Here is a 57,671-nt window from a genome sequence, read left to right on the forward strand (position 1 = left end):
GTTTTATAGTTGCGGTACTGTCTTTTACAAAAGTCGTTTTGGTAACCGCATCAGGGAATTTTGTCTTGTTTACAATCGCCGATTCTTTGGTATTCATCTTATTAAGACCCCTCATTTCTTCATCCGGTGTGCTCACGATCTTCAGTTTATTTACAAACCACGCATTACCATTAGCCTGGCCATTAAGTGTAGGCACTTCCTGGCCGTCTTCACCCTTTTGAATAACGTACTTAACATTCAGCATATTAAGCACATCCATGTTATTTTTAGACAGTTGGTATTCAAACAACTGCTGTAGTTTTCTAGGTTTTGCGGCATGGTAGCCTCCAAGCGATTTATGGAAGTATGATGCACGGGCGCTGTTAAGATTACCTTCAATATCAAACACCCTGTAATTTGTGGTATCCTGCATAATCTGCTGATCTGCAACAGTTGGCTGAAACGGCATATCTATCTTACTGGCACTCTGGAAAGCAGTCGCATCCACATATCTTTTATCTACAAAGAAAAGGTCAGCCACCATAAAAAGGCCTACCAGTATAATAGCCATAAACTGAGAGATACGCTGTTTGTTGTTCAGCCAAAGCACAAGGCCTGAGATAAGTATTAGAAATCCTGAACGCAGCAGATCTGCACTAAACATTACTTTTCGATCCTCTTTAAGTGCTTCAAGGAATCCCGGAGGATAGCTCTGTGCAATTTGCTCATCGCTTAATCCGGCAAAGCTAAACATACCTTTGCAAAGGAACAGCAATACTATTACACCCAATGCCACAGCAGAAGACTGCCATAAAGCTTTGAACTGCTTATCTTTATCCAGCGTAAAAAACGCATTAAGTCCTAACACGGCAAGTACAGGAATACACACTTCAAGTAATACCTGTATAGATGCTACAGCCCTGAACTTGTTGTACATAGGGAAGTAATCTATAAAGAAGTTGGTAAGCAGCGGAAAAAATTTACCCCAAGATAACAGCAGTGAAAATATAGCACCTGCTAAAAAGGCATATTTAATCTTGCGCTCTTCGGCGAACATAGCCAGCACAAAAAGGAAGAATACAACAGCTCCTATATAGGCCGGCCCAGCCGTACTGTACTGGTCTCCCCAATAGGTAGGCATGCCCTGTTCAGCATACATTACAGCCTGCTGCTCCGACATATATTCTCCTTCAGCAACCTGCTGCGACTGAAGATATTCAACGATATGAGAATCGGCAGGCAGTTTTTCGCTCGATGCACCACCAAAAAGGCGCGGTGCTATAAGGTCAAAGCTCTCTGCAATACCGTAACTATAGTCGGTGATGTACTCATAGGTCATAGCATTTGTGCTTTCCTTTGGCTTGCCATCCGGTTCAAAAGTCAGTTCGCTATCGTGGCGTGTACTGTATTTTGCATATTCTGCAGTAGCCATAAGGTTTGTAGCATTAGTACCTACGGCCAATATCCCGGCAACTGCCAGTAAGGCAAGTGAAATTCCCAAATGCCTGTATTCTTTATTCTTAACAATACCTACAAGGAACCATACTCCTATTACTAAAAGCAACAGGAACAGGTAGTACGTCATCTGGATGTGGTTAGCATTTATTTCGAGCGCAGCAGCTACCATGGTAAGCAGCCCCCCGGCAATATAGCGTTTCTGGAATACCATTACAAATCCGGCAATAACGAGCGGCATATAAGCAATGGCATGGGCTTTGGCGTTATGCCCAACTCCCAGTATTATAATTAAATAGGTAGAAAAACCAAAGGCAAGCGCCCCAAAAAACGCCTTAAGCGGATCTATTTTAAAAGTACATAGCAGGATATAAAATCCTAAAAAGTATATAAACAGGTAGTCGGCAGGGCGCGGGAGGAAACGAATGGCCTCATCGATCTGCTTTACATAGTTGTGCGGGTATTTTGCACCCAGCTGATACGTAGGCATACCGCCAAAGGCACTGTTTGTCCAGTACGGCTCATCGCCCGTTTCTTTCCTGAAATCGTTTTGTTCCTTAGCCATTCCCGTATACTGGGCAATATCTGACTGGAATATCTTTTTGCCCTGCATAACAGGATAAAAATAGATCAGTGAAACAATTACAAATCCTAAAATAGCAAGAAAATGCGGGTAAAGCCTGTTTATATTTTTCATAAATGCATTTTGTAAAAAAACGCCGTGAAGATACTTAATTTTCTACAAATGCCCCGAAGCTTACCTGCAATTAATACCCGGCAGGCACAAAAAAACCCTTCATTTCTGAAAGGTTCTTTGTAATACTATTCAATCTCTTCAAAATCAATATACTCGCCTATTTTTTTCTTTTCCTGGGGCTTGTCCTGTTTTGGAGCTGTATACTGCTGCTGTGATTGTTGCTGTTGCTGGTTTTGGTACTGCTGGTAAATGCTTTGTTCTGCCCTTTTTACCGCACTCTGAAAAATTGCCGGCCCAAAAAGCTTAAAGAAGAACTTAACTGCATAATATATAACGAGTAACCAAAAGATGGTCTTGATAATTCCTGTTAACGATGCGGTTTCCATTGTCATAAAGTTTTGTCAAAAATACGTAATCTGTTATTGAAAATTAAATCATGGCTCTTAAATTAATAATAAAATATACTACTTTTGGGAAACCATACGTTTTCAAGTACAACCAATAAACGCGCCAAACATGACCGTTTTCAAGAAAATTTTTCCGCTTGCCCTGCTTTTAAGCGCCGGTATAGCCACTGCCCAATATACAGACCAGATAAATTCTAACCGCCCCGGCGAGTCTATGGGAGCGTTTTCTGTAGGCAAAACCGTGATGCAGGTGGAGACCGGTATTTATGGCATAAAAGAGAAGCATGAGGTGCTTAACAACAAGACTAAAGGTCTTGGCCTTGACCTTACGCTGCGCTATGGTGCTTTTCTTGAACAGCTTGAATTTGTGGCCGACATACAATACCAGTTTGACCAGTTTGAAGACGCTATTTATGTAACTAACCGTAACGATTTCAGGCAGTTTGTAATCGGGGCCAAGTATCTTATCTATGACCCTAACAAGAACTACCACCCTGAAGTAAACATATACAGCTGGAAGGCCAACCACAAGTTTAAATGGCACAACCTTATCCCGTCCGTATCGATATTTGCAGGAGCTAACCTTATCGGAAAAAACAACCCGTACTCGTTTCCTGATGACGGCCTGAGCCCAAAGGTAATTGCCATTACCCAGAACCGTTTTAACGGCGTGATATGGACAAACAACTTTATAGCTGACAAAATTACCACAGACTACCCGAGTTATGGCATAATTTCTACCCTTACAAGGGCGTTTGCTGCCAAATGGTCGGGGTTTGTGGAACTACAAGGATATAAAAGCGATTTTTATGCTGATGTTGTAGGCCGTGTAGGTGCCGCCTACCTCCTTAACGACAGCATGCAGCTGGATGCCTCCATCAGCAAGAACTTTAAAGACACACCTTCTATATTATATGGAGGCGTAGGCTTTTCATGGCGTTTTGATGCCGATTACCACGACATCCTGCTTCCGAGTCAGGCCGATGCTGAAAAAGACCAGAGCGAAACGGATAAAAAGATGAAGAAAAAGAAGGAAAGAGAAGAAAAAGACAGACTGGATAACGTACCTACAGAATAAACATGATCACGATTAAAGAAGCAAAGACGAGAAAGGAACTTAAGGAATTTGTAAAGTTTTCTTTTGAGCTGTATAAAGACAATCCGTACTGGATACCACCTATCATAAACGAAGAGCTTGACAGCTTTGACAAGACAAAGAACCCTGCCTTTGAGCATGCAGAAGCCTATTTTTACATCGCATACAAAGACGGCGAACCTGTAGGTAAAATTGCAGCAATTGTAAACTGGCAGGAAGTAAATGTACAGCAAAAGAGAAAAGTACGCTTTGGCTGGTTTGATGTTATAGACAATATTGAAGTTACAAGAGCATTACTTGAAAAAGTTCAGGAGCTGGGCAGAAAACACAACCTGGAGAATATTGAAGGGCCAATGGGCTTTTCTAACCTTGACAAAGTAGGTGTGCTTACCGAAGGTTTTGACCAAATGGGTAATATGATAACCTGGTACAGCAACCCCTATTACAAAACACACCTTGAGCAGCTGGGTTACGTAAAAGAGAAGGAATACATTGAAAGCATATTCAGTTTTAGCAATGTACATCCTTCAGTATTTGAAAAAGCAGCCGACCTTGTAAAGAGGCGCTACGGACTTAAAGCACTTGATTTTAAGACAACAGCAGATGTTATGCCTCATGTAGACAAAATGTTTGACCTCTTTAACGACTCTTATAAAGATCTGTCATCGTTTGTTGCTATTACAGAGGTACAGAAAGAATATTTCAAAAAGAAATACATCAGCTTCATTAATCCTGAATATATCAAGTTTGTAGAAGATAAAGACCATAAGCTTGTTGCTTTTAGTATTGTAATGCCTTCGTTCTCTGAAGCATTAAAAAAAGCTAATGGCAAACTGTTCCCTTTCGGTTTCCTTCATCTTTTAAAAGCAAAGAAAAAGAGCAAGGATGTTGTTTTTTACCTTATAGGTGTTGATCCCGAATACCAGAACAAAGGTGTTACAGCCATTATATTTGAAGAATACTTCAGGGTTTTCACAGAAAATAAAATCGAGAACTGCATACGCACACCGGAGCTGGCAGACAACCATTCGATACAAAATCTTTGGAAACACTTTAACCCTGTTATAAACAAACGCAGGAGAACCTATATTAAGAATTTATAGTTCATTATTGTAAATCACGAATTTTGATGGTTTGGACTAAGGCAAAGGGCTATGAAAAAAAAATTTTTTTTAAATGTTGTGCTTTCACTCGTGGTAATACTTGGTGTTAGCTACATTTTTAGGTCTATAACCGAGAATGAAGAATATAATAGCAGCTACAATTTCGTGATAGCTAAAACAGATTTTACTGCTACGGGCAGTTACATTTTATATAATGAAGCTGCTGAGGAATTTTATTTTTCCAGATATATCCTTTAAAGACAAGAAATAATCAAGGCAGGCGATTCGCTTATCAAAGCTGCTAAATCAGACTCTCTGTATATCTATAAGCGGAATTCTCAAGGAGATTATTACAAGGCTTTGGGATATTATAAATCGAGTAGTAAGTATGGCAAGAACGACTATAAATAATTTTCGTTTTTTAACGCCAACTAATGAAATAAACACAAAAAAGCCCATGCAATGCATGGGCTTTTTTTATGATATAAGTGACCGCTTATTGGGCAGATACGTCTACTTTAGTCTTAGCAGCGATTTCTTTGTAAGTACCGTTCTCTAATTTCTCACGAATAGCCTCATATGCGGCAAGCGTTTCGTCGATATCAGTTTTAGTGTGGTTAGCCGTAGGGATCATCCTTAAAAGGATAATACCTTTAGGAATTACAGGATACACAACAATAGAAAGGAAAATACTATAGTTCTCTCTAAGGTCGTTTACCATTACCATCGCTTCTGGGATACTTCCTTCAAGGTAAACAGGCGTAACGCAAGTATTGGTATCACCAATATTGAAACCTTTTTCTTTAAGTCCGTTTTGAAGGTAATCTACGTTTTCCCATAGTTTATCTTTAAGCTCAGGCGTAGTTTTAAGCAGTTCAAGACGTTTAAGAGCACCTTTAACCAATAGCATTGGTAACGATTTTGCAAACATCTGCGAACGCAGGTTGTATTTAAGGAAGTCGATAATATCTTTATCAGCAGCTACAAATGCGCCTATGCTTGCCATAGATTTTGCGAAGGTAGAGAAGTAAACATCTATACCATCCTGGCACTCCTGCTCCTCGCCTGCTCCTGCACCTGTTTTACCAAGTGTACCAAAACCATGCGCGTCATCTACCAATAGTCTGAAGTTATATTTTTCTTTAAGGGCAACGATCTCTTTAAGTTTACCTTGCTGGCCTCTCATACCAAATACACCTTCGGTAATAACAAGTATACCACCGCCTGTAGTTTCTGCCATGTTAGTAGCACGCTCAAGGTTTTTCTCAAGGCTTTCTACATCATTGTGCTTATAGGTAAAGCGTTTACCCATGTGAAGGCGAACACCATCAATAATACACGCATGAGAATCTACATCATAAACGATAACGTCGTTTTTAGAAACAAGAGCATCTATTGTAGAAACCATTCCCTGGTAACCGAAGTTTAAAAGATAAGCCGATTCTTTTTGTACAAAAGAAGCAAGTTCCTGCTCCAGCTTTTCGTGCCATGAAGTATGGCCGCTCATCATCCTTGCACCCATCGGGTACGCAGCACCATATTCTGCAGCCGCATCAGCATCAGCTTTACGCACTTCAGGGTGGTTAGCAAGTCCCAGGTAATCATTTATACTCCAGTTGATAACCTCTTTACCGTGAAACTGCATCCTGTTTGCCAGAGGGCCTTCCAGTTTAGGAAAGACAAAATAACCTTCTGCCTGAGAAGCCCACATTCCAAGAGGGCCTTTATTCTTCTGTATCCTTTCAAAAAGATCTTTTACCATAATTCAAGTCGAGTTTTGTGCTTTAAAAAACGCACCAAAAGTAATTATTATATTGCTCACATCATAATAATTTTTATAATCAGTTTAAGAAAAAAATGAGTTTTGCGACTACCGCCGTGCAACTGCCAAACCACCGATTTTTAAATAATATTAATCACCAGTTTCAGTCCTCAATGTTATTATTGAATGAAAATTAAACAAAACCTTAACAGTTTGAAAAAAAATTATAGTTTTACTTTGAAAATAAACCAAATCAATTATTAAAATGGATCCACAAAAAGTAGACCTTTACTTAATGAACAATGCAAAGTTCTTCCCATCAAGCAACGTGCCTTTTATACGCGAAAGAATGATCGCCATGGACGAATCTAAATGGGGAATGATTCACTCAATAGAACTTAAAGACCCAACCGTAAGCCTCATCGTATCTATACTTGTAGGCACCTGGGGTATCGACCGTTTTATAATCGGCGATACAGGCCTCGGCGTTGCAAAACTGCTTACCTGCGGCGGCCTTGGTATCTGGACGATTGTAGACTGGTTCCTTATCATGGACCTTACGCGCCAGAAAAACATGCAGAAGCTGAACATATACCTTGATATGTACAAATACTAAATGACAAGAAACAGGCTATACCTGATGCTTGGGCTGGGAATAGCAGCCGGATACGGCTGGGTTATATGGTCATCGCAAAACGATGCACTGCATAGCGATCTTACCCCCTGCCTGTTTAAGAATGCAACCGGTATAGCCTGCCCCTCTTGTGGCAGTACACGATCTGTACTACTGCTGTCACAAGGCTATTTTTCAAAAGCTCTGCTGCTCAACCCGCTTGGCATTTTCATGGCGCTGATCATGGTCATTGCCCCTTTCTGGCTTTTATATGATATTGTGCTTAACAAAGACACACTCTATTATAATTACAAAAAAGCTGAAGACACCATCAGGATAAAATGGGTCGCCATCAGCCTCATCCTATTAATTATACTGAACTGGCTATGGAACATACAGAAGGGTCATTAAAAAACAAACCGCTCATTTATCCTTACGAATATGAGCAGGCATCCAAAAGCTACCTTATGGCCGTCGTTGCCATTATTGCGGGTATTCCGCTGCCTGTAATCAACCTGATCGCATCCATAGGCTATTACCTCGCCTACCGAAAATCAACATATTTTGTGCGGTGGCACTGCATCCAGTCAGCTATCGGGCAGGCACTACTGATTCCTTTTAACAGCATTGCGATAACGTGGACAGTCAAAAATATCTATTACAATTCAGAAAGACTTTTCAGCAACGGTTCAGATAATATAGATTTAGATGCTATTAATTTTTTTCAGGTAACCTCATCTTATTTCTTTCCCTACATTACCTTTGTAATACTTTTAAACATTGCAGAATTCATTATAGTTATCAGAACAGCATCACGTGTTGCTAATGGAAATAACGTGCGCTGGTGGGGCATTGCCCGCCTGACTGATATGATTTGCAGTAAAAAAGACCGTAATCCTTATACAATATAACATGAAGCTGGTATTTGCATCCAACAATAAAAACAAGATACAGGAAATAAAGCATCAGCTGCCTGCCGACATAGAACTTTTAAGCCTTGAAGACATAGGCTGCCACGAAGACATTCCTGAAACTGCCGATACGATTGAAGGCAATGCCATACTTAAAGCCAACTATGTTACTAAAAACTACGGCTACAACTGCTTTGCCGACGACACAGGCCTTGAAGTTGATGCGCTTAACGGTGCGCCGGGCGTATATTCGGCACGTTATGCAGGCGAACAGAAAGATGCCAACGATAATATGGATAAGCTTTTAACGGAACTTGACGGCAAAACCGGCAGGAATGCCAACTTTAAGACTGTTATCGCTTTAAACCTTGACGGGCAGCAGCACCTCTTTACCGGAATTGTAATTGGGACCATTACCACCGAAAAACACGGTACAAGTGGCTTTGGATACGATCCCGTGTTTAAACCTAAGGATTTAGACGTCACTTTTGCGCAAATTTCGCTCAGCGAAAAGGCACTCTTAAGCCATCGCGGAAGGGCTGTAGCACAGCTTATAGAATTCTTAAAAAGCTAACAATCTGATTTTCAAATATATTTATTAAAATAAAACTGTAAAGTCTATTAGTTTATCTCGCTAATAAACAGTACCTTTGCACCTATTTTAAAAATATATATGAACAAATTTGAACAATTAGGATTGAATGAATCGCTTCTGAAGGCGATAACCGATCTAGGATTTGAGAATCCGTCAGAAGTGCAGGAGAAAGCGATTCCCCTATTATTGGAAAAAGACACAGATATAGTAGCGTTAGCCCAGACGGGTACGGGGAAAACCGCTGCTTTCGGTTTTCCGCTTATCCAAAAGATAGATCCTGAAAACAGGAACACCCAGGCGTTGATCTTATCGCCTACACGTGAGCTTTGCTTACAGATCACAAATGAGATCAAACTTTACTCTAAGTACATTAAAGGCATAAACACAGTTGCTGTTTATGGTGGTGCAAGCATTACAGAACAGGCAAGAGACATTAAACGCGGCGCACAAATTATCGTAGCTACTCCGGGAAGGATGCAGGATATGATTAACCGTGGCCTTGTAAACATCTCTAAAATTGATTTTTGTATTCTTGATGAGGCAGATGAGATGCTTAACATGGGCTTTTATGATGATATCGTAAACATCCTTTCTACATCTCCTGAAGACAAAAGCACGTGGTTATTCTCGGCTACAATGCCGCAGGAAGTTGCACGTATCGCTAAAGAATTCATGAGAAAACCTCTTGAAATCACTGTAGGACACAAAAACTCTGGTTCATCTACGGTATCTCACGAATTTTACCTTGTAAATGCACGTGACCGTTATGAAGCGCTTAAGCGTTTAGCTGACTCTAACCCGGACATCTTCTCGGTTGTATTTTGCCGTACTAAAAGAGATACCCAGGCAGTTGCCGAAAAACTTATTGAAGACGGATACAGCGCTGCAGCACTTCACGGTGACCTTTCTCAGGCACAGCGTGACTCTGTAATGAAGTCGTTCCGTGGAAGGCAGATACAAATGCTTGTTGCTACTGACGTTGCTGCAAGGGGTATTGACGTTGACAACATTACACACGTTGTTAACTACCAGCTTCCTGACGAGATAGAAACTTATAACCACCGTAGCGGACGTACAGGACGTGCAGGTAAACTGGGTACTTCCATCGTTATCATCACTAAAAGTGAATTACGTAAAATATCGGCTATTGAAAGGATCATCAAACAGAAGTTTGAAGAAAAAACGATCCCTTCAGGAATGGAGATCTGCGAAATACAGCTTTTCCACCTTGCCAACAAAATAAAAGACGTAGAGATAGACCACGAGATAGACGCTTACCTTCCTGCCATCTATGAAGTAATGAAAGATCTTACTAAAGAAGAGCTTATCAAGAAAATGGTATCGGTAGAGTTTAACCGTTTCATCAACTACTACAAGAAAAACCGCGACCTTTCTGCTCAGTCTGCAGGAGAAAGAAGCGACAGAGGTGTAGCAAGAGGAAACGACAGCGGCGCAACACGTTACTTTATCAACATAGGTTCAAGAGACAATTATGACTGGATGAGCCTTAAGGATTTCTTACGTGACACCCTTGGCCTTGGCCGTGACGACGTGTTTAAAGTTGACGTTAAAGAAGGTTTCTCTTTCTTTAACACCGATGCAGAGCACAGCGAAAAAGTTCTTGACATCCTTAACAGCTTCCAGATGGATGGCCGCAGGATAAACGTTGAGATCTCTAAAAACGACGGAAGAGACAACAACGGCGGACGCAGAGACCATAACAATCGTGGCGGTGGCGGCTTCAACAGAGGCGGTGGCGACAGAGGCGGTTTTGGTGGAAGAAGCGGCGGCGAGAGAAGCAGCGGTGGCGGTGAGAGAAGAGGCGAATCTTTTGGCGGAGGCCGAAGCGGAGCAAGAAACTCAAGCCCGGGCGGACGTCCTCCAAGAAGAGGCGACTCTAGTTCTTCTCCAAGTGAGAGAAGGCCGAGAAGAAGCTAAAATTCTTTTAGATACTATACTTGTTTAATTTTTTTTGGTTCAATCAAAAAAAATTAAACAAGTTCACATACTAACTACAAAATATCCCGTTTGTTTATTACTTTTACAACACATAAACATTCAATGAGATATTTTGTAGTTTTTTTATTGGCCTTACTTTCTTTAAGCTCATTTGCCCAGGGTACTCAAACGACACCTGACAAGGTATCGGGTATCATACTAAACGAGACAACACTACAACCCATTCCGGGCGTTAGCATTATCAACATTAACCGCGTTAAAGGCGTGGTTACAGACCATAAAGGTGCTTTTAGCATAGAGGCACAGGCTAATGACACCCTGCACGTTTCACTTGTAGGCTATCAGGCGGTTAAGGTACGTGTATCTAACGACTGGGTAAAATTTAAGAATGTTACAAAAATATCACTTACAGAACGCGCTTACACGCTTGAAGAAGTAATTATAAGCAAATACAACCTTACTGGCTACCTGCAGGTAGACTCAAGGCTTGCCCCTGTACGCGAAAACTACCGTTATAGTATTTCAGGACTTCCGCAAGGCTATGAAGCCGGGGAAAACTCGCCGAGTGCATACAAAAGAATTGTAAGCTCAATGTTTAACCCTGCCGACTTACTGCACAATACCTTCGGTAAAAAGCCTGCTGAAATGCGAAGGTTAAAGGATATGAAAAAGGACGATACTGTGCGTAACGCCCTTTCTGAGAAATTTGACCGCGAAACGCTTGCTGCACTTCTTGGCGTAGACAAAAATGAAATAGCAGAGATCCTTGAACGCTGCAGCTATTCTGAAGAGTTTGTACGCACTGCAAATGACCTCCAGATTATGGACGCCATAAGCGGCTGTTATGAGGAGTACAAAGCGCTTAACCGCAAAAAATAAACCTATACCGTTTCTTCCAGGTAACGCTGCGTGATGTAATCAATATCTTTTATTGATTTACGTGCCCAGTCGATACGCTTTTCCAACATCTCCTCTTCGGTAAGATGCCAGTTGATATCAGAGTTACGCAGGCGCGTGCTCAGGCTCTGGATGATAATTGCAGCAGAAGACGATACATTAATACTTTCGGTAAAACCAAACATCGGAATCTTAAGGAAACCATCAGCACGGCTCAGCACTTCTTCCGATAATCCTAACCTTTCGGTTCCAAAAAACAAGGCAGCCGGCTGGGATATATCAAAATCCTCCAGAAAGCATGACTCTTCATGAGGCGATGTTGCAATAATGCGGTAGCCTTTTGCTTTAAGGTGGTCTATACAGCTTTCGGTATTGCTGAACCTGTTTACATCTACCCACTTTTGGGCACCCATGGCAATCTCTTTGTCAATTGTTTTTCCGTATTTTTCCTCAATTACATTCAGCTCCTGAAACCCGAATATCTCGCAGCTTCGCATAACTGCACTGGTATTATGCAGCTGGAAAACATCTTCTATCGCAACGGTAAAATGTTTGGTACGGCGCGACAATATGTCTATAAATTTATCCCTGCGGGTTTCGGTAATGATAGTTTCAAGATAATTTAGGTAATGTATATCAAACGTATTTTTCATTCGTAAGAGTTGCCTTTAGAATTTTTTATTATATATTAGATGTGCCTAACCAACTAAAAAAAGTATGACACAGGAAGAATTACTTGAGCAAATTTACAAAAAAGACAGTAACGCCTTTACCGCACTGTATGACATGTATTCCAAAAGCCTTTATGGGGTTATCTTTAACCTGTTGAAAAACAAGGAAGAATCTGAAGATGTACTGCAGGAAGTTTTTGTGAAAATATGGAAAAACATAGATTCTTATAACGAAAGTAAAGGACGATTTTTTACGTGGATCCTTAATATTGCAAGGAATAGCACTATAGACAGGCTTCGTTCTAAAGATCACAATAAAAATTTAAAAAACCTCTCCGTTGATAATTTCGTACATATCCTTGACCACAATGCCACGGTAGTCAATAAGATAGATGCCATTGGTATTCGTGAGTTTGTGAAAAAACTGAAACCTACCTGCGTACGCATTATCGAGTTATTATTTTTCAAGGGCTACACACAACAGGAAGCCTCTGACGAACTCGCTATGCCGCTTGGTACGGTAAAAACACAAAACAGGAATTGTATTAACGATTTAAGAACCATATTAGAGGTATAATGGAAGAATTTATCAACTCAGGGATTTTAGAGCTTTATATCTTTGGTGTTACCACCGAAGAAGAAAATAAAGAGGTGCAGGAAATGGCTGCAAGACATGAAGAGGTGAAAGCCGAGATCCTGTCGATAGAAAAAGCTATCGTAAACTTGTCATACAGCGTCTCGCCGCATTTATCGCCGGACGTGTACCACAGGATACGCAAAGAGCTTATAGAGAAACATTCAGAAGAATCTGGTGTAATCCAGCTGCAGCCAAGCAGAAGCAGCGGAGTATCGGGCTATATAGGTTGGGCGGCTGCTATCGTATTGCTTTTTGGCTTAGGTATACAATATTATATGTATGAAGGCGAAACAGGAAAAGTACAGTCGGCAAACAAACAAAGGGATAAGTTTGAACAAATGGTTGCTGCCATAGAAAAGGAGAACAACATCCATAAGGAAAAACTGGATCTTATACGTGATAAGAACAACGTGGCAGTACCGCTTGCGGGTCAGGAAGTTGCCCCGAATGCTTACGCTAAAATGTATGTGAACAATGCTAAAAAAGAGATCTATGTGGATATAGCAGGTTTACCTGAAGCGCCGCAGGGAAAAGAATACCAGGTTTGGGCATTAATGCTTGATCCGCTTACTCCTACCAGCATTGGGGTGCTTACTAAAGAACAGATTGCCGAGAACAAAGGCATCATAAAAGTGGATAATTTTGATGGCGTACAGGCCTTTGGTATCACACTTGAGCCTGTCGGAGGTAGCGCTTCCCCTACCATGGAGCAGCTGTATACTTTAGGAAAAGTGTAAGACTATAAGCCACAGGGTTGCAACAACAGCCCCGGCTTACTAAACATAAATAAAATTGAAAAGTGCACTTTTGTGAAAACAGGAGTGCACTTTTTTTATTATCTTGTTTTTTAAATCAGAGATGCAGTATGCTGCGTCTCTGCCAAATAATATAGGTTCAAATAAATTAAAAATGAAAAAAATTGTCATACTATCCGGTGCCGGTATGAGTGCAGAAAGCGGAATCAATACCTTTCGTGATGCCGGAGGCTTATGGGAAGGCCATGATGTTATGGAAGTGGCATCGCCCGAAGGCTGGCGCAAAAACCAGGCACTGGTGCTGGACTTTTACAACAAACGAAGGCAGCAGCTTTTTGAAGTGCAGCCCAATCAGGGACACATAATAGCCGCTGAACTTGAAAATGATTTTGAGGTACACATCATTACACAAAATGTAGACGACCTGCACGAGCGCGCCGGAAGCACTAACGTATTGCACCTGCATGGTGAACTCCTTAAAGCCCGAAGCATATATAACGAAAATGACATCATTGAGTGGAAAACCGACATAAACGTTGGCGACCTGCATACCGATGGGCATCAGCTGCGCCCGCATATCGTGTGGTTTGGCGAGGCAGTCCCTGCAATTGAATATGCGATAGATATCGTTAAAGAAGCCGACTATATTATAATTGTAGGCACCTCAATGCAGGTATATCCCGCAGCAGGACTGGTTGATTATGTACGCCCAACTACCCCCATATTTTATATTGATCCTAAACCGGCAACTATTCCATACCTAAGTAACTCAATTGAGGTTTTGCCAATGACAGCAAGTGAAGGAATGGAAGTTGTGAGGGAGAGACTAAAAAATAAATAACAGCTTTACGGAGCGTAACGAAGACTTTAAATCTACCCTTTATCACTCCAAATAATGTTACCCTCATTTCTTTATTCCACCCAAAAACCTTACCTTCGCGGCTTCTAATTTTGACACTTAAAAACAATGCAAAATTTATCTGAACTGAATGCCATTTCGCCTATTGACGGACGATACAGAAGCAAAACCGCACCTTTAGCAGGCTATTTCTCTGAAGAAGCCCTTATAAAATACCGCGTTCTTGTAGAGATTGAATACTTTATTGCGCTTTGCGAACTGCCTTTACCGCAGCTTACAGGTGTAGACAAAAGTGTTTATGGCCTGTTGCGCGAACTTTATAAGAATTTTTCAAGCGAAGATGCGCTTCAGATAAAAGAGATCGAGAAAACTACAAACCACGACGTTAAAGCCGTGGAATATTTTATAAAAGCAGGTTTTGAAAAACTTGGCCTTGATGCTTACAAAGAATTCATACACTTCGGGCTTACTTCTCAGGACATCAATAATACAGCAATTCCGCTTTCTACTAAAGAAGCGTTTGAGAACGTATACCTGCCATCGCTTATCGCGGTTATCGCCAAGCTTAAAGAGCTTAGCGTAGAATGGAAAGACATCCCGATGCTTGCACGTACCCACGGACAGCCGGCCTCTCCTACCCGCCTTGGCAAAGAAATACTTGTATTTGTAGAACGCCTTGAGGAACAGCTTCGTTTGCTTTTCAACGTTCCTTTTGCGGCTAAATTTGGCGGTGCTACAGGTAACTTTAATGCGCACCACGTAGCATATCCGCAAAACGACTGGAGAAAATTTGGTAACGATTTTGTAGAGGGCACACTTGGGCTTAAGCACTCATTCCCTACTACGCAAATTGAGCATTATGACCATTTTGCAGCGTTCTTTGATGCCCTTAAACGCATCAATACTATTCTTATCGACCTTGACAGGGATATCTGGACGTATGTATCTATGGATTACTTCAAACAAAAGATAAAAGCTGGAGAAATTGGTTCATCGGCTATGCCGCACAAAGTGAACCCTATTGATTTTGAAAACTCTGAAGGTAACCTGGGTATTGCTAATGCTATTTTTGAACACCTTTCGGCTAAACTGCCTATCTCAAGGTTACAGCGTGACCTTACTGACAGTACTGTACTAAGAAACATAGGTGTACCAATGGGCCACACCATCATTTCTTTTGAAGCTACCCTTAAAGGACTGAATAAGCTGCTTCTTAACGAAGATAAGTTTGCCGAAGATCTTGAAAAGAACTGGGCAGTTGTTGCAGAAGCTATTCAGACGATACTTCGCCGTGAGGCTTATCCTAATCCTTATGAGGCTTTAAAAGACCTTACAAGGACTAACACAGTTATCAATAAAGAAGCCATACAGAACTTTATTGGCAACCTTAATGTTAGCGATGCGATAAAAGCTGAACTTATGAATATCACTCCGGCTAACTACCTTGGTATAGACGCATAAAAAAGTTTATTGATCAGTTGCAGTTTCCTGAAAACAGCAAAGCTGAATTATATAAAAAAGTACAAAGAGACGTAGATTGCTGCGTCTTTTTTTTGAATAAGATGGTCAGAATTAGGGTAAAATTGTAAAACATAAATTTAAAATTTATAATAATTTTATGATTAAAAACTCTGACTATCCCTGAAAACACCAATGATAGCTGAATATTTTTTGTTATATTGCAGATGCCCGAAACGGCTTAATTGTTCTTAATAAATCTAAACAGGCTATTTTATGGCTAATAAAATCCTGATATTATTCGCCCACCCGTTATTCGAAAAATCGAACGCTAACAGCGCGCTTGTCAGCCACATACCCGATTCTCCCAATATAACCTTTCACGACCTTTACCAGGAATACCCCGAATTTGATGTTGATATGAAACGTGAGCAGGAACTGCTCAACATGCACGACATTATAATATGGCACCACCCCATGTATTGGTACAGCTGTCCGCCGCTTTTAAAGCAATGGATAGACATTGTACTTGAGCATGGCTGGGCATACGGAAAAAACGGATTAGCCCTTAAAGGCAAACTTTTATTGCAGGTTATTACTACCGGAGGCCGTAAAGAAAACTACAGCACAACGGGCCGCGACTTTTTTACGATTCCGCAATTGCTGGAGCCTTTCTGCCAGACGGCAAAAGTGTGCAACATGACCTACCTGCCGCCTTATGTACTGCACGGAACGCACTCCATGAGCGATGAACGTTACCTGAAAAACGCCATACAATACGGACGTTTACTTGAACATCTTGAAAACAAGCCTTTTGAAGCTAAAGAGCTAGAGGGTTTTCTCTATTTTAATGACTGGTTTAAAACAAAACTCACGTAATTATGCAGGACGGATTTTTCTTTCAGGCTATAATATACCTTACCGCAGCCGTGGTATGCGTACCTATTGCTAAAAAAATAGGGCTGAGTTCTATTTTAGGCTACCTTTTTGCCGGAATCATCATTGGTCCGTACGTATTAGGATTTGTAGGTGAAGAAGGCCAGGATATCATGCACTTCGCCGAATTTGGCGTGGTAATGATGCTGTTTCTTATCGGCCTGGAGCTTGACCCTCAGAAATTCTGGCGTATGCGGCGTTTTATAATCGGCATGGGTACATTGCAGGTTGTAGGCACGGCGGCAATCTTATTTATTGCGTGTTCGCTTGTATTACGTTGGGAATGGCGTACAACGCTGGTGGTATCACTAGCGCTTACGTTATCATCCACAGCTATCGTAATGCAGACATTAAAAGAGAAAGGACTTACCAAGACCTCTATGGGGCGCTCCTCTTTTGCAGTGCTATTGTTTCAGGATATAGCCGTAATTCCTATCATGGCGATACTTCCGCTTCTTGCCGAAGCTCATGGCGCTGTTGATGCTGACACTATAAACCAATCACTGATATCAGACTTTGAAGGATGGCTGCAAACGCTTATTGTGCTTGGGGCAATAGCTATGGTATACGTTGGCGGACGTTTTCTTATCGTGCCCCTACTGCACGTGGTTGCCAAAACAAGGCTTCAGGAACTCTTTACCGCATCAGCGCTATTGCTTGTAATGGGTGTTTCGTTCATGATGCAGCTGGTAGGACTGAGTCCTGCATTAGGGGCATTCCTTGCCGGGCTTGTATTGGCCAACAGTGAATTCAGGCATGAGCTTGAAGGCGATATAGCACCGTTTAAAGGACTGCTTTTAGGGTTGTTCTTCATAGGTGTAGGCGCGTCTATAAACTTTACGCTAATTGCAGCTGACCCTGCCTTTATCATCATCTTCACAACGATATTCAACAGTATCAAGTTCTTCGTATTGTTAGCGGTAGGAAAGATCTATAAAAAGAGCTCCGACCAGAACCTGCTTTTTTCTTTCGCATTAAGCCAGGCGGGCGAATTTGGTTTCGTTATCCTTGGCTTTGCCATACAGCTTAACCTGCTGCCGGTGGAGCTTTCTAACCAAATGATGGCTGTAATTGCTATAAGCATGGTGGGCACGCCATTCCTGCTGCTTATCAACGAAAAATGGATTGACCCTTATTTTGGCGTAAAAGAAAAAGAACCCAAGAATAAGTACGACAACATTGATGAAAATAACGACGTGATCATTGCCGGTTTCGGAAACTTCGGGAGTACCATAGTGCGCCTGTTGAAAACTAACGGTATACTGCCTACAGTACTGGACATGGACTCCGACAGGGTAGATTCGCTGCGTAAAATGGGTTTTAAAGTGTATTATGGCGATGCATCAAGGCTGGAACTTTTAAAGGCTGCAGGCTGCGAAAATGCAAAGCTCTTTATTGCCGCAATTGATAACCCGCGCGTAAACCTTGAAGTCGTAGAAATAATCAAAAAACATTTCCCTCACCTTAAAATACTTGCCCGGGCACGTAACCGAAGCGATGCGTTTGAACTTGTAGATATGGGTATCAAAAATTTCTACAGGGAAAACATGTACAGCGCTGTACACTTAGGTGTAGACGCCCTTATAGAAATGGGCCACAGACGTTATACGGCAACACGCCAGGGACAACGATTTATAAAATACGACGAAGAGTCAATCTTAAGGCTGGCCGAAAAACGCCACGATAAAAAAGCATTCCTGATGTCTACCCTGGAAGAGATAGAACTACAGGAGCAATTGCTGCGAAATGACCTGTATGCACAGCTTGGCGCAAACGACCATGCCTGGGAAAGCACCGCCCTCAAAGAAGAAGTCAAAGAGGACGGTGATGATGAAGAGGGCTGATGTAATGGTTATCTTTTTACTTCACAAACTGAATGATAAATCCTCCTTTTGGAGCAATTGTAAGCGGCAATCCTGCAGCCACAGGATAAGTTTGTGTTTTAAAGTCCATTAATGGGTCGTTCCCTTCAGTAATTACCCTGAATTTAGAGAAGCCTTTTCCGTATTTTGCAAGATCCAGCTTTACAGGCAAGTTAGTATTTGTGCCATTTATCCCCACGATATACGACAACGAACCTTTTTGGCGGTAAAGCACCAGTGCTTTTCCCGGTTCGGCGATAACTGCTTCCGTAGTATCCCAGGTAGCAGGCATTTCTTTGATCAAATCCTTAACAGGAACAGGCAAAGCATCAAACACCTCTTTAGAGTCGGCAAAATGAATAATACCCGAAGTATAGATCATAGCCATGGCAAGTTCATGAACTCCTGTATTTAAACGCGGATATTTCCTCATGGTCAGCGCAAAAGGCGTATAATCCGCAGGGCCAGCAACATTTCTTGTAAAAGGCAGAACAGTATTCTGTTCCGCGGCCTTTTCAGGGAAACGTGGCTCATAAAAATAACTTTCAGTTCCTAATATCGCTTCAGCGGTCATAAAATTTGGCCAGGTTCTGTGCCAACCCCGCGGAATAGTCGTTCCGTGAAGGTTAACCAACAGACGTTCTTTAGCTGCATCTTCAAAAACCGATTGCAATGCTGCCAATACTTCCTGCCTGTCCGAACACCAAAAATCGATCTTCACTCCTTTAACCCCCATTTGAGCCAGCTGCCTGAACCTGCTTTTTCTCTTTACAGGTTCAAAATATTCTGATGAATAGCCCCACACTAACGGTTTTATCCCCTTAGCTGCAGCATGGTCTATAATTTTTCCGTCGCTATTGGCTTTTTCCCAGCCTGCATCAAAAAGTGTATATTCAAAACCAAACGAGGCTGATAAGTCTGTAAATTCTTTGTATATCTCCGGAGAATGATCGTCAGGATGCGACCACCATGACCACCCTGCTTTACCGGGCTCAATCCACGAGGTATCTTCAATTTTAGAGGCCGGAGCCAAATCAGTGATCAGGGTAGACAGTAAAATATCTCCGGCATTGTCGCCAACGATAATAACCCTCCATGGCATAACCCATGGCAGGCTTGCTTCCGGCCACACATTTACTTTATCAGCTAACGGAAGGGTGTATTTCTCATCCTTTTCGGCGAAGGCCATCTTGTACATGCCTCCTGATGAATCAGGCTGTAAATGGCAGCCCGGAAAAGAACCGTCAGTACCCGACTCTGCAATAAGTACCCAGCTTTTAGTATCATTTACATTGAAAAGGGCAGGCATGCACCACCCATTAGAAGGGTTACGTTCACCATTTACAGGGTCACCAGGCTTTACATTCACATAAAAATCTTCGTAGCCGGGCGTATAATCGCCGGCTTTATTATATGGCTGCAACCAGCCTTTTGCAGCTGCATCAATATGGAATCCTGTAACTTCTTCTTTTATCTTGCGCGATTTGCCTTCCGAATCCGGGAAGCGGTAGCGAAAAGCCACACCTTCATCTCCTGCAGCAAGGTCAAGCACCATCGTTGCTCCCTGCTTATTTTTAAACGTGATGCTTTTACGATTAAAAACATGGTCTATATTTTTGTAGCTACTCACCTTTAATTCATACTGTTCCCTTTTTTCTTCGATAGGCGAAATTCCGGCAACAGAAAGCCCGGACGTAAAATCCTGGTCGTCGCAGCTAAGCCCAAGTGGCGAATCCTGAATTATTGGTTTACCGCCGTGTGTTACTTTATAATAGGGTGCCCCTTCCTTATCCAGCCAAACTGTAATTTGGTTTGAATCATGCTTTGACTTTACATAAAGTGACTTTTCTGCCACTTTGCAGCCCGTAAACATAAAAGACACTATTAGGAAAAGCAAAAAAGGGAAACGGGAAGTAAATCGATTTTTCATTGGTAACTTGATTATAATTTAAAGAATACACTATTCTATACTATTCTATTTTAAAAATCGAATTTACATATTTTTTTTACGCTACAATATAAAATTGAAAATTTTAAGCATTAAATTTTAAATTATATTCAAAATTGGTCTCCTTCGGCGATTACTATGAAATAACTCAAAATCCATTTATCGCATAAAAAAAGGCACAAGCTATAAAACTTGTGCCTTTCGACTTTATTGACTTTAGACTAAGTAAGTCTTACCTTGAATAGTTAGGCGCTTCTTTAGTAATTGTTACGTTGTGAGGGTGGCTCTCAGCAATTCCGCTTGACGTTAAACGTACAAAACGGCTTGTTTCCTGAAGTGTAGGGATATCTTTAGATCCGCAGTAGCCCATACCTGCACGAAGTCCGCCAACAAACTGAAGCATACTTTCAAAAAGTTCGCCTTTATAAGGAACGCGGCCTACGATACCTTCTGGTACCAGTTTCTTAACGTCGTCTTCAACATCCTGGAAGTAACGGTCTTTAGAGCCTTCTTTCATCGCCTCTACAGATCCCATACCACGGTATGATTTAAATTTCCTTCCTTCAAAAATGATGGTCTCACCCGGAGATTCTTTAGTACCTGCAAGCAGCGAACCAAGCATTACACAGTCGGCTCCCGCAGCAAGTGCTTTAGGGATATCACCAGTGTAACGGATACCACCATCGGCAATTACAGGAACACCTGTACCTTTTAGGGCAGCAGCCACTTCAAGTACCGCAGAGAATTGAGGGAAACCAACACCGGCTACAACACGTGTAGTACATATAGAACCCGGTCCGATACCAACTTTTACAGCATCTGCGCCATTTTCTGCAAGGTAAAGGGCAGCTTCAGGAGTTGCAATGTTACCTACTACCACGTCAAGTTCAGGGAATTTTGCTTTTACTTCTTTTAATACAGTCACAACACCTCTTGTGTGTCCGTGAGCCGTATCAATAATAACAGCATCAACACCTGCATTTACAAGAGCTTCGGCACGCTGGACCGCATCGGCAGTAACACCCAGAGCAGCAGCAACACGAAGTCTTCCGAATTTATCTTTATTAGCTATCGGTTTCTGGGTCAGTTTAGTAATGTCCCTAAAAGTGATAAGCCCTACCAGTTTGTAATTATCATTTACAACAGGCAGTTTTTCAATTTTGTTTTTCTGAAGGATGCCTTCTGCAACCTGAAGCGTAGTGCCTTCTGCGGCAGTGACCAGGTTTTCAGTTGTCATTACTTCAAGTATAGAGCGGTTATTGTCTTTCTCAAACCTAAGGTCACGATTAGTAACAATACCTTTAAGTGTCCCTTCTGCATCAACTACAGGAATACCACCGATACCAAACTCACGCATAGCGTTTTTAGCATCGCCGATGTTTGCTGTAAGCGGAAGCGTAACAGGATCTATGATCATTCCTGATTCAGCTCTTTTTACTTTACGAACCTCAGTTGCCTGCTGTTCAATCGTCATGTTTTTGTGTAGAACGCCTATTCCGCCTTCGCGAGCCATAGCAATTGCCATTGCGCTTTCGGTAACAGTATCCATCGCTGCAGATACAATAGGAACGTTAAGGGTTATGTTTCTTGAGAACTTAGACTGAATGCTAACTTCGCGTGGTAATATTTCAGAGTAGTTAGGTACTAGCAGGACATCATCGTAAGTAAGACCTTCGCCGATGATTTTATTAGTGTGTGCTTTCATGCTGCAATTTGTAGTTAAATTGCGTGCAAATATAACACTTTTTTAGGAATTGTAAAAGTACAAATACGATAAAATGTTTTTATGACAATATAGAATATATTTATTTTGTTATTATAACGTTTTCTTCATTATTCATTTAAATCAAATATTAAATATGATCGAATAACTCAAAGAAAATAGTGCTGCCAATTGCTATTATAAATTTTCGTTTATTTGATCAACAATATAATTAAAATGTATAAAACACTAACCATACTACTCGCAATCTTCTGTTTTCAATCCATACATTCCCAAAAAAGACTCGTTTCATGGAGTCAGCAAAATATAGAAAATTATAATCAGGATATGTTTGACGCTGCTCAAAGACTTACACCGGCAGAGTTACTTGAGAAAAATATAAATGATGAATACTGGAGCGAAGTGTTCTTAACCTTAAACGCGTCGTTAAACAACTATACTAAAGAGGCTGATTATAAAATAGAGTTAGCAGAACAGATAACAAATAAAAAAGAGACAAAGCTAAAAGGAACAGGAAGATTAATCATCTGGGAAAGAATTGTTACCGGAGACATCCTGTTTGAAGGAAAGGGATTGGTTATGGACAATGATTTATTTACAGTTGCCGGAAGAGCGAACCAAATCCTGCAAAGTCTTACACACAAAGATTTCGGCTCTGTAACGATTACTACAACAAGTGCAGAACTTGAAAAATTGAAAATAAAATGGTTAGATTATATTTCCGGAAAGCCTGTTGAAGAATACAAACATGTAGACACATCAAAAGGGAGAATTCCTGAAATATGCAGTTTAGATGCTGCCCATGCGCTTATTATTTCTCTTCAGGATAGTGCTGAAAAAGATGTACTCACTAAGAAATGCCTAAAAGACATCTATAATCTTGAGGAAATGCCTTCTGATAAAAAATTACCTGCTAATTATTGTAATCCTGACACATACACATACGGCTACCTGGGTATGCTGTTTGGAGACGATAAAAAAGATACAGCTAAAGATGCAAAATGGTGGTTAAAATTTTGGAACGACAATAATAAAAAATTAATCTGGAATACCGAAAAAGGAATTTATCAGGCAAAAAAATAATCCCGGAAAAAAATTATTCTATGATACAAATGAAATTGAAATAGTCAGAATACTTCACGGCAGCATGAATATTAAGGGAAAGATTAACTAGTGATAACCCTGTTAATGAAACTCCCCAAATAATTTCGTCGCTTCGTTATAAGCGCTTTCAAAACTCATCGGGTGCATATTAGTGTCAGCCTTGTTTGCTGTAAAATAAGATAACATACGTTCTGTAGGCATATTTCCGGTAAGGTCGTCTTTTGCCATCGGGCATCCGCCAAAGCCCTGAATTGCGCCATCAAAACGCTTGCAGCCTGCTTTGTAAGCCGCATCTATCTTTTCAAACCATTTGTCCGGTACGGTATGCAAATGCGCGCCAAATTCGATGTTTGGGTATTTAGGAATAAGATTAGCAAACAGGTATTCAATAACATCTGGCGTAGAGCTGCCTACGGTATCGCTTAACGAAAGAATCTTTACGCCCATAGCGGCAAGCTTCTCGGTCCACTCCCCTACGATCTCCACATTCCATGGATCACCATACGGATTACCAAATCCCATTGAAAGATAAGCCACGACTTCTTTATTAGAAGCATCGGCAATATTCAGTATTTCTTCAAGAGTAATTATTGATTCTGCAATGGTCTTATGGGTATTACGCATCTGAAAGTTCTCTGAAATTGAGAACGGATAGCCTAGATAGCGTATCTCAGCATGCTGTGAAGCCAGCTGTGCCCCCTGCGTATTGGCTATTATAGCCAGCAGTTTGCTCTCGGTCCTGGAAAGGTCAAGCCCTGCAAGCACCTCTGCTGTATCCTGCATTTGCGGAATGGCTTTAGGTGACACAAAACTACCAAAATCTATTGTATCATATCCTATCCTTAAAAGCGACTGGATATAGTCAATTTTCTTTTTTGTAGGTATAAAAGCCTTGATGCCCTGCATGGCATCTCTTGGACATTCGATAATTTTAATCTTTTCCATAAAGGTTCAAAGATAATAAGAATTCGCTTATTTACGAAAACGTTTTCTTTAAAGAGTTACTGAGTAGTTTAGCGGTTTAGCACTTATGTTTCCCATTAAGCCTAAAAACCTCAGTCACTCCGCAACTAAGCCCCTTTCAGCAGCCTTTTGTTAATATCTCTTATAAGCGCCGGGCCTTCATAAATAAAGCCGGTATACAACTGTACAAGGCTTGCCCCTGCTTCCAGTTTTTCTATGGCATCTTCAGGGGTATGAATACCTCCCACCCCAATGATTGGGAATGCTTTATTACTCTTTTCAGACAGGAACCTTATAACCTCGGTAGAACGTTTGGTAAGCGGTTTACCACTCAGTCCGCCCATTTCGTTTTTATCGGGAGATACAAGACCTTCACGTGAAATTGTTGTATTAGTTGCAATAACACCTGCAATCTTGGTAACCTTAACAATATCTATAATATCAAGTAACTGGTCATCAGTAAGATCTGGCGCTATCTTAAGCAGGATAGGCTTTTGTTTTGGCTTGGCCGCATTTTTATCCTGAAGCGTTTGCAGCAGGTTAGTCAGCGGTTCTTTATCCTGAAGCTCTCTCAGGTTAGGTGTATTTGGCGAACTCACATTCACCACAAAGTAATCTACATGATCATAAAGTGCATCAAAACAAATCTCGTAGTCGCTCACGGCATCTTCATTTGGAGTAACCTTGTTCTTACCAATGTTACCACCGATAAGCACGTGTCCTTTTCCTGAAGGATTCTTTTTAAGGCGCTCTACAGCTTCCTGTACACCACCGTTGTTAAAGCCCATACGGTTAATGATGGCGCTGTCTGCCTTTAACCTGAATGACCTCTTCTTAGGATTTCCCTCTTGTGCCTTTGGCGTTAGCGTACCAATCTCTATAAAACCAAATCCAAGGTCTGAAAACTCCTTAAACATCTTTGCATCTTTGTCCATACCTGCCGCCAGTCCTACCGGATTTTTGAATTTTAGCCCAAAAACCTCGCGCTCAAGGCGTGGGTCTTTTACTTCATACAACGACCTGAACAAAGCCGGAAATCCCGGGATACTGTCAAGGAAACGAATTGATGAAAAAGTAAAATGGTGTATTTTTTCCGGGTCAAAACGGAAAAGTATCGGCCTTAGCAAGGATTTGTACATATAAGATTGTTTGGATTGCAAATTTATAAATTAGATGCCATATTAAAAATTAAAGTGTAAAAGTTATTAGATTTGATAGACAAATAAATTATTAGCTGATAAACAGATAAATAAATTTACAGGCGATGCTAAAAGATATCTTTCTAAATCTGGTTACTAAATACTGTAACGATCTTGAAACCGCACAACGCTTGTGGAATGAAATTGAATCTCAATACAGCTCACCCAAGCGTTCCTATCACAATCTCACACATCTTAAAAACATGTATACTCAGCTTGAAAACTGCCGTGAGCAGATAACAGACTGGGACACCGTACTGTTTTCACTTTTCTATCATGATATCATCTATAAAGTAACATCAAAAGACAATGAAGAAAAGAGTGCTTTGGCAGCCATTAAGGCACTTACACTAATCAATTACCCTAAAGAAAAAATAAAAAATTGCGGCGAACAGATCATTGCTACTAAAAGCCACGACATGAGCCCGGATAATGACACCAACCTTTTTATCGATGCCGATATGGCTATCGTAGGTGCACCAACAAAAGATTATATAAACTATAGTGAGCAAATCAGAAAAGAGTACAGCATATTTCCCGACTTTATGTACAACCCGGGCAGAAAAAAGGTTTTACAGCATTTTCTGGAAATGGATTACATTTTTAAGACCTTGCATTTCAGAGAAAAATTTGAGGAACATGCCCGAAAAAATTTATTAGCAGAACTGGAAAAGCTTTCGTAAAATTTTAACATTCTTATTTGTTAACTTTGGTTAGGGCTTGCCTGTAACCACCTCACTATGCATGACATAAAAGATAAAAATACGCACCCGGATTTTCTTACTTCCGAAGGCCAGCTGGGCGAAATGATACGTCATTTTAACTGGTCGGCAACTTCGCTTGGGCCACTCTCCCATTGGCCGCAGAGCCTAAAGACTACCATAAATCTTATGTTGAATTCTAAAAATCCTATATGGATTGGCTGGGGGCCTGACAATACATTTTTGTATAATGACGCTTACATAGATGTGCTGGGTATTGATAAACACAGATGGGCGCTTGGTAAACCTGCATCGGTGGTATGGGAAGAAATCTGGGATATTTGCGGACCTTTATCGGATAAAGTGTATAAAGAAAGTAAGTCGACAAACAATGATGATGTTCATTTGTTCATGAAACGTGGCAGCTTTTTAGAAGAGGTATTTTATTCCTTTTCGTATAGCCCCATTTTTGATGAATTTGGTAAAGTGGCAGGCTTGTTTTGCCCTAATTTTGAAACGACCGGAAAAGTACTGAACGCCAGGAGAAGCCTCACGCTGGCAGAACTCGCAGCAAAATCACTGATAGAAAAAACGGTTGGCGCAGCATTTGAATCGGCAGCGGCAACAATACAAAAAAATAATGCCGACATTCCATTTGCCCTGTTTTACCTGCTTAACAGCGAAGGAAAAAAGGTAAATATGGTACAGCAGGCAGGTATAGAATTTACAGGTTCTGAACAATTTCCTAAAGAATTTACCCTAAAAAGTGAAATTCAGCTTACAACGGTCATTAAAACCGGAAAATGGCAAACCTTTGAGCTGCAAGACAACGAGCTGCTGATTAAAGGACAGGCATGCCAGCCCGTTACAAATGCCATAGCCCTGCTGCTGACTACCACCGTGAACAAAGCGGCAGGAATCCTGGTTTGCGGTATAAACCCTACACGCAGGCTGGATAAGGACTACATGGCATTTTATGAAGCTGTAGCTGCAAATATCTCTGCCGCCATACAAAATGTTGATGCTATTGATAACGAACGTAAAAGACTTGAAGAATTAGCCAAAATAGACCGTGCCAAAACTGCCTTTGTGAGTAACATTAGCCATGAATTCAGGACACCGCTAACTTTGATGCTTGGCCCGCTTGAAGAGCTCACAACCAATCATGACCTTGATGGGCATAAAAAGGAGATAGCCGAGACCGTACATCGCAATGCGCTGAGGCTACTAAAACTCGTTAATACCTTGTTAGACTTTAGCCTGATGGAAAGCGGAAAATTCAGGGCCCGGTTTACCCCTGTTGATCTCGCATCCGTTACAGAAAATCTGGCATCTAACTTTAGTTCTATTACCCGAAAGGCAGGCCTCGAATTTATCGTGAAAGCTTCGCCATTATCCCAACCGGTTTATATTGACAGGGATATGTGGGAGAAAATTGTATTTAACCTGCTTTCCAATGCTTTTAAATATACCCTAAATGGCAGCATCACAGTTACGATAACACAAGATACTAATAATGCAATACTGACAGTTAGCGATACCGGCCTAGGCATACCAAAAGGCGAAATGTATAATATGTTTAGCCGCTTTCATCGCATACGCAATGCCGGTGGCAGAAGTTATGAAGGATCGGGCATAGGTTTATCGATGATTAAAGAGCTGATCTTACAGCATGGCGGCTCGATTTCGGTAGAAAGCACAGAAGGGAAAGGGAGCACTTTTAGTGTTGCCATTCCTTTTGGAAAAGCCCACCTTGATATCGAAAACGTATATGAGGAGATGCAGGAAATGCACGCAAATCCCATAAATCATTACCTTACAGAAGCAGATGCCATGGCAGATATGGCTTCGGGTACGTTTGCCGATATCAACATGACGCCCCAGGAAAACGTAGATACTATTCTCGTTGCTGATGACAATGCCGATATGCGCAGGCACCTAACTTCGATATTATCAAAGGAATATAGGGTAATTACTGTAGCAAATGGAGCTGAGGCACTCGATGCCATATACAAAGAAAGGCCATCGTTGCTGCTAAGCGATGTAATGATGCCGGTAATGGATGGCAAAGAATTACTTCGCCAGATTAAAAGCGATCCGGAAATAGCACTGCTGCCTATTATATTTCTAACCGCCAGGGCTGGTGAAGAATCAAAAATTGAAGGGTATGAAACGGGAGCCGATGATTACCTGGTAAAACCATTTTCGGCAAAAGAACTCCTGGCACGTATCCGGTCGCAGATAAAGATCATTAAAGCAAGGGACAATGCCTCAAGGCAGATTAAAAACCTTTTCCTGCAGGCACCTGTTGCCATCTGCGTATTGCGCGGCAGGAACCTGATCGTGGAAATTGCCAATGAAAATATGCTGAAGCTATGGAACAAAACAGCGGAAGTGATGATTAACAGGCCGCTGTTTGAAGGACTGCCGGAAGCTGCTGTGCAAGGCTTTGATAAAAAACTTGCAAATTCATATAATAACGGAAAAGAATATATAGAGGAAGAATCACACTTTTATTCTGTTACCAATGGAATAACACAGGAAATCTTCGTAAAATTCATCTATCAGCCCATACTGCAGGAAGATGGAGAAGTAAAAGGCATTGTAGTACTGGCACACGACATTACCCCGCAGGTTATTGCCCGTAAAAAAATTGAAGAAAGCGAATCAAAATTCCGAACACTTGTCAAACTCGCCCCTGTTAGCATCATCATTTTGAAGGGCAAAGACCTCGTATACGATACCGCAAATGACGTTTACCTGGGCATACATAATTTAAAACGGGAAGATGTACTTGGCAAAAAGATATTTGACCTTTTTCCGCACTTTAAAGATCACCCTATCGGTATAGATATGCGTTATGTTTTTGAGACAGGTAATACAGTACACAGGCCATTACGCCCCGTGGAGTTTAATTACAACGGGGTAAAAAGGATGCGCTATTTTACATCGGCCTACCAGCCGTTAATGGAAAACGGAGTGCCGGCAGGTGTTATATCCATGGTAACCGAAATAACAGAGCAATACCTTGCTCAAAGCGCAAAGGAACAAAGCGCGAAAGATCTTAAAATGATTCTTGAAACCATGCCGCAGATAACTTTTACTGCGTCTCCTGACGGTATGATAAAGTATTTTAACGACCGTTATTTTGATTATACCGGGCTTACACCGGAGCAGGCAAAAGGCATGGGATGGAAACCTGTTATTCATCCAGACATGCTGGATGTCGTGTATTCTAACTGGATGCGTGCCATGCAAACAGGTGAAAAACATAATGATATCTTTTTACTGAAAAGAAAAGACGGAGTGTACAGATGGCACATGTCTCGCACGATTGCGCTTTTAAACGAGAACGGTGGAATAACAGAATGGGTGGGCACACTAACCGATATTCACGACCAGAAAAAGTTTGAGGAAGAACTTGAGGCAATGGTAAACGACAGGACACAAAAACTTAATACGTCTAACAAATTGCTTGCGCTGAAAAATATAGAACTTGAAAAGACCAATAAAGAGTTGGAATCCTTTAATTATGTTGCCAGCCACGACCTTCAGGAGCCGTTGCGAAAGATACAAACCTTTATAAGCACCATTCAGGAATGGGATTTACGGGGCGAAGCTGCGCAACGGTACATGGATAAGATCTTCAATTCTGCCGCAAGGATGTCACAGCTTATTCAGGATGTTTTGATGTACAGCCGCATATCGGAAGAAAACCAGTTTGTGGAGACCAACCTCAATACCATAATTAATAACGTACTTGCTGACTATGAGCTGCTCATCTCAGAAAAAAAGGCAGTGATTATAAAAGATGACCTGCCAAATTTAATGGCCGTTCCGCTACAAATGCACCAGCTGTTCTCTAATCTTATAAGCAATGCATTAAAATACAGCAGCGATGCCCCTGTTATTGAAATTAAGGGCGAAATCGTAGAACACGAAACCGACCAGGGGAAGATAATTGACTGCCTGCAGATAACTTTTAGTGATAACGGTATCGGGTTTGAAGAACAGTATAGCGAACAAATTTTTAAGCTCTTCCAGCGGCTGCATGCTAAAACCGAATATACAGGCACCGGAATTGGCCTTAGTATCTGTAAAAAAATCATAGAACAGCACAAGGGTACTATCACCGCACATTCGGCATTGGGCGAGGGCGCAACATTTATAATGAAAATTCCCGTTTAAGTTTTTAAAACAGAATATCGATTACAGAAAACTTCTTAAAAAATAACCGCTAAACAGCGCAAAATCGTAAATTTGCACTTTAAATTAAAAACAAAACTAAAGATGCAGCATATTATAGATCGTTTTATCAGCTATGTTACTGTTGATACCGAATCGGATCCAAACTCACCAACTACTCCAAGTACAGAAAAACAATGGAACCTTGCAAGACAGCTTGTAGAAGAGCTTAAGGCAATTGGCATGGAAGATGTAACGATAGACGAGCATTCGTATGTTATGGCTACCCTTCCATCTAATGTTGATCATGAAGTGCCGGTTATTGGTTTTGTTTCGCATTTTGATACTACTCCCGATTTTACGGGCGCTAACGTAAAACCACAGATCATCCCTGATTATGATGGCGGCGATATCATCCTGAATAAAGAACTTAACATTGTGCTGTCTCCCGGTTATTTTAAAGATATGCTTCAGTATAAAGGCCAGACGCTTATTACAACCGATGGCACTACCCTTCTTGGCGCTGATGACAAAGCCGGTATTACTGAGATCGTTACCGCTATGGAGTACATGATACAGCACCCTGAGGTCAAACACGGAAAAATACGCATCTGTTTTACGCCAGACGAAGAGATAGGCCGTGGTGCCGACTTATTTGACGTTGAAAAATTTGGTGCCGAATGGGCTTACACCATGGATGGCAGCCAGATAGGTGAACTTGAATATGAGAACTTTAATGCTGCCGGAGCTAAGATCACTTTTAAAGGTATCAGCGTTCACCCGGGTTATGCAAAAGGTAAAATGATTAACTCCATGCTTTTAGCTAACAGTTTCATCAGCCAACTGCCTACCGGAGAAGTTCCTGAGAAAACTAAAGATTATGAAGGCTTCTTCCACGTAGTGGGCATTACCGGAAGCATTGAAGAAACTACGGTACAGCTTATTATCCGCGACCATGACCGTGAAAAGTTTGAAGCTCGTAAAGTTACAATCCAAACGATTACCGATGGCATAAACGCCGAATACCAAAAACAATTTGGCGGTGATGTGGTTATTCCTGAAGTAAGGGATTACTACTACAACATGAAAGAAAAGGTTGAGCCTGTAATGCATATCGTTGACATTGCAGAGAAAGCGATGAGAGAACTTGGCATTGAACCGCTTATCAAACCTATACGCGGAGGGACAGACGGTTCAAGGCTTTCGTACATGGGGCTTCCGTGTCCTAACATATTTGCAGGCGGGCATAACTTTCATGGTAAGTATGAGTACGTTCCTGTAGAAAGTATGCAAAGGGCTGTAGACGTTATTGTAAAGATAGCCGAGCTTACTGCCGAAAAGAAATAATAATGGATCCCGAAAAGAAACATACCTGGGATAAAAACAGTAAATGGCCTGAAGAACTGGAGCTGTTAAAAAGCATCATAAACAAAACAGGACTGACTGAAACCACCAAATGGGGAGGCACCGCCTATACTTACAACGGAAAGAATGTGCTGGGCATAGGTGGCTTTAATGATTTTTTTACCATTTGGTTCTTTAAAGGGGTGTTTCTTAAGGATGAGAATAAAATATTGGTAAACGCACAGGAAGGCTTAACGAAATCGTTGCGCCAGTGGCGTTTCGCAACAAAAGGAGAGGTAAACGAACAATTGGTGCTTCAGTACATTAATGAGGCTATCGGGGTAGAAAAGGCAGGGCTTGCCGTAAAGCCTGAGAAGAAGCCATTGATAATCCCTGAACGCTTACAAGCGGAGCTTGATGCTTCAGTAGAATTATCTGAAGCTTTTGCAAAATTCTCTCCTTACAAACAAAAGGAATTTGCAGAGCAGATAGCAACCGCTAAACAGGAAAAGACAGTACTGGCACGCCTGGAAAAAATAAAACCCCTTATCCTTGAAGGCAGGGGGCTGAATGATAAGTACAGGTAAGTGTTCAGTTTGCAGTCGCAGTAATCAGTAACAAGAAAGCATAAAAAAATCCCAACCTTACGATTGGGATTTTCTTTTATTATTTAACCTCTTTAGCAGGGGCATTTAATTTTTGGCTTAGTTCGTTAGATATAGCCGAACGCTCCATTTTAAGCTTTCCTGCCATTGTCTCGATCACTACAGAATCTGCTGCAATTTCAGCGATTCTTCCGTGGATACCACTTTTAGTGATGATTTTATCTCCCACTTTTAAATTAGCTTCAAACTCTTTTTCAAGTTTCTGCCTTTTTTGCTGTGGCCTAAGCATTAAGAAATACACTACGACAAACATTAAGATTATCGGTGCAAATTGTCCTATTTGTCCCATATATTAGTGTGCTGCAGGCGCTGTTACACCAATACCTCCGGCTTTCGGAGTGATGTTTGCCTTAAATTTAAGAGTTTCTGTTCCTGTTTCTGTATTCATCATAACTGTAACCGTTTTTTCCTGGTTACCGCTTTTACCTGCTGAATTAAAGATAACTTTGATATCTCCGGTTTCTCCCGGTTTGATAGGTGTTTTAGTGAAATCAGGCACTGTACATCCGCAGCTTGGTTTAACATCGCTTATTACAAGGTCTGCCGTACCGCTGTTAGATACTTTATACGTGTGTTCCACTTTATCACCTTCTGCAACAGTACCAAAATCAAATTCCATTGCATCAAATTTAGCTACAGGAATTTCACCGGCTTTAGCGTGGGCAATCTCAGCTTGTTTAGCTGTTTCATCATCTATACGCAGCGCTGCGTTTTCTTTTTTGCATGCTGTAAGCACTAAAGATGCTATGGCAAGCATAGCGGCTGTTTTTTTCAACATAACTTTAAAAATTTATAATCTGTGTTTTACATTAAACCTCTACCGGTTTTTATTAGTTTGTTGGCTGCCTGGTAATCTTTAACAAGGTTATCCAGGATACCGTTGATAAAAATACTACTTTTTGGAGTAGAATATTCTTTAGCAATCTCAAGATATTCGTTAATGGTTACCTTAACAGGGATTGATGGAAACTTAAGAAATTCGCAAATTGCCATTTTAAGGATAATAGCATCAATCTCTGCAATACGCTCAGTATCCCAGTTTGGTGTCTTATCAATAAATTCTTTGGCAAGCTCAACGTTATTAAGTACTGTTTTACGGAAAAGGTCTTTTACAAAATCCTTGTCATCCATATCCTTATAAAGCCTTGGAACAACAACTGCCTCCTTACCTTCGGCAGGAATAGAGATGCTTCTAAGCTGTTTTGCAATAAGCGTGTTAACCACCGGGATATCATCTACCCAGGTAAGCTTATTGTCTTCAAGGTATTCATACAGCTTTTCGTTAGGTGCAATAACTTCGGTAAAAAGATCGGCGATAAACTCGCGGTCTTCCTCAAAGTTATTCACTTTATTCTGCATGTATTTTTCATATACTTCACTTTTCTTGATATCTTCAAGCAGCAATAGTATATAATCGTCGTTATTTTTCCAGTTGTTTATGTTACGGTCTGCCATGGCAATGCTAAGCGGATTGCTTTCAGCCAGCAGGTGCAGTACTTCGTTATTAATAAACTTTTTGTTTGGATTGCGCTCCTCTGCGGTTGCGAGGTGCTTTTTAGACGATTTTTCAATAAAATCTTCTTCACTGTTCCTTATCTCAACCAATGCTGACAGCATGATAAGATACAAATCACGAATGTTTTCAATACTGTTAAAAAGGAATTTTTCTTCCTTTTCAAGATTGTCTGAATCATTTTGATGCATTGCATAAATTGACTGCATCACTTTAACCCGAATATGTCTTCTGTTTAACATCCGCCTATAAGAACTTTAAAAATTAAGGGAGCGAAAGAAAAACTCTTTCGCTCCGCAAAATTAAGAATAATATTTTTGTACGCTAATTATTTAGCGGTTTCTTTTTTTCTGTCATCAATACGCTGTTGTGCAATTGCAAGAGCAGCCTGGTGCGTAGTGATGTTTTGAGCTTCTGCAAGTGCAAATATCTCAAGTGTGGTATTATAGATATTCTCTGTTCTTCTCATTGCTTCCGCCGAGTCATAACCTACGATCTCTGCATATACGTTGATGATACCACCAGCGTTGATAAGGAAGTCTGGAGCATAAAGGATACCTTTATCTTTAAGGATGTTACCGTGAACAATCTCGTTAGCAAGCTGGTTGTTTGCAGCACCTGCAATTACCCTTGCTTTGATCTTGTCTATAGTAGCATCGTTGATTGTAGCACCAAGTGCACATGGAGCATAGATATCAACATCTGCGCTGTAAACATCGTCACCTGCAAATATAGTAGCACCATATTTAGCAGACACTTCCTGCATCCTTGCTTCGTTGATATCAGATATCTGAACAAGAGCACCTTCTTTAGTAAGGTAATCAATAAGAGTTTCACCTACATGGCCTGTACCCTGTACCAATACTCTTTTACCGTCAAGCTTATCGCTTCCAAACTGGTGCATTGCAGCAGCCTTCATACCCATGTAAACGCCATAAGCAGTTACAGGAGAAGGGTTGCCTGAACCACCTCTTTCTACAGAGATACCTGTAACATGAGGGGTTACATCACGGATAAGGTCCATGTCGGCGGTAGTTGTGCCTACATCTTCTGCAGTAATATATTTTCCGCTAAGGGAATTAACAAACTGTCCGAAACGGGTAATCATTTCAGGAGTTTTATCTATTTTAGAATCACCAATGATAACAGCCTTACCACCGCCAAGGTTAAGTCCCGAGATAGCCGACTTAAAAGTCATACCGCGTGACAGCCTCAGAACGTCGTTAAGCGCTTCCCATTCGTTTGCATACTTCCACATTCTTGTACCTCCTAATGCAGGTCCTAAAACTGTGTTGTGAACACCGATTATTGCTTTTAATCCAGTATCTTTGTCATGGCAAAAAACGATCTGTTCGTGGTCATTAAATGATGCTTGTCCAAAAACAGGGTCAACCTTAGAAAGCTCGTTAGCCTTAATAACTTCTGTTACCATAATAATATTTTTTAAATTTGAACTTTATTTAAAAACAGGAGACAAAATTACACATTATATTAAGATAAGGCAAAATAAAAGTCTTTTTTTACGTATTCTTTAATAAATTAGCTTTGTTTTTGAGAGTTGAAAATCAAACTTTAAACAGTTATTTTAACATTTAAACAAGCAAATAAATTGCATTTGAAAAATTAAGATGAAAGAACTTCAGTATTTAAATAAATATTTTGTAAAATATAAATTTCAATTTCTTCTAGGAATTCTGATAACAATTGTTGCACAAATCTTCTCTTTGTTCACTCCTGAATATATCAAAGATTCGATAACTGCTATAGAAAGCTTTAAAAAAGGCACTTCGACGGCGGCAGATGTGCAGTCTGAGCTGCTAACAAGCATCCTGATGATCATCGGGACGACACTTATTGCAGGTTTCCTGACCTTCTTAATGAGGCAGACGCTTATAGTAATGTCACGCCACGTAGAGTTTGACCTTAAGAATGAGGTATTCCGCCAGTATGAGAACCTGTCGCCAAGCTTCTATAAAAAGAACCGCACAGGCGACCTGATGAACCGCATTAGTGAAGACGTAGGCCGCGTACGCCAGTATGTAGGCCCGGCAATTATGTATACACTAAATACAGTGATAAGTTTTGCAGTAATATCTACCCATATGTTTACGATATCGCCTAAACTTACATTCTATACCTTATTACCCCTGCCTATACTCGCCTACTCTATCTTCTGGATTAGCAAGGAAATCAATAAGCGCAGCACACTATACCAACAAAACATCTCTAAGCTGTCTACCTTTACACAGGAAATGTTCTCTGGCATCAGGATTGTTAAGGCCTATTCGCTTGAAAAACAAAAAGGCGAAGATTTCAAGACACTCTCACGAGACAGCGTTGACAAAAACCTAAGCCTTGCTAAAGTGAACGCCCTGTTTGGCCCATTCATGATACTATTAATAGGCATAAGCAACCTGGTGGTTATTTATGTAGGTGGTATGATGTATGTAAACGGAGACATTGCCGAGATAGGCATCATAGCTCAGTTTATACTTTATATTAACCGACTTACATGGCCGGTAGCGTCCCTGGGATGGATATCGTCTATGATACAGGAGGCCGAAGCATCGCAAAAAAGGATCAATGAGTTCCTTAAGATACAGCCGGATATTCAGAACAACAACCCGAACCATACCCCGGTATTAGGACAGATTGCTTTTAACGATGTTACTTTTACGTATGAAGACACCAATATTACAGCGCTAAAAAATGTCTCGTTTTCTATTAATAAAGGTGAGACAGTAGCCATATTAGGCCGAACAGGATCCGGAAAATCTACAATCCTTTCGCTAATCAGCAGATTGTACGACGTAGAAAAAGGAACAATCGCTGTAGACGGAGAGAACATAGAAGACCTGAACCTGTATGACCTGCGCAACAGCGTGGGGTTCGTGCCTCAGGATGCATTCCTTTTCTCGGACACTATCAGCAACAATATTAAATTTGGCAAAGAAGAAGCTACCCATGAAGAAATTGTAAGCGTTGCCGAAAAAGCAATGGTTCACAACAACATTATTGGCTTCAACAAACAGTACGAAACCATACTGGGAGAACGCGGCATTACACTTTCGGGTGGACAAAAGCAGCGTGTATCTATAGCAAGGGCAATGATAAAAGAGGCCCCGATCTTATTGCTTGACGACTGCCTTTCTGCCGTTGATACCGAAACTGAAGAGGCAATACTTAACAACCTACTTGAATTCTGCAAAGACAAGACAACCATAATTGTGAGCCACAGGGTTTCTTCTGCAAAAAATGCCGACAGGATTATCATCCTTGAAGACGGAGAAATACTACAACAAGGAACTCACAATCAATTGGTAAACCAGGCCGGATATTACAAAGAATTGTACTTAAAACAACTTTCTGAAAAAGAAATGCAATAATTTGTTGGTTTGTTTAGATTTTTTTTAGATTTTTGGATTCGACATAAACCAAATAAAAAGACCGAGGATTATGAGAGAAAATGACATGCTTGAAAAGGAAGAGATCTTTTCAAAAGTATTGAGGGCAGGGCGAAGGACATATTTCTTTGATGTAAGGGCTACTAAGGCTGATGATTATTATATCACCATAACCGAAAGTAAAAAGTTCACTGAAGAAGACGGATCTTTCCATTTTAAGAAACACAAGATCTATCTTTATAAGGAAGATTTTGCTGCCTTTAGAGATATACTTGACGAAATGACATCTTATGTCCTAAACAACAAAGGTGAAGAAGTAATCTCTGAAAGACATCAAAAAGACTTTAGAAGATTATTTGGAGAGAAAGGTGAAGAAGCTGTAACAAGCGAAAGTTTTACCGATGTAAATTTTGACGATATTTAACCAACAACCAACCGTCAGAAAAAATTAAAAAAGTATTAAGTCCGGAATCGTAGTAGGTTTTGGACTTTTTTTTAGCTTCACCCCAGCCCTCTCCAAAGGAGAGGGAGCAGCTTCACTCCATTCGTAATACAACAATACATTAGTGAGGTGTACCGGCATTAGGATATAGCATTTTATCATTCCTGTAGAAATGACAGAACGGTGATCAACCCTGAACGCGAAACCCGACATACAAAATCCCTTACCCAATCCTCAATCCGTTCTCAACCTTAAAATCAGGAGCGAGTAAAATGACATCCCCCTCCTGCCCTACGGCGCCAAGTACCAGGCATTCGCTCATAAATTTGCCAATCTGCTTTTTAGGAAAGTTTACAACAGCAACAATCTGGCGGTTTACCAGATCATCTTTCGTATAACGTTTTGTTATCTGTGCCGATGATTTTCGGATGCCAATTTCAGCACCAAAATCAATGGTAAGCTGATAGGCAGGTTTGCGCGCTTCAGGAAAATCGTTTACTTCGATGATAGTACCAACACGCATTTCGGTTTTTTCAAATTCTTCCCAGGTCAGCATTTGTTATTGTTTTTAGTTTGTGGTTTATTTTTGACTGAAGCACTTAAAATTGCTATCTTGCTAAGATAACAGATTACAACAAAATGGCAAACACTCCATCAAATATGCTTCCGTTAGGCACTATTGCACCTGCATTTTGGCTTAAGGACACCAATTCTAACCACAGCTATTCCTTTGCACAGCTTAAGGGAGAGAAAGGAACGCTGGTCATGTTTATTTGCAACCACTGCCCTTTTGTACACCATGTTATGGAAGAAATCATAATGATAGCTAATGACTACCGCGTACAGGGTATTGGTATTATCGCCATAAGCAGCAATGATATTGAGCGCTACCCCATGGACAGCCCAGAAAAAATGAGTGAGTTTGCTTTTGAAAATAAAATGGACTTTCCGTATTTGTTTGACAACACACAGGAAGCAGCAAAGGCCTATGATGCAGCCTGTACCCCTGATTTTTATTTGTTTGACAGTCAGGATAAATTAGTATACCGTGGACAATTAGATGATTCACGGCCTGCAAACAACATTCCGCTTAGTGGCAGCGACCTGCGCAACGCCATAGACGGCGTGCTTTACAATCGCAGTATTCCCGAAAACCAGAAACCAAGTTTAGGATGTAATATTAAGTGGAAGGTTTAATTTACCAATGTAGTAATTTTTCAATGTAACAATTAGCGCTCCTGAAGCTCAATTGATACATTACCACATTAAGGAACTGATATATTACTTATCAAGTTCCAATACAATATCTACAGGTTTGTTCATTTTTCGGCCAAACTTTATGGCTGCTTGCTGGCTTTCGTTAGAACATAACACATACATATTATACTTGTATAATGGCAGTGTCAGCGTTTTAAATTTACCACCGTTTGCTGCCCCATCAGTATCTTCGATCTTTACAGAAAACTTATCGGCGTCAAAAGTATTGGAAACAGAAAGCAGGTAATTATCTTTTGCAAACGGAAAAAAGTAACGCTCTTTTTTAGCCACAGCGCCTTCTTCCAGTTTTTTGTTATCATCGCCAATAAGGTAATTGAACGAAAACACCATCGGCTGGTTGGCATTCTTAAAACTGTAAAGGTTACCCACATTTACAAGATCTCTCCCAAGGCTGTCAACCACGGTTATCTTAAGGTTTTTGATATTCTCCTTCTTACCTGATTCATGCACATCAAGCACAACATAAGATGTAAAATCATACCCGCAATGCATGGCATTACCTCCCGGCAGCTGTGCTTTAGCCGTTAAACCCAAAAGAGAAACTATAATAAGTACAATGTATTTCATAACTATATGTGTTACTGCAAAAGTATGACTATAGCCTCTTACTTTCAAAAAGTATTCCAATAATTTGGTTGATGGTTGCCGGATTTAAAAAAAGGCCGAAAGATAAATCTTCCGGCCTTCTGATATCTCAATTCTCGCTACTGAGAACTATTTTACGTCTACAAGCTCAACATCAAAGATAAGTGTAGCTCCCGGAGGAATAACACCACCTGCACCGCGCTCACCGTAACCTAAGTGAGAAGGGATAACAAAGCGTGCTTTATCACCTACCTGAAGAAGTGCGATACCTTCATCCCAACCTTCGATAACGTGTCCTTTTCCAAGAGGAAAATCAATAGGCTGTTTTCTTTTGTAAGATGAGTCAAATTCCTGACCGTTCTCTAGAGTACCTTTATAGTGCACAGAAACAGTTTTACCTTTTTCGGCCTGTTTGCCATTACCTTTCTGGATAATTTTATAACGAAGTCCACTTTCAGTCTGTTCAAAACCTGCAGCAAGTTTCTCCATAGCTTCTTCAGCCTGTTTTTTAGCTTCAGCAAGACGTTTTTCACGAGAACCTTCAAAAGTTCTGAATGCTTCAATAGCATTCCATTTTTGAGCCTCTTCGCCAACGCGGATGATCTCAACGCTTTCAAGAGCATCATTACCCTGAATTGCATCTACAACATCCTGTCCTTCTACAACTTTACCAAACACAGTGTGCTTGTCATCTAACCAAGGTGTAGCCACGTGAGTGATGAAGAACTGAGAACCGTTTGAACCAGGACCTGCATTAGCCATAGATAGCACACCAGGTGTATCATGCCTAAGCGATGGGTGGAACTCATCATCAAATTGGTAACCCGGGCCGCCTGTACCTGTACCAAGCGGGCATCCACCCTGTATCATGAAATCAGAGATAACACGGTGAAATTTAAGTCCGTTATAATATGGTTTGCCCTGAGGCTTAATGTCATTTTCAAGATTACCTTCTGCAAGGCCTACGAAGTTACCAACTGTTCCCGGAGTAAGATCGTGTGTAAGCTTTACAAGGATAGCACCTTTAGCGGTGTTGAATTTTGCGTAAATTCCGTTTTCCATTATTGTCGTTGTTTATTTTGAAGATGCAAATTTACAAATTAATTCACTATCTTCATTACCTTCCTGTCATAACAAAAGTTTAAATTTAATTGTAAAATTATATTATGGAATTCAGAGCAATAAGAACCTGTAAAAATTGTGGAAGTGAAGATGAATATGCCTTATCTAAGATTGATGCTGCGTTTTCATTAAAATATGATTTAATACAAAGCAAAAAATGCACTAAATGCAACTCAGATAAATGGTCTGAAATTAAATATCCAAGCCCTTATCTGGACAAAGAGTTACTTGATATATGGGGTGCCGATTTAGACCTAAACTTTATGGATCAGGACGAAGATATTATACTTGCTGAAGAGGAGAATTTACCATTATTTTTAGAGGCTATTGACAATAAACGCTATCCTCAGTCTAAATTAAATATACTTCTGTCAGCATTATGTATTCTTGCTTATGATAACATCATTGCGCCTGAAGAATATACAGCTGCTGAAAATATACATCGAAAAGCAAAAGCTGACAGAGTTATAAATGAGCTTACAAAAAGAAAACACCTGTTAACCAACCTTAGCTGGGAAATTATGGACTATATAAAAGAAGTGATATTCCCAAGACTTGACATAAAAATACCTGTAAAATGAAAAAAGAAGACGACTATCTCGCCATAAATAAGAAAGCCTGGAACGATAAGACTGAAGTGCATGCCGGCTCAGAATTCTATGATACGCCCTCATTCCTGGCAGGAAGAAACACCTTAAACGAAATTGAACTTGCGCTTTTAGGCGATGTTACCGGAAAAAAAATATTACACCTGCAATGCCATTTTGGGCAGGACACTATCTCTTTTACCCGCATGGGTGCACAGGCTACAGGCGTAGACCTTTCAGACAAAGCTATTGATACTGCTCGCGACCTTTCGGTTCAGACAGAAGCGCACACCCGGTTCATCTGTTCTGATGTATACAGCCTACACGAACACCTTAATGAAGAGTTTGATATCATATTTACCAGCTATGGAACGATCGGCTGGCTGCCGGATCTTGAAAAATGGGCATGGACAATATCTAAATTCCTAAAGCCCGGCGGCACATTTGTTTTTGCCGAGTTTCACCCTGTAGTTTGGATGTACGACCCTAATTTTGAAAAGGCTTCGTACCGCTACTTTAAAAGTGATGCCATTATTGAAACCGAACTGGGCACTTATGCCGACCTTACCGCGCCGGCAGAATATGAAACGATTACCTGGAACCACAGCATAAGCGAAGTTGTTAACAACCTGATAGAAGCAGGATTAGAAATAAACACCCTTAATGAATATGACTACTCCCCTTACAACTGTTTCAGGGGTACTGTAGAGTTTGAACCGGGTAAATTCAGGATTGCACACTTAGGTGATAAAATACCTATGGTATATGCTATTAAAGCGACGAAAAAGTAAGCCATTTTATTATTATTTTTGCAGTTCAAAACAAACTAACAATGGAAAGCATATTCACTCCTCAGGGAAACAAAAATATAATAGACCGCATTGAACAGCTAAGCCCAATCAGCCTTTCGCAATGGGGTAAAATGACAGTAAGCCAGATGCTGGAACACTGCCAGCAGCCTATAAAGGTAGCTTATGGCACCCTGCACGTAAAACCGCAGCGCCTTATGAGCTTCTTATTTGGCAAATCGGCCAAGAAGAAACTGGCAAGCCGACAGCCTTTTGGCAAAGGGATGCCTACAGCGCAGGAGTTCAAAATAACACGTGAACCTAATTTTGAAATCGCAAAAAAAGAACTTATTGAGCTTATTGAGGTTTTTGCAAAAGAAGGCCATGCAGCTATAAAAATAGAAAAACACCCTTTCTTTGGCCACATGACCCACCACGAATGGGATTTGCTGCAATGGAAACACCTTGACCACCACCTAAGGCAGTTTGGAGTTTAATTAAAATGACAATGTAGCAATTCCCTAATGTAACAATTTAGTTTAGTGAACCTTAGCTGTTGCATTAGAAAATTAAGATTTTGATAAATTAAAAACAGTAATTTTGCCGGCATAAGTAATTGTTAGATTAAGCAATTGCTACATTGAATAATTATCGCATGAGAATAGACATCATTACCGTACTTCCTGAATTATTAAGAAGCCCTTTTGAAGCATCAATACTTAAACGTGCCCAGGACAAAGGCATCGTAGAAGTACACCTTCATAATCTAAGGGATTACAGCACCAACAAGCACAAAAACGTAGACGATTACCAGTTTGGCGGTGGTGCAGGTATGGTCATGATGGTAGAACCCATAGATGCCTGTATTACAAAATTGAAATCGGAGCGCGAGTATGACGAGGTTATATATATGAGCCCCGATGGCGAAACCCTTAACCAGGGCATGGCAAACCGTATGTCGCTGCTTAAGAACATCATTATACTTTGCGGACATTATAAGGGTGTAGACCAGCGTGTACGCGATCATTTTATTACAAAGGAAATATCAATAGGTGATTTTGTGCTTTCGGGTGGCGAGCTTGCAGCAGCAGTAGTAGCAGATAGCATCATCCGCCTCATACCGGGTGTATTGAGCAACGAGACATCGGCACTGACAGACAGTTTTCAGGACAACCTGCTCTCCCCTCCTATATATACACGCCCTGCGGAATATAAAGGCTGGAAAGTACCGGATATCTTATTAAGCGGCAACTTTGCCAACATAGACAAGTGGCGTGAAGACATGGCTTTAGAACATACTAAAACCAGAAGGCCAGATCTTTTAGAATAAATATTTGTTTCAAGTTAAAAGTTTAAAGTTATAAAAAACAAGTATGTATTGATTATCAACACTTTGTCATCTTATTTTTTTTTAAACCGAAACTTTAAAAAAAACTCTGAAATTTTAAACTTTAAACAAAAAACTTCTATATTTGCACCCTCATTCGGACCAACCTCTGGCGATAATCGTGAATGTTGCTTTGAATCAATCACTTAAAAATAAAATCATGTCTGATTTAATTAAATTTGTACAAGACGAATTTGTAACAAGAAAAGATTTCCCTGAATTTAACGCAGGAGACACCATCACTGTTTATTACGAAATTAAAGAGGGTGAAAAAACAAGAACTCAGTTCTTTAAAGGTGTTGTAATCCAAAAAAGAGGTCCTGGATCAACTCAAACATTTACAATCCGTAAAATGTCTGGAGCTGTAGGTGTAGAGCGTATTTTCCCGCTTAACATGCCGGCCCTTCAAAAAATTGAACTTAACCAAAGAGGTAAAGTTAGAAGAGCTCGTATATTCTACTTCCGTGAACTTACTGGTAAAAAAGCTAAGATCAAAGAAAGAAGAAGAAGATAGTCTTTTCTCAGAGATATACAGGAATCCCATCTGCTACGGCACGATGGGATTTTTTTTGATATTACTAAACAAAAAAGGCAGCCTTAAACCGACTGCCTATTGTAACATCAGATATACTTTATTTAAAATTTAAAGTAGGGACCATACTCCTTAGTCAACTCCATAACCAGATTAGAAGTAATATCAGGACATATTTCTAGTGATTCTGCCAAATACAAGTAAAGCTCTTCATTATTTTTCATAATCTCCCAGTTAGCCATTACTATTTTATAATCTTCGGCTTCAGCTTCAGCACAATCTTTAAAACCTGTTTTTTCAATATTATTTAGCACCCAGTCATTTACTGTAGATTCTTCTTCACGCCAATTTCTTTTAGCATAATGCGCCTTTGCCATATAGTCCCGAACGAGAATCATATATTTTTTTGATTCTTCTGAGTCCAGCATCTTCTTATACATAGTTTTAAGCTTTACATACCGTTCAGTATACTCATTTGTACCCTGAAAACAAGGCTCTTTCCTATTAACATCATTTTGCGATTGCATCGTGTAGGTACAGAAAAGAAATAGCGCAGAAAATAACAGCATTAAATTTTTCATAATAGTAGATTTCTAATTTTTAATCCTCATCACAATCGTCAATACAATTATCATACTGGTTTGCGAGAAAAGTTAGTTGACCACTATACTTTTCAGTTAAATCAGCGATAGATTTAGAAGTATTGTAAGGCCCAAAAGTAAATCTATTTTTAGCTATCTTTGCAATAGCTTCATTAAATGCTGTCGTGGCAGCCTTAACACTACCCTGATACTGATCCCAACAAGAACATGATTGATAAGGCGTAAGCTGAGGCAACTCATTAATAAGATGATTATAATAAGCTTTCGAACCTTCCGGCTCAGCCGCTAATGCATCATAGAAACCGAGATTAGCCTGAAAAACTAGTAAAGTTTTATCAGTTATTAGCCTCCATTCCGCAACAGCCTGATTATAACTAATGAAGTCAGTATCAGAAATATTTGCATTAATCCAGTCTAAAAATTCCTCTCCTGGCTTCAAATCCATCATTGGACCAGTATAATGCATTTTATTATTGAAACTATTTCTTAATGATTTTAATTCAATATAATCAGAAGAAGTTACCATTTCATTATATAAAGAATCTAGACGACTACTCCCTGATTTTTGCTGAAATCCAGCTCTCGAATTTGCATTATTATCTGTGGATTCTTCATTTGAACATGCTGCAAATATAACTAAAAAAGTTGCAGCTAAAAACAACGAAAATTTTTTCATAATCTAAAATAAATAATATTGGTTAATGCTTACTTCAAGCTTTAAGGCCTTTGTTTCAGCTTATTCAGGGCCAGATATCTTTTATAAAACTATTTATTTTAATTGTAAGTAATAGCTTAAAAAAAAAAAACGATTAACTGCATATTATCCAGATGAAATACATTTTATGTTATTTCTATTAATGATTACCTTTACCCCATGGATCCGATTTTTATAAAAATAGCCGATATACGCGGCGGCGTACACTTTGTAAATATTAAGCATATTTATGAGGTAGAAGAAGTTACAAGCGCAAAAGCAAAACTTACCCATGTAAGGTATTATTCTATCCCAGACTGCAAAGGACAAATAAACAAGGTAATTACTAAAGAATTTACCAATGTGCTGCTGGAAAGGATAAACCAGCTTAAGGAAAAACCCTAACCAATAATAAGGCGCATCGCTTCCTTAAAATATTGCGAATAGTAAAATAACTATAACGATTTTTTACCGATTTACCAACAGCCTGTTACATAAGATTTTCCTATATTTGCGAGCCTTGTTTACAGTAAGGAAGCACTAAACGCGCCTTGTTGTAAGCAACTCAAACAAACACTCAAGTAACATATTAATAATCAGCCTTTCGGCATTTGCCGGAAGGGTCATTAAACAACAAACGCAATGTCCAAAACATCAAAGATCATTTATACGATAACTGATGAGGCCCCTATGCTGGCCACCCATTCATTACTTCCTATTGTGCAGGCATTTACTGCACCTGCCGGAATAGAAGTTGAAACCCGCGACATATCTCTTGCCGGAAGGATACTTGCTAACTTCCCGGAAAACCTTACTGACAGCCAGAAAATAGGCGATGCGCTTACAGAACTTGGCCAGCTGGCTAACACTCCTGAAGCTAACATCATTAAGCTTCCTAACATTTCTGCTTCACAACCTCAGCTTAAAGCTGCAATCAAAGAACTTCAGTCTCAAGGCTATAACATCCCTGACCTTCCTGAAGAGGCAAAAACAGATGAAGAAAAAGCGATCAAAGCTAAATATGCTAAAGTATTAGGATCTGCAGTTAACCCTGTACTACGTGAAGGCAACTCTGACCGCAGGGCTCCTAAAGCTGTTAAGAATTACGCAAAAGCACACCCGCACTCAATGGGTAAATGGTCTGCTGATTCTAAAACTCACGTTGCAAGCATGACAGAAGGTGACTTCTACGGCAGCGAGAAATCGGTTACTGTAAAAGAAGCTACTGACGTTAAGATAGAATTTACTGCAAACGACGGTACTGTTACCGTTCTTAAAGCAAGCACTCCGCTTAAAGCAGGAGAAATAATAGACAGCTCTGCACTTAGCCTTAACAAGCTGAAAGCATTTATTGCTAAAGAAGTGGAAAGCGCTAAACAACAGGGAGTCCTTTTCTCTGTTCACCTTAAGGCTACCATGATGAAGGTTTCTGACCCTATCATCTTTGGTGCTATTGTAGAGGTATTCTACAAAGATGTTTTCGAAAAATATGCTGACCTTTTCAAAGAACTTGGCGTAGATACACGTAACGGACTTGGCGATGTTTATGCTAAAATAGCAGGAAACGCTAAAGAAGCTGAAGTTAAAGCGGCTATCGATGCTGTTTACACTACCGGCCCTGCCCTTGCAATGGTAAACTCTGATAACGGAATTACCAACCTACACGTGCCAAGTGACGTAATTGTTGATGCCTCTATGCCGGCAATGATACGTACATCAGGCCAGATGTGGAATGCAGAAGGCAAAAGCCAGGATACTAAAGCGATCATCCCGGACAGGTGCTATTCTGGTGTTTATGTAGCTACTATCGAAGACTGCAAAAAACACGGTGCATTCAACCCGTCAACAATGGGAAGCGTACCTAACGTAGGGCTTATGGCTCAAAAAGCGGAAGAATACGGATCTCACGACAAAACATTCCAGGCTGCTGCCAATGGTGTTGTTAAAGTTACAGACAACAATAACGGTACTGTATATATGGAACAGAATGTTGAGGCTGGTGATATCTTCAGGATGTGCCAGACAAAAGACGCTCCTATCCAGGACTGGGTTAAGCTTGCTGTAAACCGTGCAAGGCTATCGGCTACACCAGCTATATTCTGGTTAGACGAAAACAGGGCGCACGATGTACAGATCATCAACAAAGTAAACACGTACCTTAAAGACCACGATACTAACGGCCTTGATATCCGTATCATGAACCCGGTAGATGCTACTAATTTCTCTCTTGAGAGAATCCGTAAAGGAGAAGATACTATCTCTGTAACAGGAAACGTACTGCGTGACTACCTTACAGATTTATTCCCAATCCTTGAGCTTGGTACATCGGCAAAAATGCTTTCTATCGTTCCTCTTATGAACGGCGGCGGATTGTTTGAAACAGGTGCGGGAGGTTCTGCCCCTAAACACGTTCAGCAGTTCACCGAAGAAGGTTACCTTCGTTGGGATTCTCTTGGTGAGTTTCTTGCTCTTGGTGTATCATTAGAGCACCTTGGACAGACTTTAGACAATTCTAAAGCACTTGTATTAAGCGAAACGCTTGACGCTGCTAACGAGAAATTCCTTGAGAATGACAAGTCTCCGGCACGTAAAGTAGGCGAAATTGATAACCGCGGTTCTCACTTCTACCTTGCGCTTTACTGGGCTCAGGCGCTTGCTGCGCAAACTAAAGATGCTGAACTTAAAGCTAAATTTGAGGAGATCGCTAAAGACCTTACTGAAAACGAAGCTAAGATTGATGCTGAACTTATTGGTGCGCAAGGCAAGCCACAGGAAATAGGCGGTTACTACCACCCTGACTATGAGCTTACCGACAAAGCAATGAGGCCAAGTGCAACATTTAATGCAATACTCGCAAAACTGGTTTAATCCTGTTTTGAATTCATATTTAAAAGCTATCCGAGAGGGTAGCTTTTTTATTGCCCTATTTTGTCAACCTGACATTAACCCCCTTACTAATAGGGTTTGGTATAAAAAATAAGCGGTTTCGTATTAAAAAACTGTAAAATCGTGTAACACATCATAATTAACCGCGTCTAATTTCGTTATAAGAAAAACTTTAAACAATGTATCTATAAAACACGGAAAACAAATCCGACCGTTCAATCATCAATCAATCGCGGGATAGCCCCTACATCCCGTTAAAACCAAATCAAACATGATCTTACAAAAAAAAGGATACCTCACGGTATTCCTTATGTTCATTATGGCCAGTGTATTCGCTCAGGAAAAATTTACCCTCAGCGGTACAATATCAGACAACAGCAGCAACGAAACCCTTATTGGCGCAAGCGTTTATATTAAGGAGCTTCAAAAAGCTGTTTCAACAAACGAATACGGCTTCTTCTCTATCTCTCTTCCGTCAGGCATATATACCGTTCAGGTTAGTTATGTAAGCTTTATCGGCAAAGAAGAAATTATTAACCTCAACAGTAATATTCGAAAGAATTTCAGCCTTGAACAAGACAGCAAAGTACTTGACGAGGTGGTAATTACTAACAATGTTAAGCGCGCCGAAATACGTAAACCCGAAATGAGTGTTAACAGGCTTACTGCCGAGGAAATAAAGAAAATGCCCGTGGTAATGGGCGAAGTTGATGTACTTAAATCGCTGCTCACACTGCCGGGAGTAACCAATGCAGGTGAAGGCGCGTCTGGGTTTAACGTGCGAGGAGGATCGGCAGACCAAAACCTTATATTGCTTGACGAAGCCACCATTTACAATTCATCACACTTATTCGGGTTCTTTTCGGTATTTAATTCAGATGCCATAAAAGAACTTAAACTATATAAAGGGGGAATTCCCGCCCGCTTCGGCGGAAGGTTATCATCGGTACTGGATATCTACCAAAAAGAAGGTAATAATAAAGAATTTCACATGACAGGCGGTATAGGCGCCATATCAAGCCGTTTACTTGCAGAAGGTCCTATCGTTAAAGACAGGGGATCATTCCTTATTGGCGGAAGGGCGTCGTATGCACACCTCTTTTTAAAAGCGTCGGGAAGCGATAACTCAGCGTATTTCTATGACCTGAACACCAAATTAAGCTATAAGCTTGGTGAGAATGACAACTTGTACCTTTCGGGCTACTTTGGGCGCGACCTGCTGGACATCAGCGACAGCTTTAATAACGTATATGGTAATGCCGTTTTAAACCTACGCTGGAACCACCTTTTCAGCGATAAGCTGTTTGCCAATACCAGCCTTATATACAGCGATTACTATTATGGGCTGGAACTTGGGTTCGTAGGCCTTAAATGGGATTCGGGCATAAAGAACTACAACTTTAAGTACGACCTGAAGCACTACATAAGCGACAAATTCAAACTGAACTACGGTGTTAATGCCATTTATTATGACTTTAACCCCGGAACAGTAACCCCAATAGGTGAAGATTCATCCATCAACCGTGACCAGCTTGAAAAGAAACACGCTTTTGAGCCTGCCCTGTATGTAGATGCAGAACATCAGCTTAGCGACAGGATAAGCGTGAGCTACGGGCTGCGTTACAGTATGTTTTACAGATTGGGTTCGCAGAATATGAATATCTATGCCAACGACCAGGCTGTAACCTTTGACCAGCAGCTTAAGATATATGAGAAAGGAACGCCCATAGGCACCGAGTTTTACAGGAGCGGCAAGACCATAGCCGACTTCAGCAACTTTGAGCCGCGTGCCTCTATATCGTATATGCTGAATGAAGATCAGTCGGTAAAAGCCAGCTATAACCGTATGGCGCAGTACCTGCACCTTATTACCAATACCTCATCGCCTACCCCTCTGGACGTATGGGCGCCGAGTGATAACTTTACAAAACCCGAACTGCTTGACCAGTTTGCCGTAGGTTATTTTGCCAACTTTAAAGATGATACCTACACTCTTGAAGTTGAATCATTCTATAAAAAGATAAAAAACAAGCTTGACTACATAGACGGCGCCGACCTGATTGCTAACAAAGCGATTGAACAGGTTCTACTTAACGGAAAGGCCAGGTCATACGGACTCGAACTGCTTCTACGCAAAAACAAAGGAAAGCTTACAGGATGGGTATCGTATACCCTTTCACGCTCTGAACAGCAGACACCGGGGCGTGCACCGGGAGAAACAGGGATAAATAACGGCGAATGGTACCGTGCGGGTTACGACAAGCTGCACAACCTGTCGGTCACAGGATCGTACCAGTACACCAACAAGTGGTCGTTTGGGGCAATATTCGTGTTACAGTCTGGGCAGCCTGCCACCTACCCTACAGGACAATACCAATATGGCGATATAAATATACCCGTATTTGGTTCAAGGAATGGCGACCGCCTGCCTATCTATCACCACTTAGATATTTCGGCCACCTATGTGCCTAAGCCTGATAAAAAACAAGGCTGGCAGGGCGAATGGGTATTTAGCATCTACAACCTGTACAACAGGCAGAATTCGGCCTCCATAACCTTCAGGCAGAACGAAGACAGCGGAAGAAACGAAGCCGTAAGGCTCTCGATCTTTGGAGTTATTCCAAGTGTAACATACAATTTTAAATTCTAAGCATCATGAAAAACATACGATATATAATCCTTATCATGGCAGCGGTTTTCTTTACAGCCTGCGAAGAAGTGGTAGATGTAGACCTTGACACCTCTAACCCAAGACTCGTGATAGATGCGTCCATCAACTGGATAAAGGGTACCGCAGGAAACGAGCAGACCATCAGGCTTACCACTACCGGAAGCTATTATGAAAACACCGTACCTGTAGTTTCGGGCGCTACCGTGTTTGTAACCAACAGCGCTAATACTGTCTTCAATTTTATTGAAACACCAGGCACCGGCCAGTACCTGTGTACTAACTTTGAACCGGTTATAGGCGAAACCTACACGCTTACTGTTCAGCATGACGGCGAAACGTTTACAGCTGCCGAAACACTGTACCCTACACCTGATGTTGAGAACATTACCCAACAGAATGACGGTGGCTTTACCGGTGATGAGATCGAAGTAAAATATTATTATAAAGACAACGGTGACGAAGATAACTTTTACCTTGTGCGCATAGATACAGATATTTATCCTTTTCCCAGGTATGGCGCTCGCAGCGATGAGTTCCAGCAGGGAAATTTACAGTCGGTTTCCATATCAGATGAAGATTTAGAGGCAGGTAAATTACTTAACTTTAAACTGTATGGCATATCAGAGCGTTATTACAATTATATGTCGATCATAATATCAATGGTTGAAGGCGGTGCCGGAAGCGGGCCTTTCCAGACCCCTCCGGTTAATGCACGCGGTAATATCGTAAACCAGACTAACGAAGGAAATTTTGCACTGGGCTATTTTAGATTAGGAGAAGTTACAGCTGTTGAGTATACGATACAATAGATTTATAAGTCATAAAGTCGAAAGTCATAAAGTCTTGACGCCATATATTTAAAATATGTATGTAACTTTGAGGTGGCCGTCTCAAAGGTGTCATTTTGAGCGGAACGAAGTGCAGTCGAAAAATCTCAATAGAGTAATTTTGAGATTTCTCCACTTCGCTACGCTACGGTCGAAATGACAGAACGTCTATAAAATTACTTTTCAGACAGCCCCTGTTACTTTATGACTTTATAAACTTTAGACCCAAGAAATGTCATCACACCATATAGTACGCGACGACCAGGAACCCGCTTTAATAATTGCCAATGGCGCAGAATGCAGCAGGGAATTGCTGGGTCAGCTTTTGGAATGGTCGCCCCTGGTGATTGTACTTGATAGCGCCATGAACCGGGTACTTGACCTGGGCATTAAAGTAGATGTCCTGCTGGGCGATTTTGACCGTGGTTTTGACCCTGATTATTTTCTGGAAAAGCAGTATCCGTTAGAAATCGTACATACACCTGACCAGGACAAAACCGATCTTGAAAAAGCTTTTGACTACCTGGTAACACGCGGCATTCCCGCGGCAAATGTTATCTGGGCTACCGGTAAACGCGCCGACCACACCATTACCAACATAACTAACATTGTACGTTTTCGCGACAAACTGAAAATTGTAGTGCTGGACGACCATTCTAAAGTGTTCCTGCTGCCTAAAAAGTTTGAAAAATGGTATCCGGCAGGTACTCCCCTTTCGCTTATCCCCGTCGGGAAGGTATCGGGTATCGACAGTAAAAACCTGAAATATGAACTAAGCAACGACGAACTCACAATTGGCTACCGTACCGGAAGCAGTAACGAAGCGCTTAATGACGGCGTCGTACTGATAAAGCATAAGGACGGTGACCTGCTGATGATGGAATGTTTTGATTAAAAGTTGATTTTTGCTATAGTCTTTCGGTTATCCAGATGTTACAAATAACCAAATGGACAAATAACCAAATCAACATTTTAGTATATTTGTGTAAATATATTTGCCATGAATACTTTAGAATTAAAAAACATCGTGATTTCGCAAATTTCACAAATTGAGGACAAGTCATTTCTTTCTGCCCTTAAGACTATTTTAGATTCTAAATCGAAAGAAAAAATCACGCTTTCTAAGCATCAAATAGAGGAAATTAATGACTCTAAAAAAGAAATAGCGAACAATCAGTTTCAGGATAACGATTCTTTAGATAAAGAAATTAAGCAATGGCTGACAGAAAAAAATTATATGGTCGTCTAATGCAAAGCGTAAACTTTTAGCCATTTTAGAATTTTTCATAGAACGAAATAAAAGCAAGACCTACTCTGCAAAGCTTTATAAAACATTTCAGAAACAGTTACTTGTTGTACAGAAAAGTCCGGATATTGGCACAAAAACTAATATGAAGGATGTGCGAGGGCTTATCGTTTTAGATTACACCTTGTTTTATGAAGTAACAGATAATAGTATTATCGTTCACACGGTTTGGGACAACAGACAAAATCCCAAAGATCAAAAAATCAAAAAATAACAGAATGAGATTCAACGTAGTATCTGAATATAAACCTACGGGCGACCAGCCCCAGGCCATAAAAGAACTTAGTGCGGGAATTGATGCAGGAGAACGTTTCCAGACGCTGCTGGGGGTTACAGGTAGTGGTAAGACCTTTACCATGGCCAATGTTATCCAGGAGGTGCAGAAACCCACATTAGTACTGGCACATAACAAAACGCTTGCGGCACAGCTGTACAGCGAGTTCAAACAATTTTTTCCTAACAATGCGGTGGAGTATTTTGTATCGTACTACGACTACTACCAGCCCGAAGCCTATATACCCGTTACAGGAACCTACATAGAAAAAGACCTTTCCATTAACGAGGAGCTGGAAAAGATGCGCCTTAGCACCACCTCTTCCCTGCTTTCGGGCAGGCGCGATATTATCGTGGTGGCATCGGTTTCGTGTTTGTACGGTATCGGTAACCCGGTGGAGTTTCAGAAGAATGTGGTATCTATTGCCCGTGGCGAAATGATATCGCGTACCAAGCTGCTGCACCGTTTAGTACAGAGCCTTTATGCACGTACTGAAGCCGACTTTACTCCCGGCACCTTCCGCATTAAAGGCGACACGGTAGAGGTTTTCCCGAGTTATGGCGACGAGCCTTTCCGTATCCACTTTTTTGGTGATGAGATTGAAGAAATAGAAGCGTTTGATAAAGCAACCTCTAAAGTTATAGAACGTTATGACAGGCTGAACATTTACCCTGCCAATATGTTTGTTACCAGTCCCGATGTGCTTCAGGGCGCTATCTGGGACATTCAGCAGGATTTAGTAAAACAGGTTGATTATTTTAAAGAAATAGGCAAACACCTTGAAGCAAAACGCCTTGAAGAGCGTACCAATTTTGACCTTGAGATGATCCGCGAACTAGGCTACTGTTCGGGTATTGAGAATTACTCGCGCTACCTTGACCGACGCCTGCCAGGCACACGACCGTTCTGCCTGCTTGATTACTTCCCTAAGGATTACCTTATGGTTATTGACGAAAGCCACGTAACGGTGAGCCAGGTGCATGCCATGTACGGCGGTGACCGTTCACGTAAAGAGAACCTTGTGGAGTTTGGTTTCCGACTTCCTGCCGCGATGGACAACCGTCCGCTTAAGTTCGAGGAATTTGAAGCCATGCAGAACCAGGTGGTCTATGTAAGTGCTACGCCTGCCGACTATGAAATGCAGAAATCAGGCGGTGTATATGTAGAGCAGATCATAAGGCCTACGGGGCTATTAGACCCAATTATCGAGGTTCGCCCGAGCCTTAACCAGATAGATGACCTTATTGAAGAAATACAGCAGCGTGTGGAACTTGACGAACGTGTACTTGTTACCACGCTGACCAAACGTATGGCCGAAGAGCTTGCAAAATACCTGACAAAGGTATCTATACGATGCCGTTATATCCACTCTGAGGTAGACACGCTGGAGCGTGTAGAGATCATGCAGGATTTACGACGCGGAATATTTGACGTGCTTATTGGTGTAAACCTTTTAAGAGAAGGGCTTGACTTACCCGAGGTTTCGCTTGTGGCGATACTGGATGCCGATAAAGAAGGGTTTTTGAGAAGCAACCGTTCGCTTACACAGACAGTAGGCCGTGCAGCACGTAATGTAAACGGTAAAGCCATTATGTATGCCGATAAGATTACCGACAGTATGCAGCGCACCATTGATGAAACCAACTACAAACGTGAGAAACAGCACAACTATAATGTTGCACACGGTAAGGTGCCTATGTCGCTGAACAAGAAGATTGAGAAGAACACCCTTGGCAGAAGTGAAGCCTACAAGCTCGAACACGCCCCAAAAATTGCCGCCGAACCTGATACTACCTATATGGCAAAAGGCGATATAGAAAAAATCATTCGCGATAAGCGTAAATCCATGGAAAAAGCCGCTAAAGAACTTGATTTCTTAATGGCTGCAAAACTGAGGGATGAAATTAAAGCGTTGCAGGAGAAGGTATGATCAATACTATGTTTACAATTTTTTCAATAATTGCCGTTGCGTCAATATCCTGCACAGTAATAGTTTTAATATTTTATATATTCAGATATCAGGATTCTGTTCAGGAAGCTAACAGGCGCTTTATGAAAAGTGCATTGGGAGTTATATGTACTGTTAATTTTATAATCTCTGCCCTGTGTGCAACTTTTATACATAATAGAATGATTGCATATGCTGAGAAAGAAATAAATTCTATTATAAAAGCTTCACCACAGGTATATGTTAATGGTAAAACACATAGTAAAGAAATTTTAGATGATATAAAAAATATCAAAAAAAACTCCGGAAGCAGAGTCTGGAGTGATTCTGTGATTTCGATAAAAATGATAAAAGATAAAACTGTTATTGAAATAAATGCTTTCAGAAACAGAGATGATTCAATATTATATAGTATTTATTATCCTAAATATAATTTAACAAGGATTAATGCTATAGGAGAAATAAGAACAAAACAGTTGAATGATTATTAGTTTTTCTGCTTGTGTGATTTTCTGTCTGCCTCATATATGACAATGCCATATTCAAACATTTTTTATATTTCTCTTCATTTATGTTAATCAATGAAACATTTTAAAAGCCTGATAGATTTAGATAAAATAGCTGCATCAGAAATAGAATTGAAAAATAGCTTATATTCAGCGCAAAATACAAATGATATTGACTTTCAGTTCAATTTAATTTTTAAAACTTACGCTAGCAATGTTGATGACATTGAAGCTTTTAAGCGTGGTATATTCTACATTTGGTATTCGCGCCTCGAACCAAATTTCTTAACGGGAATAAATGTTTTAGATAAAACATCTCTCGACTTAATAATTAATAAAGCTGTAGAACATTTGGACAAAATAACATACGACTTTGAGTTAGACTGGATGCTGAGTTATTACTCTAATTGGGATTTTTTGTTTGAAGACTATCCGGAATTTCATACCCTTTTGATTGAAAAGCAATTTATTGAACGACCTGTGATGGATAATAATTTAATGGTAAACAGAGATTTGATGAGATCTTATTTTAATGAATTGCATTAAATGCCTGTAACCTCCTTATGAATTTAAACCTCTAACTACTACACAGATGATACAAAGAATCACAACCTTATTTGCCATCGTAGGCGTTACACTGCTTGCTGCGAATATCTATAGCTTTTTCAGGCATCAGTCAATCACCTCTCAATATTGGGAAAACTGTAAAAAAGTGAAACCAGGAATGACTCTTGAACAGGCACGCACTATTATTGGGGATATAGGATACCAAAATAGTACACAAGACGACAGGTCAGGAGAAATTATTATTAATAAGCAATCAGACGGAACTGTTGAATACAGATTAGAATATGATATGGTGTTTGCAGGATCTGACAGTCCTAAAATATATTTTGACCCAAAAACATTATCCGTAATAAAAGTGCAAGAAGGTGAATAACCAAAGTTCCCTCGCTGGCGCGAGCGTCACGCTCGTGCTATTTTAGCTTAACCCCTACACTACAATCCCGCTTCCTTCTTAGTCAGCAATGGTACTATTCTTTCATTTACCATTTTGGTATCATCTCGCCAATCGTTGCCTTTATTATCTTTATATGCAGTAACCATTATTACCTCTCCTTCTTTGTTCAGCAGGATATATTTTGAAAAATCATTGATGTTTTCAAATTGCGGGGGTGTCATTTCGGTAACAAACTGTTTGTTTCTTTTTTTGGTTTTCAGGCCATATGTTTCGTCTGAAAGCACACCTATATTAAATTCTTTTCCAAACTGATAAAGATAATCTGACGCCATATCAGCCAGTTTACTCTTTTCTGAATCTACAATTACGACGAACAGGTCAAGGTCATACTCTTTTGCCAGATTTATGGCTGTAGGAAGGTGTAGACGGCAAGGTTCACACCAAATACCAAATGTATATAGCAGCGTATTTTTCTTTTTAGAAAACTTAGCAACTTCGTTGATACTGGCTGCATCCAGGCTATAAATAATTAGCGAATCACGAACCTTCTTTTCGGTGGTTTCCTGCGCATTGGCAATAAATGAAAATAGTAATACAGCAACGATTAACAGCTTTTTCATAACGAGTGTTTAAAAGGTAATTCCTACTTTTTCAAAAGTATTAAAAAAGCGTAAATCAACAATATAATTCAACATATTCATTATGCTAATTACAATTTCATAAATACCCCTTAGTATCAAAAATTATCTTGATCACGGTTCCGCCATCATTATAAATGGAGAATTCTCCATTGAGGTCAGAGCTCAACCCGCTGAGTAACTGCATGCCCAGAGAATCGCAGTCCTGAGGGTCAAAACCCTCGGGTACACCTTTT

Annotated in this window: 58 protein-coding genes (2 of these 58 running past the window's edge); 39 read left to right on the forward strand and 19 right to left on the reverse strand. The window is 40.6% G+C overall.

The window, feature by feature from the left end; genetic code table 11:
- Positions 1 to 2,131 carry the 5' portion of a YfhO family protein gene (locus R1T16_RS09200; protein ID WP_317500801.1) on the reverse strand. The gene continues 323 nt to the left of window position 1, outside the view, so the window shows 2,131 of its 2,454 coding nt (coding positions 1-2,131); its start codon is at positions 2,129 to 2,131; its stop codon lies off the left edge, out of view.
- A 125-nt stretch (positions 2,132 to 2,256) separates the two neighbouring features.
- A complete protein-coding gene (locus R1T16_RS09205) occupies positions 2,257 to 2,523 on the reverse strand; it encodes a DUF4834 family protein (protein WP_317500802.1) in 267 nt (88 codons plus the stop codon).
- A gap of 124 nt (positions 2,524 to 2,647) precedes the next feature.
- Here R1T16_RS09205 and R1T16_RS09210 point away from each other — a divergent pair, with 124 nt between their 5' ends.
- Genes R1T16_RS09210 through R1T16_RS09220 form a run of 3 tightly spaced genes read left to right on the forward strand, consistent with a single transcriptional unit; the run spans position 2,648 to position 4,995 of the window.
- Positions 2,648 to 3,616: a transporter gene (locus tag R1T16_RS09210; RefSeq protein ID WP_317500803.1), complete on the forward strand. Its 969-nt coding sequence runs from the start codon at positions 2,648 to 2,650 to the stop codon at positions 3,614 to 3,616.
- Positions 3,617 to 3,618: 2 nt separating this feature from the next.
- Complete coding sequence (locus R1T16_RS09215) at positions 3,619 to 4,737, forward strand: GTP cyclohydrolase (RefSeq protein WP_317500804.1); 1,119 nt, start codon at positions 3,619 to 3,621, stop codon at positions 4,735 to 4,737.
- A 51-nt stretch (positions 4,738 to 4,788) separates the two neighbouring features.
- Entirely contained in the window at positions 4,789 to 4,995 is a 207-nt protein-coding gene (locus tag R1T16_RS09220) for a hypothetical protein (RefSeq protein WP_317500805.1), read from the forward strand.
- Between the two features lie 238 nt (positions 4,996 to 5,233).
- Here the strand turns inward: R1T16_RS09220 and R1T16_RS09225 are convergent, their stop codons facing one another.
- Positions 5,234 to 6,499 (reverse strand): aminotransferase class I/II-fold pyridoxal phosphate-dependent enzyme, encoded by a 1,266-nt coding sequence (locus R1T16_RS09225; protein WP_317500806.1) that lies wholly within the window; start codon positions 6,497 to 6,499, stop codon positions 5,234 to 5,236.
- 265 nt (positions 6,500 to 6,764) lie between these two features.
- Here R1T16_RS09225 and R1T16_RS09230 point away from each other — a divergent pair, with 265 nt between their 5' ends.
- The 6 genes from R1T16_RS09230 (at position 6,765) to R1T16_RS09255 (ending at position 11,456) form a co-directional block, all read left to right on the forward strand.
- A complete protein-coding gene (locus tag R1T16_RS09230; RefSeq protein WP_317500807.1) occupies positions 6,765 to 7,115 on the forward strand; it encodes a TM2 domain-containing protein in 351 nt (116 codons plus the stop codon).
- A complete protein-coding gene (locus R1T16_RS09235) occupies positions 7,116 to 7,523 on the forward strand; it encodes a DUF2752 domain-containing protein (RefSeq protein WP_317500808.1) in 408 nt (135 codons plus the stop codon).
- The gene (locus R1T16_RS09240) at positions 7,499 to 8,023 is read left to right on the forward strand and encodes a hypothetical protein (protein WP_317500809.1); all 525 of its coding nucleotides are present in this window, start codon (positions 7,499 to 7,501) and stop codon (positions 8,021 to 8,023) included. Before R1T16_RS09235 ends, R1T16_RS09240 begins: the two co-directional genes overlap by 25 nt.
- Position 8,024: 1 nt before the next feature.
- On the forward strand, positions 8,025 to 8,597 hold the full coding sequence (locus R1T16_RS09245) for a non-canonical purine NTP diphosphatase (RefSeq protein WP_317500810.1): 573 nt from the start codon (positions 8,025 to 8,027) through the stop codon (positions 8,595 to 8,597).
- A gap of 99 nt (positions 8,598 to 8,696) precedes the next feature.
- A complete protein-coding gene (locus tag R1T16_RS09250; RefSeq protein ID WP_317500811.1) occupies positions 8,697 to 10,556 on the forward strand; it encodes a DEAD/DEAH box helicase in 1,860 nt (619 codons plus the stop codon).
- A 123-nt stretch (positions 10,557 to 10,679) separates the two neighbouring features.
- Positions 10,680 to 11,456 carry a carboxypeptidase-like regulatory domain-containing protein gene (locus R1T16_RS09255; RefSeq protein WP_317500812.1) on the forward strand — a complete coding sequence of 259 codons (777 nt, stop codon included), beginning with the start codon at positions 10,680 to 10,682 and terminating at the stop codon, positions 11,454 to 11,456.
- 2 nt (positions 11,457 to 11,458) lie between these two features.
- On the opposite strand, the gene R1T16_RS09260 is transcribed toward R1T16_RS09255, so the two are convergent.
- Complete coding sequence (locus R1T16_RS09260; RefSeq protein ID WP_317500813.1) at positions 11,459 to 12,127, reverse strand: RNA methyltransferase; 669 nt, start codon at positions 12,125 to 12,127, stop codon at positions 11,459 to 11,461.
- Between the two features lie 64 nt (positions 12,128 to 12,191).
- Between R1T16_RS09260 and R1T16_RS09265 the strand changes: the two genes are divergently transcribed.
- From R1T16_RS09265 to R1T16_RS09290, 6 genes are all read left to right on the forward strand, one after another.
- A complete protein-coding gene (locus R1T16_RS09265) occupies positions 12,192 to 12,722 on the forward strand; it encodes a sigma-70 family RNA polymerase sigma factor (protein WP_317500814.1) in 531 nt (176 codons plus the stop codon).
- Complete coding sequence (locus tag R1T16_RS09270) at positions 12,722 to 13,519, forward strand: anti-sigma factor (protein WP_317500815.1); 798 nt, start codon at positions 12,722 to 12,724, stop codon at positions 13,517 to 13,519. Before R1T16_RS09265 ends, R1T16_RS09270 begins: the two co-directional genes overlap by 1 nt.
- Before the next feature lie 172 nt (positions 13,520 to 13,691).
- Positions 13,692 to 14,378 carry an NAD-dependent deacylase gene (locus tag R1T16_RS09275; RefSeq protein ID WP_317500816.1) on the forward strand — a complete coding sequence of 229 codons (687 nt, stop codon included), beginning with the start codon at positions 13,692 to 13,694 and terminating at the stop codon, positions 14,376 to 14,378.
- Positions 14,379 to 14,504: 126 nt separating this feature from the next.
- Positions 14,505 to 15,857 carry an adenylosuccinate lyase gene (purB, locus tag R1T16_RS09280; RefSeq protein ID WP_317500817.1) on the forward strand — a complete coding sequence of 451 codons (1,353 nt, stop codon included), beginning with the start codon at positions 14,505 to 14,507 and terminating at the stop codon, positions 15,855 to 15,857.
- A 273-nt stretch (positions 15,858 to 16,130) separates the two neighbouring features.
- Positions 16,131 to 16,733 (forward strand): NAD(P)H-dependent oxidoreductase, encoded by a 603-nt coding sequence (locus R1T16_RS09285; RefSeq protein WP_317500818.1) that lies wholly within the window; start codon positions 16,131 to 16,133, stop codon positions 16,731 to 16,733.
- A 2-nt stretch (positions 16,734 to 16,735) separates the two neighbouring features.
- On the forward strand, positions 16,736 to 18,634 hold the full coding sequence (locus R1T16_RS09290; RefSeq protein ID WP_317500819.1) for a monovalent cation:proton antiporter-2 (CPA2) family protein: 1,899 nt from the start codon (positions 16,736 to 16,738) through the stop codon (positions 18,632 to 18,634).
- A 16-nt stretch (positions 18,635 to 18,650) separates the two neighbouring features.
- Here R1T16_RS09290 and R1T16_RS09295 read toward each other — a convergent pair whose 3' ends face one another.
- Both R1T16_RS09295 and guaB read right to left on the reverse strand, forming a co-directional pair.
- Entirely contained in the window at positions 18,651 to 20,582 is a 1,932-nt protein-coding gene (locus R1T16_RS09295; protein WP_317500820.1) for a glycoside hydrolase family 97 protein, read from the reverse strand.
- A 250-nt stretch (positions 20,583 to 20,832) separates the two neighbouring features.
- Entirely contained in the window at positions 20,833 to 22,305 is a 1,473-nt protein-coding gene (gene guaB, locus R1T16_RS09300) for an IMP dehydrogenase (RefSeq protein ID WP_317500821.1), read from the reverse strand.
- Between the two features lie 234 nt (positions 22,306 to 22,539).
- Between guaB and R1T16_RS09305 the strand changes: the two genes are divergently transcribed.
- The gene (locus tag R1T16_RS09305; protein ID WP_317500822.1) at positions 22,540 to 23,406 is read left to right on the forward strand and encodes a hypothetical protein; all 867 of its coding nucleotides are present in this window, start codon (positions 22,540 to 22,542) and stop codon (positions 23,404 to 23,406) included.
- A gap of 102 nt (positions 23,407 to 23,508) precedes the next feature.
- Here the strand turns inward: R1T16_RS09305 and R1T16_RS09310 are convergent, their stop codons facing one another.
- The gene (locus R1T16_RS09310) at positions 23,509 to 24,372 is read right to left on the reverse strand and encodes a hydroxymethylglutaryl-CoA lyase (protein WP_317500823.1); all 864 of its coding nucleotides are present in this window, start codon (positions 24,370 to 24,372) and stop codon (positions 23,509 to 23,511) included.
- 125 nt (positions 24,373 to 24,497) lie between these two features.
- Positions 24,498 to 25,529: a quinone-dependent dihydroorotate dehydrogenase gene (locus R1T16_RS09315; RefSeq protein WP_317500824.1), complete on the reverse strand. Its 1,032-nt coding sequence runs from the start codon at positions 25,527 to 25,529 to the stop codon at positions 24,498 to 24,500.
- A gap of 125 nt (positions 25,530 to 25,654) precedes the next feature.
- On the opposite strand from R1T16_RS09315, the gene R1T16_RS09320 reads away from it, so the two are divergent.
- From R1T16_RS09320 to R1T16_RS09335, 4 genes are all read left to right on the forward strand, one after another.
- Positions 25,655 to 26,272, forward strand: a complete 618-nt coding sequence (locus R1T16_RS09320; protein WP_317500825.1) for a hypothetical protein — start codon at positions 25,655 to 25,657, stop codon at positions 26,270 to 26,272.
- A 57-nt stretch (positions 26,273 to 26,329) separates the two neighbouring features.
- Positions 26,330 to 30,478, forward strand: coding sequence for an ATP-binding protein (locus R1T16_RS09325; protein WP_317500826.1), 4,149 nt, complete (start codon positions 26,330 to 26,332; stop codon positions 30,476 to 30,478).
- Between the two features lie 102 nt (positions 30,479 to 30,580).
- Positions 30,581 to 31,822, forward strand: a complete 1,242-nt coding sequence (pepT, locus tag R1T16_RS09330; protein WP_317500827.1) for a peptidase T — start codon at positions 30,581 to 30,583, stop codon at positions 31,820 to 31,822.
- Between the two features lie 2 nt (positions 31,823 to 31,824).
- Positions 31,825 to 32,406 carry a YdeI/OmpD-associated family protein gene (locus R1T16_RS09335; RefSeq protein WP_317500828.1) on the forward strand — a complete coding sequence of 194 codons (582 nt, stop codon included), beginning with the start codon at positions 31,825 to 31,827 and terminating at the stop codon, positions 32,404 to 32,406.
- Between the two features lie 79 nt (positions 32,407 to 32,485).
- On the opposite strand, the gene yajC is transcribed toward R1T16_RS09335, so the two are convergent.
- From yajC to R1T16_RS09355, 4 genes are all read right to left on the reverse strand, one after another.
- Complete coding sequence (gene yajC, locus R1T16_RS09340) at positions 32,486 to 32,773, reverse strand: preprotein translocase subunit YajC (protein ID WP_317500829.1); 288 nt, start codon at positions 32,771 to 32,773, stop codon at positions 32,486 to 32,488.
- 3 nt (positions 32,774 to 32,776) lie between these two features.
- Positions 32,777 to 33,262 (reverse strand): DUF1573 domain-containing protein, encoded by a 486-nt coding sequence (locus tag R1T16_RS09345; RefSeq protein ID WP_317500830.1) that lies wholly within the window; start codon positions 33,260 to 33,262, stop codon positions 32,777 to 32,779.
- A gap of 26 nt (positions 33,263 to 33,288) precedes the next feature.
- Positions 33,289 to 34,206, reverse strand: a complete 918-nt coding sequence (gene nusB / locus R1T16_RS09350) for a transcription antitermination factor NusB (protein ID WP_317500831.1) — start codon at positions 34,204 to 34,206, stop codon at positions 33,289 to 33,291.
- 119 nt (positions 34,207 to 34,325) lie between these two features.
- Complete coding sequence (locus tag R1T16_RS09355) at positions 34,326 to 35,429, reverse strand: Glu/Leu/Phe/Val dehydrogenase dimerization domain-containing protein (protein WP_317500832.1); 1,104 nt, start codon at positions 35,427 to 35,429, stop codon at positions 34,326 to 34,328.
- Between the two features lie 196 nt (positions 35,430 to 35,625).
- Here R1T16_RS09355 and R1T16_RS09360 point away from each other — a divergent pair, with 196 nt between their 5' ends.
- Together R1T16_RS09360 and R1T16_RS09365 are read left to right on the forward strand one after the other, a co-directional pair.
- Complete coding sequence (locus tag R1T16_RS09360; protein WP_317500833.1) at positions 35,626 to 37,383, forward strand: ABC transporter ATP-binding protein; 1,758 nt, start codon at positions 35,626 to 35,628, stop codon at positions 37,381 to 37,383.
- A 70-nt stretch (positions 37,384 to 37,453) separates the two neighbouring features.
- The gene (locus R1T16_RS09365; RefSeq protein WP_317500834.1) at positions 37,454 to 37,825 is read left to right on the forward strand and encodes a PUR family DNA/RNA-binding protein; all 372 of its coding nucleotides are present in this window, start codon (positions 37,454 to 37,456) and stop codon (positions 37,823 to 37,825) included.
- Between the two features lie 241 nt (positions 37,826 to 38,066).
- Here the strand turns inward: R1T16_RS09365 and R1T16_RS09370 are convergent, their stop codons facing one another.
- On the reverse strand, positions 38,067 to 38,399 hold the full coding sequence (locus tag R1T16_RS09370; RefSeq protein ID WP_317500835.1) for a tRNA-binding protein: 333 nt from the start codon (positions 38,397 to 38,399) through the stop codon (positions 38,067 to 38,069).
- A gap of 83 nt (positions 38,400 to 38,482) precedes the next feature.
- Here R1T16_RS09370 and R1T16_RS09375 point away from each other — a divergent pair, with 83 nt between their 5' ends.
- Complete coding sequence (locus R1T16_RS09375; protein WP_317500836.1) at positions 38,483 to 39,040, forward strand: thioredoxin family protein; 558 nt, start codon at positions 38,483 to 38,485, stop codon at positions 39,038 to 39,040.
- 84 nt (positions 39,041 to 39,124) lie between these two features.
- Here R1T16_RS09375 and R1T16_RS09380 read toward each other — a convergent pair whose 3' ends face one another.
- Both R1T16_RS09380 and R1T16_RS09385 read right to left on the reverse strand, forming a co-directional pair.
- Positions 39,125 to 39,688 carry a hypothetical protein gene (locus R1T16_RS09380; RefSeq protein WP_317500837.1) on the reverse strand — a complete coding sequence of 188 codons (564 nt, stop codon included), beginning with the start codon at positions 39,686 to 39,688 and terminating at the stop codon, positions 39,125 to 39,127.
- Between the two features lie 147 nt (positions 39,689 to 39,835).
- Positions 39,836 to 40,768 (reverse strand): peptidylprolyl isomerase, encoded by a 933-nt coding sequence (locus R1T16_RS09385; protein ID WP_317500838.1) that lies wholly within the window; start codon positions 40,766 to 40,768, stop codon positions 39,836 to 39,838.
- Between the two features lie 104 nt (positions 40,769 to 40,872).
- Here R1T16_RS09385 and R1T16_RS09390 point away from each other — a divergent pair, with 104 nt between their 5' ends.
- The 5 genes from R1T16_RS09390 to rplS all read left to right on the forward strand — a co-directional run bounded on the left by R1T16_RS09390 (position 40,873) and on the right by rplS (position 44,104).
- Positions 40,873 to 41,409 (forward strand): hypothetical protein, encoded by a 537-nt coding sequence (locus R1T16_RS09390; protein WP_317500839.1) that lies wholly within the window; start codon positions 40,873 to 40,875, stop codon positions 41,407 to 41,409.
- Entirely contained in the window at positions 41,406 to 42,206 is an 801-nt protein-coding gene (locus R1T16_RS09395; protein WP_317500840.1) for a class I SAM-dependent methyltransferase, read from the forward strand. Before R1T16_RS09390 ends, R1T16_RS09395 begins: the two co-directional genes overlap by 4 nt.
- Before the next feature lie 41 nt (positions 42,207 to 42,247).
- Positions 42,248 to 42,700 (forward strand): DUF1569 domain-containing protein, encoded by a 453-nt coding sequence (locus tag R1T16_RS09400; protein ID WP_317500841.1) that lies wholly within the window; start codon positions 42,248 to 42,250, stop codon positions 42,698 to 42,700.
- Positions 42,701 to 42,858: 158 nt separating this feature from the next.
- Positions 42,859 to 43,533, forward strand: coding sequence for a tRNA (guanosine(37)-N1)-methyltransferase TrmD (gene trmD, locus R1T16_RS09405; protein ID WP_317500842.1), 675 nt, complete (start codon positions 42,859 to 42,861; stop codon positions 43,531 to 43,533).
- Between the two features lie 217 nt (positions 43,534 to 43,750).
- A complete protein-coding gene (gene rplS, locus R1T16_RS09410) occupies positions 43,751 to 44,104 on the forward strand; it encodes a 50S ribosomal protein L19 (RefSeq protein WP_317500843.1) in 354 nt (117 codons plus the stop codon).
- 122 nt (positions 44,105 to 44,226) lie between these two features.
- Here rplS and R1T16_RS09415 read toward each other — a convergent pair whose 3' ends face one another.
- Both R1T16_RS09415 and R1T16_RS09420 read right to left on the reverse strand, forming a co-directional pair.
- Positions 44,227 to 44,703, reverse strand: coding sequence for a hypothetical protein (locus tag R1T16_RS09415; RefSeq protein WP_317500844.1), 477 nt, complete (start codon positions 44,701 to 44,703; stop codon positions 44,227 to 44,229).
- Positions 44,704 to 44,722: 19 nt separating this feature from the next.
- Positions 44,723 to 45,400 carry a hypothetical protein gene (locus tag R1T16_RS09420; RefSeq protein WP_317500845.1) on the reverse strand — a complete coding sequence of 226 codons (678 nt, stop codon included), beginning with the start codon at positions 45,398 to 45,400 and terminating at the stop codon, positions 44,723 to 44,725.
- Positions 45,401 to 45,598: 198 nt separating this feature from the next.
- Here R1T16_RS09420 and R1T16_RS09425 point away from each other — a divergent pair, with 198 nt between their 5' ends.
- The 11 genes from R1T16_RS09425 (at position 45,599) to R1T16_RS09470 (ending at position 56,776) form a co-directional block, all read left to right on the forward strand.
- Positions 45,599 to 45,823, forward strand: coding sequence for a hypothetical protein (locus tag R1T16_RS09425; RefSeq protein WP_057669573.1), 225 nt, complete (start codon positions 45,599 to 45,601; stop codon positions 45,821 to 45,823).
- Between the two features lie 237 nt (positions 45,824 to 46,060).
- A complete protein-coding gene (locus tag R1T16_RS09430; RefSeq protein ID WP_317500846.1) occupies positions 46,061 to 48,286 on the forward strand; it encodes an NADP-dependent isocitrate dehydrogenase in 2,226 nt (741 codons plus the stop codon).
- Positions 48,287 to 48,575: 289 nt separating this feature from the next.
- Complete coding sequence (locus tag R1T16_RS09435; protein WP_317500847.1) at positions 48,576 to 50,954, forward strand: TonB-dependent receptor; 2,379 nt, start codon at positions 48,576 to 48,578, stop codon at positions 50,952 to 50,954.
- 5 nt (positions 50,955 to 50,959) lie between these two features.
- Positions 50,960 to 51,784: a DUF4249 domain-containing protein gene (locus R1T16_RS09440; protein ID WP_317500848.1), complete on the forward strand. Its 825-nt coding sequence runs from the start codon at positions 50,960 to 50,962 to the stop codon at positions 51,782 to 51,784.
- Between the two features lie 250 nt (positions 51,785 to 52,034).
- Complete coding sequence (locus tag R1T16_RS09445) at positions 52,035 to 52,697, forward strand: thiamine diphosphokinase (RefSeq protein ID WP_317500849.1); 663 nt, start codon at positions 52,035 to 52,037, stop codon at positions 52,695 to 52,697.
- Positions 52,698 to 52,802: 105 nt separating this feature from the next.
- Positions 52,803 to 53,051, forward strand: a complete 249-nt coding sequence (locus R1T16_RS09450; RefSeq protein ID WP_317500850.1) for a hypothetical protein — start codon at positions 52,803 to 52,805, stop codon at positions 53,049 to 53,051.
- 37 nt (positions 53,052 to 53,088) lie between these two features.
- Positions 53,089 to 53,322 carry a type II toxin-antitoxin system RelE/ParE family toxin gene (locus R1T16_RS18415; RefSeq protein ID WP_411162027.1) on the forward strand — a complete coding sequence of 78 codons (234 nt, stop codon included), beginning with the start codon at positions 53,089 to 53,091 and terminating at the stop codon, positions 53,320 to 53,322.
- A gap of 4 nt (positions 53,323 to 53,326) precedes the next feature.
- Positions 53,327 to 55,312 carry an excinuclease ABC subunit UvrB gene (gene uvrB, locus R1T16_RS09455; RefSeq protein WP_317500851.1) on the forward strand — a complete coding sequence of 662 codons (1,986 nt, stop codon included), beginning with the start codon at positions 53,327 to 53,329 and terminating at the stop codon, positions 55,310 to 55,312.
- A 122-nt stretch (positions 55,313 to 55,434) separates the two neighbouring features.
- Complete coding sequence (locus R1T16_RS09460; RefSeq protein WP_317500852.1) at positions 55,435 to 55,821, forward strand: hypothetical protein; 387 nt, start codon at positions 55,435 to 55,437, stop codon at positions 55,819 to 55,821.
- A 90-nt stretch (positions 55,822 to 55,911) separates the two neighbouring features.
- Positions 55,912 to 56,382 carry a hypothetical protein gene (locus R1T16_RS09465; protein WP_317500853.1) on the forward strand — a complete coding sequence of 157 codons (471 nt, stop codon included), beginning with the start codon at positions 55,912 to 55,914 and terminating at the stop codon, positions 56,380 to 56,382.
- A gap of 46 nt (positions 56,383 to 56,428) precedes the next feature.
- Positions 56,429 to 56,776, forward strand: coding sequence for a hypothetical protein (locus R1T16_RS09470; RefSeq protein ID WP_317500854.1), 348 nt, complete (start codon positions 56,429 to 56,431; stop codon positions 56,774 to 56,776).
- A 59-nt stretch (positions 56,777 to 56,835) separates the two neighbouring features.
- Here the strand turns inward: R1T16_RS09470 and R1T16_RS09475 are convergent, their stop codons facing one another.
- The gene (locus R1T16_RS09475; protein ID WP_317500855.1) at positions 56,836 to 57,417 is read right to left on the reverse strand and encodes a hypothetical protein; all 582 of its coding nucleotides are present in this window, start codon (positions 57,415 to 57,417) and stop codon (positions 56,836 to 56,838) included.
- Positions 57,418 to 57,514: 97 nt separating this feature from the next.
- On the reverse strand, positions 57,515 to 57,671 hold the end of the coding sequence (locus R1T16_RS09480; protein WP_317500856.1) for a histidine kinase dimerization/phosphoacceptor domain -containing protein. The gene runs 2,090 nt beyond the window's last position; 157 of the gene's 2,247 nt are visible here — the last part of the coding sequence; its start codon lies off the right edge, out of view; it ends in the stop codon at positions 57,515 to 57,517.

This window comes from Flavobacterium sp. DG1-102-2, from assembly GCF_033042555.1.
Taxonomy (GTDB): domain Bacteria; phylum Bacteroidota; class Bacteroidia; order Flavobacteriales; family Flavobacteriaceae; genus Flavobacterium.

Excerpts from the sequence above, each read along its gene's own strand:
- R1T16_RS09435 (WP_317500847.1), top strand. The coding sequence starts at position 48,576 with ATGATCTTACAAAAAAAAGGATACCTCACGGTATTCCTTATGTTCATT.
- R1T16_RS09380 (WP_317500837.1), bottom strand. The coding sequence starts at position 39,688 with ATGAAATACATTGTACTTATTATAGTTTCTCTTTTGGGTTTAACGGCT.
- R1T16_RS09285 (WP_317500818.1), top strand. The coding sequence starts at position 16,131 with ATGGCTAATAAAATCCTGATATTATTCGCCCACCCGTTATTCGAAAAA.
- R1T16_RS09215 (WP_317500804.1), top strand. The coding sequence starts at position 3,619 with ATGATCACGATTAAAGAAGCAAAGACGAGAAAGGAACTTAAGGAATTT.
- R1T16_RS09395 (WP_317500840.1), top strand. The coding sequence starts at position 41,406 with ATGAAAAAAGAAGACGACTATCTCGCCATAAATAAGAAAGCCTGGAAC.
- R1T16_RS09445 (WP_317500849.1), top strand. The coding sequence starts at position 52,035 with ATGTCATCACACCATATAGTACGCGACGACCAGGAACCCGCTTTAATA.
- yajC (WP_317500829.1), bottom strand. The coding sequence starts at position 32,773 with ATGGGACAAATAGGACAATTTGCACCGATAATCTTAATGTTTGTCGTA.
- R1T16_RS09335 (WP_317500828.1), top strand. The coding sequence starts at position 31,825 with ATGGATCCCGAAAAGAAACATACCTGGGATAAAAACAGTAAATGGCCT.
- R1T16_RS09355 (WP_317500832.1), bottom strand. The coding sequence starts at position 35,429 with ATGGTAACAGAAGTTATTAAGGCTAACGAGCTTTCTAAGGTTGACCCT.
- R1T16_RS09430 (WP_317500846.1), top strand. The coding sequence starts at position 46,061 with ATGTCCAAAACATCAAAGATCATTTATACGATAACTGATGAGGCCCCT.
- pepT (WP_317500827.1), top strand. The coding sequence starts at position 30,581 with ATGCAGCATATTATAGATCGTTTTATCAGCTATGTTACTGTTGATACC.
- purB (WP_317500817.1), top strand. The coding sequence starts at position 14,505 with ATGCAAAATTTATCTGAACTGAATGCCATTTCGCCTATTGACGGACGA.
- R1T16_RS09305 (WP_317500822.1), top strand. The coding sequence starts at position 22,540 with ATGTATAAAACACTAACCATACTACTCGCAATCTTCTGTTTTCAATCC.
- nusB (WP_317500831.1), bottom strand. The coding sequence starts at position 34,206 with ATGCAGTCAATTTATGCAATGCATCAAAATGATTCAGACAATCTTGAA.
- guaB (WP_317500821.1), bottom strand. The coding sequence starts at position 22,305 with ATGAAAGCACACACTAATAAAATCATCGGCGAAGGTCTTACTTACGAT.
- R1T16_RS09460 (WP_317500852.1), top strand. The coding sequence starts at position 55,435 with ATGAAAAGTGCATTGGGAGTTATATGTACTGTTAATTTTATAATCTCT.
- R1T16_RS09240 (WP_317500809.1), top strand. The coding sequence starts at position 7,499 with ATGGAACATACAGAAGGGTCATTAAAAAACAAACCGCTCATTTATCCT.
- R1T16_RS09465 (WP_317500853.1), top strand. The coding sequence starts at position 55,912 with ATGAAACATTTTAAAAGCCTGATAGATTTAGATAAAATAGCTGCATCA.
- R1T16_RS09210 (WP_317500803.1), top strand. The coding sequence starts at position 2,648 with ATGACCGTTTTCAAGAAAATTTTTCCGCTTGCCCTGCTTTTAAGCGCC.
- R1T16_RS09360 (WP_317500833.1), top strand. The coding sequence starts at position 35,626 with ATGAAAGAACTTCAGTATTTAAATAAATATTTTGTAAAATATAAATTT.
- R1T16_RS09295 (WP_317500820.1), bottom strand. The coding sequence starts at position 20,582 with ATGAAAAATCGATTTACTTCCCGTTTCCCTTTTTTGCTTTTCCTAATA.
- R1T16_RS09440 (WP_317500848.1), top strand. The coding sequence starts at position 50,960 with ATGAAAAACATACGATATATAATCCTTATCATGGCAGCGGTTTTCTTT.
- R1T16_RS09270 (WP_317500815.1), top strand. The coding sequence starts at position 12,722 with ATGGAAGAATTTATCAACTCAGGGATTTTAGAGCTTTATATCTTTGGT.
- R1T16_RS09205 (WP_317500802.1), bottom strand. The coding sequence starts at position 2,523 with ATGACAATGGAAACCGCATCGTTAACAGGAATTATCAAGACCATCTTT.
- R1T16_RS09400 (WP_317500841.1), top strand. The coding sequence starts at position 42,248 with ATGGAAAGCATATTCACTCCTCAGGGAAACAAAAATATAATAGACCGC.
- R1T16_RS09415 (WP_317500844.1), bottom strand. The coding sequence starts at position 44,703 with ATGAAAAATTTAATGCTGTTATTTTCTGCGCTATTTCTTTTCTGTACC.
- R1T16_RS09475 (WP_317500855.1), bottom strand. The coding sequence starts at position 57,417 with ATGAAAAAGCTGTTAATCGTTGCTGTATTACTATTTTCATTTATTGCC.
- R1T16_RS09290 (WP_317500819.1), top strand. The coding sequence starts at position 16,736 with ATGCAGGACGGATTTTTCTTTCAGGCTATAATATACCTTACCGCAGCC.
- R1T16_RS09230 (WP_317500807.1), top strand. The coding sequence starts at position 6,765 with ATGGATCCACAAAAAGTAGACCTTTACTTAATGAACAATGCAAAGTTC.
- R1T16_RS09310 (WP_317500823.1), bottom strand. The coding sequence starts at position 24,372 with ATGGAAAAGATTAAAATTATCGAATGTCCAAGAGATGCCATGCAGGGC.
- R1T16_RS09385 (WP_317500838.1), bottom strand. The coding sequence starts at position 40,768 with ATGGAAAACGGAATTTACGCAAAATTCAACACCGCTAAAGGTGCTATC.
- R1T16_RS09470 (WP_317500854.1), top strand. The coding sequence starts at position 56,429 with ATGATACAAAGAATCACAACCTTATTTGCCATCGTAGGCGTTACACTG.
- R1T16_RS09320 (WP_317500825.1), top strand. The coding sequence starts at position 25,655 with ATGCTAAAAGATATCTTTCTAAATCTGGTTACTAAATACTGTAACGAT.
- rplS (WP_317500843.1), top strand. The coding sequence starts at position 43,751 with ATGTCTGATTTAATTAAATTTGTACAAGACGAATTTGTAACAAGAAAA.
- R1T16_RS09375 (WP_317500836.1), top strand. The coding sequence starts at position 38,483 with ATGGCAAACACTCCATCAAATATGCTTCCGTTAGGCACTATTGCACCT.
- R1T16_RS09425 (WP_057669573.1), top strand. The coding sequence starts at position 45,599 with ATGGATCCGATTTTTATAAAAATAGCCGATATACGCGGCGGCGTACAC.
- trmD (WP_317500842.1), top strand. The coding sequence starts at position 42,859 with ATGAGAATAGACATCATTACCGTACTTCCTGAATTATTAAGAAGCCCT.
- R1T16_RS09250 (WP_317500811.1), top strand. The coding sequence starts at position 8,697 with ATGAACAAATTTGAACAATTAGGATTGAATGAATCGCTTCTGAAGGCG.
- R1T16_RS09225 (WP_317500806.1), bottom strand. The coding sequence starts at position 6,499 with ATGGTAAAAGATCTTTTTGAAAGGATACAGAAGAATAAAGGCCCTCTT.
- R1T16_RS09345 (WP_317500830.1), bottom strand. The coding sequence starts at position 33,262 with ATGTTGAAAAAAACAGCCGCTATGCTTGCCATAGCATCTTTAGTGCTT.
- R1T16_RS09255 (WP_317500812.1), top strand. The coding sequence starts at position 10,680 with ATGAGATATTTTGTAGTTTTTTTATTGGCCTTACTTTCTTTAAGCTCA.
- R1T16_RS09325 (WP_317500826.1), top strand. The coding sequence starts at position 26,330 with ATGCATGACATAAAAGATAAAAATACGCACCCGGATTTTCTTACTTCC.
- R1T16_RS09245 (WP_317500810.1), top strand. The coding sequence starts at position 8,025 with ATGAAGCTGGTATTTGCATCCAACAATAAAAACAAGATACAGGAAATA.
- R1T16_RS09265 (WP_317500814.1), top strand. The coding sequence starts at position 12,192 with ATGACACAGGAAGAATTACTTGAGCAAATTTACAAAAAAGACAGTAAC.
- R1T16_RS09370 (WP_317500835.1), bottom strand. The coding sequence starts at position 38,399 with ATGCTGACCTGGGAAGAATTTGAAAAAACCGAAATGCGTGTTGGTACT.
- R1T16_RS09420 (WP_317500845.1), bottom strand. The coding sequence starts at position 45,400 with ATGAAAAAATTTTCGTTGTTTTTAGCTGCAACTTTTTTAGTTATATTT.
- R1T16_RS09235 (WP_317500808.1), top strand. The coding sequence starts at position 7,116 with ATGACAAGAAACAGGCTATACCTGATGCTTGGGCTGGGAATAGCAGCC.
- R1T16_RS09275 (WP_317500816.1), top strand. The coding sequence starts at position 13,692 with ATGAAAAAAATTGTCATACTATCCGGTGCCGGTATGAGTGCAGAAAGC.
- R1T16_RS09390 (WP_317500839.1), top strand. The coding sequence starts at position 40,873 with ATGGAATTCAGAGCAATAAGAACCTGTAAAAATTGTGGAAGTGAAGAT.
- uvrB (WP_317500851.1), top strand. The coding sequence starts at position 53,327 with ATGAGATTCAACGTAGTATCTGAATATAAACCTACGGGCGACCAGCCC.
- R1T16_RS09260 (WP_317500813.1), bottom strand. The coding sequence starts at position 12,127 with ATGAAAAATACGTTTGATATACATTACCTAAATTATCTTGAAACTATC.
- R1T16_RS09220 (WP_317500805.1), top strand. The coding sequence starts at position 4,789 with ATGAAAAAAAAATTTTTTTTAAATGTTGTGCTTTCACTCGTGGTAATA.
- R1T16_RS09365 (WP_317500834.1), top strand. The coding sequence starts at position 37,454 with ATGAGAGAAAATGACATGCTTGAAAAGGAAGAGATCTTTTCAAAAGTA.
- R1T16_RS09450 (WP_317500850.1), top strand. The coding sequence starts at position 52,803 with ATGAATACTTTAGAATTAAAAAACATCGTGATTTCGCAAATTTCACAA.
- R1T16_RS09315 (WP_317500824.1), bottom strand. The coding sequence starts at position 25,529 with ATGTACAAATCCTTGCTAAGGCCGATACTTTTCCGTTTTGACCCGGAA.